This window comes from Maribacter taeanensis (genome assembly GCF_047345145.1).
GTDB lineage: Bacteria > Bacteroidota > Bacteroidia > Flavobacteriales > Flavobacteriaceae > Maribacter_C.
Genome location: NZ_JBLFER010000003.1, coordinates 288,358 through 346,028, shown reverse-complemented (window position 1 = coordinate 346,028; position 57,671 = coordinate 288,358). Strand labels below are relative to the sequence as shown.

Sequence of the window (57,671 nt, the reverse complement as noted above, 5' to 3'; positions counted from 1 at the left end):
TTATTGTTTACGTAGTCGTTACGATTTATTTGACTGTCAAACTAATACTGCAGTTGCTTGCTATTCAGAAAATCAAACGAAGCAGTCAAATAATTCCAGAAGATTACTACTACCACGTTCAAACTGCGAAAGACATTTCTCCTTTTTCTTTTTTCAAGTATATTTTTTACCATCCAAATCAGTTCTCAACCAAAGAATTGAAAACCATTATTTCTCATGAGAAGGTTCATGCCCGTGGTATGCATTCGGTGGATATTTTATTGACGGAACTAGTATGCATTCTACAGTGGTTCAATCCTGTAATATGGATTTACAAGATCATGGTAAAACAGAATTTGGAGTTTTTGGCAGATTCGAGAACTTGCAGATATGGAGAAGACAAACGAAACTATCAATATCTCATGCTCAAACATGCCACTGGAAATCACAAAATAAATCTAGTTAACCCATTTTTTAATTCAATCATCAAAAAACGAATAGTCATGTTAAATCAAAATCAATCACAACGTATCAATCTTCTCAAACTTCTTATTGTACTCCCATTCTTGGTTGTATTCTTAGTTAGTTTTAATACTAAGGAAGTTGTTAAGTTTTCTGAAGAATCCGTTCTTTCAAACTTTGAATATTCAGAAGTTCCTACTTTCAAAAGTCCACTGAAACAAGGTGACATTATAAGAATATCATCTGGCTTTGGTCCCGCAGAAAGTCCTTTTACCAATACAATTGAAAACCACACCGGGATAGACCTTGTTGGACAAGTTGGCAAAGAAGTTAGGGCGAGTTATACCGGCGTGGTAAAAGTTAGTAGCAATGACAATACCAAAGGCAATCATATATTGATTGAGCATGAAAACGGCTACAGCACAAAATACTTGCATTTAAAAGACAGATTGGTCGTTGAAGGCGATAAAGTCGACGTCGGTGAAACCATCGGTCATCTTGGAAATACAGGAAAGTCAACCGGACCTCATCTCCATTTTGAGATTTTAAAATCTGGAAAGGCCATTAACCCTGAAAGCCTGATTCCATTCAAAACAGGTAACACCCATGCAGAAACTGGTACAGATACCGAAAAAAAGATTGAAATTCGAATAGACAAAGACACTTCGAATGAAGAGCTTAAAAAAATAAAAAAAGACCTCTCAGAAAAGGGCTTTGATTTTTCCTATACGGTTGTCCATAATGACAAAAACGAAATTATAAGCCTATCAATAGATGTGCGATCTAAGAGCTCTAAAAAACAACAAATGAGCGGTTCTTCAACTTTCTACAATGATGAGGAGCCCATTGATCCTGTCACCTTGGTAATGGACGATGAGAACACAATGTTCTTTATGGGAGATAGCAATGCAGAAGTGATGCATGAAGAGGATGACCATTCTGTCTGGGTACATCAAGGTGATTCAAAAATTAGAACGGTTAAAATAACTGAAGAAAATGGCAAGAAAACCATACGTGTGAATGGCAAAAAGGTAAGTGAAGACGAGTATGACCAATTAAATGAAGGGGATTCAGACGGTCATCTTATCAAAATCAAAAGTTCTAAAAAAGGTGATCATAAAAATGTCATGATCATTAAAAAAGATGCTGATGATGATATGGAATGGATTGAGGAGGATGGAGATTCGGTTTTCTTTTTGCACGATGAAGGAGATATTGAACCTATCTTTTACATAGACGGAAAACAAGCCACAAAAGAAGAATTTAAAGCGCTCTCAAAAGACGAAATTGAGAAAATTGAAGTCTCTAAAGGCAAAAGTGCTTTGGAGAAATATGGGGAAAAAGCTGAAAACGGAGTTGTAGAAGTCATCACCAAAAAGAACTAAAAAGACCCTCTTTTGACATCAAGTTAGAGAAACATGAACCGACTTTTTTAAAGTCGGTTTTTTTATTTCCCGAAATGAAATCATTAAAAAGAAGCCTTTTTAGGCCCAAAACTCCCTTGCTAATCAAAAAAGCATTCAAAACACCTCTACAATTATTATATTCTATAATAACTTAAGTAATTTATACTTACAATTTATAACTAGCATCAAGATAAATATAAAAAGAATATAACATATATCGTTTTTTTGATTCCAATAGTGTATTCACTTGTATTGATTTAGGTCAAAATAGTTGCAAGTGAACAATTTTTAGATATATCTTATTTGGATAATCGATTATGTACAACTATTTGTTAACCTTAAAAACCTCTTGTTATGATTACACTAGCTAAAGTTTTGTTGTTCTTGTTGTTATCCTTGATCACGATAATAGCTTAAGTAGAATCATATAGGCCTATATAAATGAAGGGACCGCCATATGGCGGTCTTTTCAATTCTATGATACCTCTTAACTTGCTATATTTGTGAAAACCAACTAAATGAAAAAGTCCTTTTACAAATTTTTAGCAAAGGCGAACAAGCTACTTCTCCCCTCTTACACTAAAAAGAGATTAGATTTGGCCAAGGCTTCCAAATTTCAGCTAGCTATAATTGGCTGGCGTTATTTTGTTACTACAAAGGCTCTGGACTAATAATGCAAAAGGGATTTTACTTCGCATCCTTTTAGCTTGTCCTTTCCATTCAAGAAATCCAATTCAATTAAAAAATTGCATTGCACGATTTCTCCACCCATTTTTTCAATTAGCTTACGTACAGCCTCCGCAGTGCCTCCAGTTGCTAAGACATCATCATGAATTAAAATGCGTTCTCCTTTTTGGATAGCATCCTCGTGTATTTCTAAAATATCCTCTCCATACTCTAGAGTATAAACTTCACTAATTGTTCTGTAGGGAAGCTTACCTGCTTTACGTACCGGTATAAAACCAGCTTCCAATTTTGAGGCCAATAATGGAGCAAAAAAGAAACCTCTACTTTCCATTCCAACAACTTTATCAATTTTCCGACCTCCAACTAAATCAAACAAAGAATTAGCAGCTCGTTTCATCGCTTTCGCATCCTTTAATAAGGGTGTTATATCTTTAAAAACAATCCCTTCTTTGGGAAAATCTTTTATATCGCGTATGTAGCTATTAAAATCCATTTCTTTTGTCAGTAGTTATTTTGCGTTAAAAGTAAAAAGAAATATATTTGCAGCCCTTTTAAAAGGGAAAAACGGCCTCGTGGCGCAACTGAATAGCGCACTTGATTACGGCTCAAGAGGTTACAGGTTTGAATCCTGTCGAGGTCACTTAGAGCGAAAAGTCTGCACGAGAGTGCGGACTTTTTTTATTTATATGAGTGTCGGAAGTGATACACTTCTGTAAACGGATAGAAACAAAAAAAGTAAATCGCTTTTTCTGCGATATAAACTTTTCATTGTAAGGTGCGAACTTAAAGGATATTAAATTCTGTCGGAGTCACTTATGGCAGTATATTATTTTGCCGAATATACTCCCGCAAGTCCATCAACTCCGGAAAATCATACATCATCTGAATTTTTTTATCTATCATCGATGTCCCCTCCCGCTTCACATCTTCAACCACAAAAGTGGCGAAAACCTCAGCAATATCTTCACGCGGACTAGTTGCAGCATACTCTGAAATAAAACGATCGCCATACTTGTCGTAGAATGAAGATTTGGCAGCTGCAGTATTATCAAGTCCATTGAATTCTTCCCCAATATCGGACCAAAAACTGTTATAAAATGTGTTCATATAGGAGTCCATTTTAGCACATCCCTTGCTAACATAATAATTTGTACAATTATCAGGTATGATGCCGGGAGTAAGTTGCTCATTGTTTAAAGTCAAAATGTGTCCAAACTCATGGATGATGGTGAAAACCAAATCATCTTCAAAATCAAATCCCTTCTCATAAGCATAGTCAATGGCGATTGCAAATTGCCATTTTGACAAATTGTTTATAGTTGAATCTACGAAGCCTGATGTATTTGTTTTAGCACCATGATAAATTAAAAATTGACTCATTTTTGAGCGGTAATATGGTGGAATTATCTTTTTAACCAGCGCCCAAAGTTCTTCATGTTTGGATACATCATTTTGAAGTTCAAGTAATTCTCCTTCAACTTCATAATCTTGAATCTTTATAATATCTTCACCTTTAATCTCGTATAAGGTGATTTTATCTTCTTGAATCAGTATTTCGGTTTTATCCGAATTCTCCAAAGAATCAGTACTATTTTCTTCTCCAATTAGTAATTGAGGCGGTTCATAATAATCACATGAATTTATGGAAAGTACCATGACAAATACCATAGCCAAACCAACCAGTTTTCTGGTAGTCTTCATAAGTAGGGTTTTAAAGATTTGGGGCTTACAATATTAAATTGTAAGATTTAACCTACTTATAACGAAGATTAAACTGTATTATTTTAATTCCTCTTTCCATAGGGATTATATAGAAAGATGAAGTTTTACTTTTCCGTAACCCAAAATTAAACTCCCTTTAATTTCATTATCTTCCCTTTGATTTTTTTACTAGATATCAAAGACCTAAAAAATGAAATTGAACCAACCATACATCTTATCTACATTAATAGCAGTTGTTTTTCCCTTTTTCGGAGGCACTTCACAAGAGGTACCACAAGCTGATAAAGCCTATGTAAAGGAAATCAAGAAACTAAGCTCCCAGAAACAAATCCAAAATGCCTTCGCGGTACTTGATGAAATTGATGGTCAAACCACAGCGGACTTAATTACCCTTACGGAAATTGAAGCTCCTCCGTTTAAGGAAACAAAAAGAGCTATTGCGTTTCAGGCAATGCTGGATAAAGCAGGGATTGATAAATCGTGGATAGACGAAGTCGGAAATGTTATAGGACTTAAAAAAGGCACAGAAGGAAATCGCGTAGTAGTTCTTGATGCGCACTTGGACACTGTTTTTCCTGAAGGAACAGATGTTAGCGTAAAACAAAAAGGAGATACCTTATACGCTCCAGGAATTGGAGACGACACCAGAGGTTTGTCAATGCTTCTAGCAATCGCAAAGGCCATGAAAAGAGCAGAAATCAAACCAAAAGCAGACATCTGGTTTGTTGGTTCCGTTGGTGAGGAAGGCTTGGGAGATTTACGCGGCGTAAAACATCTGTTTCATGAAGGTGCACCCAAAATTGATTCTTGGGTAGCTATTGACGGTGGTTCCGCTGGAAGAGTGAATAATGCAGGATTGGGTTCTACGCGCTACAAAGCAGTATTCAAAGGAAAAGGAGGCCATTCTTGGGGCGCATTTGGCTTGGCAAACCCACATCATGCCTTGGGGTATGCCATTACCCACTTCACTAAAGAAGCCAAAAAGTACACTGATGAAGGTCCTAAAACTAGTTTTAACATCGGAAGAATCGGCGGTGGAACTTCTGTAAACTCGATTCCTTTTGAATCCTGGATGGAGGTCGATATGCGTTCGATTGATGCTTCGAGATTAGTAGTATTAGATAGCATTTTTAATGCTTCTATGAAGGCTGCTGTAGCCGAATACAACCAAACAGGAATTGATAACAAGATAGAATTGGAGCTTATAAAAATAGGAGACCGCCCTTCAGGGGAATTACCTGAGACCAATCCCTTAGTGCAACGCGCTATTGCCGCAACTGCATTTTTTGGGGAAAAACCCAGATTGACAAGAGGTTCTACAAATGGAAACATCCCTATTGCTTTAGGAATCCCCGCAGTGACTTTAGGTCGCGGTGGAAAAGGAGGTGGTGCTCATTCTTTAGGTGAATGGTGGATGAATACCGATGGAACAAAAGCCATTAAAATGGCACTGCTTATTACTATGGCTGAAGCGGGACTAGGAAAGTAATTATTCCGCGTAAATATCCGCAATCTCTTTTTGGAACTTTTCTCGAATTACACGGCGTTTTAACTTGAGCGTTGGTGTCAATTCCGCATCAGAACCATCTTCATGAAATGGAAGCCAGGGACTTGCAATCAATTTAAATTTCTTGATTTGCTCCACATGACTAAACTCAGGATTGTACTTATCGATAATTTTTTGGTATCGTTTTAACACCTTTTTATGCTGAATTATTTCTTGCAAGCTCGTCCATGGAATATCTTTTTTCTCACAATAACTCTTTAAAGCCTCTTCAGCTGGAACAATCAAAGCTGAAACAAATTTCTGCTTATCTCCGATTACCATCATCTGCTCCACCAGAAACTCTTCTTTCACCCTATTTTCAATAGGAGCTGGGGCGACATATTTGCCTCCGGAAGTTTTTAAAAGTTCCTTCTTTCTATCGGTAATTTTAAGGAATTCACGACCCGTTGGTCCTTTTACCAACTTACCAATATCTCCTGTACGGAACCAGCGCTTGCCATCAATCTCACAAAAAACCTGAGCATTAACCTCTGGCTTTTTGTAGTAGCCTAGCATAATATTCGGTCCATGAGCTAAAATCTCACCTTCATCTTCTTTGTAATCACCTCCTTCGCGGTCAATTAATATTTCAACTCCCTCTATCACAGGTCCGGCTGAACCTAACATCACACCATCAGCTTCCATTGTATTTACCGTCAAAGTGGGTGAAGTTTCTGTAAGTCCATAGCCCTCACGAATAGGAATTCCAGCTGCACAAAAAACGCGCATAATTTTTACTGGACAAGGAGCAGCACCTGTAACAATGGCTTTTACTTCACCACCTAGAGCTTCCCGCCATTTGCTAAAAATCAATTTGTCAGCTAGGCCCCACTTGAGTTTTTTTCCAAAGGATAACTTCTGATTTGGTTCGTAATCATCCGTAAGGCTTAATGCCCAAAAGAAGAGTTTCTTTTTAGCTCCATCCAAAGTCAATCCCTTATTGTAGATGGCTTCATATATTTTTTCAAGAAGACGAGGCACCGTACTAAATGTAGTAGGTTTCACAGCTGCCAAATCCCCATCGGGACCGCTTAGATTATCTGTTCCAGCAAAGTACGTTCTACAGCCTTTGTAATAATACACCATAGATACCGCTCGCTCAAAAATATGGCAAAGCGGTAAAAAGCTAAGAGCATTATCCCCTGTATTAGCCGCCATTAATGCAGATGTTTTCATGACTACATGCATCACATTATCATGAGTTAGCATAACACCTTTAGGATTTCCAGTAGTACCAGAAGTATAGATAATAGTAACTAAATCTTCACCTTTTACTCCTGTCTTAATTCGTTCTACCTCTTCTTCGTTATCAGCATTGAAGATATCTTCCCAAAAGGGTTTTCCCTCTTGTTTGTCAAAAGTGTAGATATTATTTAAGGTGGATACATTGGGTTGAGCACCAACCAGTTTAGCATATAAATCGCCTGCTCCGCAAAAAACCGCTTTTACTTCCGCTTCATTCAAAATATATTCATACTCCCCAATACTAATTGTCGGATATAACGGAATACTAATAAGACCCGCCATCTGCATGGCAAAATCCATAATCATCCATTCTGGTCTGTTTTTATAGACCACCATGGCTACCTTATCTCCTGGTTGTAAGCCCAAACTTAAAAGACCGGAAGCGGCCTGCTCGGCTGCGGTTATAACTTCCTGGGAACTATAGCTTTTCCAATTGCCCGAATCATCGCGGCCATTGATTGATTTTTCTGTTGGATATTGTTCGTTTTGGTAATACAGCAGGTCAAAAAGTCTGGTCATTGGTATGTTATTTTGATTAGGCATTTAATGTACAAAAAATACAAGAGGTTTCTCAAAGGAAACCTAGTATATTCAGACTCACTCGAACATTAAACTTAAAAAATCGGCTGCACAGGCCGGTTTTTCGGAACCTTCGATTTCGACGGTGCAGTTCCAGGTGATTTTCAATCCTGTATCCCCGTAGTCTTCTATTTTTGAGATTCCACCTACCAATCGAAGACGACTGTCTACCATAACCGGACTCGGAAAACGGACTTTGTTCAAGCCATAGTTCACACCCATTTGAGCAGACTTTACTTGAATTAGTTCTTCTAACATTTTAGAAAGCAAGGACACAGACATAAATCCGTGCGCTACCGGTTTTTTAAAGGGAGAGAATTTCTTTGCTTTTTCAACATCCACGTGTATCCATTGAAAATCTCCTGTGGCCTTTGCAAAATCGTTTATCATTTCTTGAGTGACGGTCATCCAATCACCATCTGGAAGATTTTTTCCCTCTAATTCTCTAAAAGCACTAAAATTTTCTACTACTAGCTTTGCCATAATCTTATCTTGAAGTTCCTCCGTCAATGGTTAAACATATTCCTGAAACAAATCGTGCTTCATCGGAAGCCAGATATAAATATCCGTAGGCGATATCAATCGGTTGCGCGACAGTTCTCAGCGGAATACTAGCTTTAATAGCAGCAAAATGTTCTTCGGGAATCTTATCAACCATATCAGTCATTGTAAACCCTGGTGCAATGGCATTTGCTGTAATACCATGTTTTCCCAATTCGACCGTCCATGTTTTGGACATGGCGATAACCCCAGCTTTAGTAGCTGCATAATTCGTTTGTCCAAAATTACCCCGTAAACCAACATTGGAAGCTGCGCTTACGATGCGACCATATTGGTTAGCTTTCATATAAGGTACAGCAGCTTGAGTGCATAAGAAAACGCCTTTTAGATTTACATCTATTACCGCATCCCATTCCTCTTCGCTCATTTTTTCTAAGGTTCTATCTCTTGTAATTCCTGCATTGTTGATTAAGATATCCAATTTGCCATGCTTCTCATTTACTTCAGCGAAAAGTTTTTCAATCGCGGATTTGTCCGTCACAGAAACTGAATGAAATTCCGCCTTTCCTCCATTGGAGTTGATACCATCAGCAACCTCCTGCCCTAGTCGTAATAGGTCCACTATGATTACTGTGGCTCCTTCTTTGGCGAATAATTCGGAAACTGCTTGTCCGATTCCTCTTGAACCGCCTGTTACTAATGCTATTTTGTTTTCTAAGCGCATATTACTTTATTTTCATTCCCATGCAGACGGGAATCTGTTTAATGTTGGTTCTTAATTCAAATATTTGGTTCGGGACTTGATTATGTTTTGGATTTTACACCCCCCGAAGCCCCCTCAAGGGGGGAATCCTTTTTTTTCCGTCTTCCGTCTTCCGTCTTCTAACAAACTAAACTCTTACTATTAATTTCCCCCTTACCTTTCTATTGGTCATTTCTTCCAAAGCCTTCGACGTATCCTCTAAATCATAAATCGCATGAATATGTGGTTTTAGTTTTCCTTCGGCATGCCATTTCATGAGTGTCATTGTATTCTCCATATTAGCTTTGGGATTCTTCATGGCAAAGGCTCCCCAAAAAACACCGACAATAGCAGCTTCTTTCAATAATGGAAGATTCAAAGGAATTTTAGGAATATCCCCCGCTGCAAACCCCACCACCAAAAATCTTCCATTTCGAGATACACCTCTCAAAGCTGTTTCGGAGTATTGCCCTCCAACCGGGTCGTAAACAACATCTACACCTTTTCCTTCTGTTAATTCTTTGATAGTACTTTTTAAATCTTGAGTGGCATAGTTGATGGTTTCATCAGCGCCATATTCAGTGCACAGCGCTAGCTTTTCATCAGTGGAAGCTGCGGCAATTACTTTGGCTCCCATAAGTTTTCCTAGTTCAACAGCAGCCAGCCCTACTCCCCCAGAAGCTCCTAAAACCAATAAGGTTTCTCCTTCAGCTAAACGACCTCTATCCTTCAAGGCATGATAGGAAGTTCCATAGGCCATTAAAAAAGATGCGGCGGTTGGGAAATCCATTTGTGGTGGTTTAGGAAAGCAAGCATTTGCAGGAACAATTACCTCTTCAGCTAGGGCTCCATGAGCCACAAAACCAAAAACTTCTTGACCTACTTTCAAATGGGATACACCCTCTCCTATTTCTTTTACGATACCTGCGACATCGCTGCCGGGAGTAAAGGGCAATTCAGGTTTAAACTGATACAAGCCCTGAATAATTAAGGTATCTGGAAAGTTTAACCCACATGCTTTTACTTCGACCAAAACTTCTTTTGCTTTCGGTTTTAAATTCTCCACTTCCTCTAATACAAGTGATGATGGTGGACCGTATGTTTTACATCGTATTGCTTTCATCCTTTTTAAAATTCAAATACAAACGTCAAACTCAAATACAAATTCAATTTCCAGACTTGCCTTTTTGTATTTGATTTTTGTATTTGCGCTTGTGTTTATTTTCTACGTTTATTCTTAAAATAAGACTTATCCGCTATATAAATCAATTTCTTTACCTCACAAAATACGACAGACCCGTCTTTGTTGGTAAGTTGTGTTGTCTTTATAATTTCAGTTTCTTGGTCCTGAGCTACTTTCTGTTTGATATCTACTATCTCATTTTCAGTATAATTGAAAGCTGCAAATAGATGTTCTTTCGCAGGTCGTTTAAAATATATTTCAGCGGATTTATCCCAAACTACATAATTTGAATCCAAAAGGTTTATTAGTTGTACCATCGGAATAGGGTCTACTGCCGAAAACATACTTCCTCCAAAAATTGAATTCACATAGTTTTTATTCTTGTAACTTATTGGTAGTTTAATCTGAACATTCAATAAGTCCTCTGAAACACTTACAATCCTGCCCGTACTCCTTCGATACATGGGTGATAGATTGAATCCGAATTTAAAAAGCTTAGCCTTTCCAATAAACTTTGAACCAACTTCACCGATTTTTTGGTAAATAGACATTTCGAATTGTATGGCTAGTCTTCAATAATTTTTAAAACTAATTTTCCCATTTTATCACCTGAGAACAATCGGCTGTAGGTCTCTGGAAAATTTTCAATGCCTTCATACACATCTTCACGGCTTTTTAATTTTCCTTGGGCCATCCAACCACCTAAAATCTGAGCACCTTCTTTATATCTATCTGCATAATCAAAGACAACCATACCTGTCATACTAGCTCTATTTACTAATAAGGATAGGTAGTTACTCGGACCTTTTACCCTTGTTTTATTGTTATACTGCGAAATGGCTCCGCAAATGACAATTCGCGCATGCATGCGCAACCTGGTTAGGGCTAAATCCAAAATCTCTCCCCCTACGTTATCAAAATAGATATCAATTCCTTTCGGACATTCTTCCTTAAATCGTGTTGCTAAATTTTCATTCTTATAATCGATGCAAGCATCGAAACCGAGTTCTTCAACTACGTACTTACATTTTTCTGCACCACCTGCAATCCCGACTACTTTACATCCTTTTATTTTTGCAACTTGACCAACAATACTACCCACGGCACCAGCCGCACCGGAAACCAAAACGGTATCTCCGTCTTTGACCTTGCCGACTTCGGTAATACCAAAATAAGCAGTCATACCTGGCATACCCAAAGTCCCAATATACATAGGCAAAGGTGCTAGTTTGGGGTCTACTTGGTAAAACCCTTTTCCATCTGTTACTGCATACTGCTGAACACCGCCCGTACCAGCAACATACTGCCCTACTTCAAACTTCGGACTCTTAGAAGCGACAACTTCTCCCACTGAACCAGCACGCATAACTGAACCGATTTCCATGGGTGCGATATACGATTTAGCATCATTCATCCAACCACGCATGGCTGGGTCAAGAGATACATAATGTTGTTTTACCAATATTTGTCCTTCACTTATTTCAGGAATTGGATTCGTCTCTAATGACCATGTAGAAGCATCAGCTTCTCCTTCTGGTCTCTTTACAAATAATAGTTGTTTGTTCATGTAAGTGTTTCTTTTATGTTCATTCTCCTGAAGAGGGAAATCTGTTTAATGTTAGTTCTTATTTTAATTCTGACTGGCTGTCACATCGAGCGGAGTCGAGATGCTTTTTTCCTGTAAGCTCGTTCTCGACTCCGCTCGAACTGACAGTATAGTTATTTCTTCTTACTCGAAAAACTCTCCACATAAGCTCCCATCTTAGCTCGTATTTCAGGTTTCCACCAAAGTTCGTTGGCCTCAGCTAAGGAATTTTCAGCTTGTAAATCCAGTTTATCTAAAAGATGTTTTCGAACTTTGGCTTTGGTATTTATCAGAATTTCTTGGTCAGCTTTCATGTAATGTTGCATTTGCTTTTCAGCGCGCTCCAAAACATTTTCTAGCGGAACTAGCTCATCTACCAACCCTGCCGCTAGCGCCTCTTTTCCTGAAAGGAGTTTTCCTTCCATGATGTACCTACTTGCTAATCCGTCACCCATCCAAAAAGCGTAGATTTCGGTTAGGTTTTGACTGATTTGAATGTTTACGGCAACCTCGTTTAATCCGATGACATACTTATCTCCTTCTGCCATATAGCGATTGTCACTGGTAACTGCTAGCACACATCCTCCTGCTGGGGAATGTCCTGTAATAGCCGAAATGAAAGGTTTTTTGAATTGCACCAATTCTAAATACAAGGCACCAAAAGACACAAAGAAATCCTTCATTTGCGGTTGGTCATACTGGAATAGTTCTATCAAATCCAATCCCGCGGAAAAGTAATGCGGTTGGCCGGTGAGAATTACTCCCTTTACCTCAGCATTTGCCCCTAATTTGCCAAATATATCTCGGAGGTCTTGTACCATTTCAAAATTGATGGCATTCACCTTGCCTCTGTTCATTTGAACGATGGCATATTCGTCTTTATACGTTACTTCTAATGTATTCATATGCTATAAGGATGTTCCTCCGTCTAAAGTAATTGTTTGTCCCGTAATAAATTTTGAATTTTCGGAGGCTAACCAACAAATCGCTTCTGCGATTTCATCAGCTTCTCCAAAGCGCCCCATAGGAATAAAGCGTTTTAACTTATCACCCATATCCGGACTCACAGAAAGCAATTGGTCTAAAAGTGCGGAATGTGTGAAGCCGGGACAAACCGCATTTATCCTAATGTTTTTGCGGCCGTATTCCAAAGCTGCAGATTTCGTCATTCCGACAACCGCAAATTTACTAGCACTGTAGGATAGATTGTTTCCTGAGGCTTTTAATCCTGCAAGGGAAGCTACATTTACCATACTACCTCCGCCTTGAGCTAACATTTGTTTTATGGCAACTTTCATGCAATAGAAAACTCCTGTTTGATTTACAGCGATTACGTTGTGCCAATCGTCATGTGTATGGTCGGCTGTCTTTAATTGATGTTTTCCTCCAATGCCTGCATTATTTACTATTACATCAAGTCTGCCATGTTCGGCGACAGTATTGGCTATAAGCGCCTCAACTTCTTCGAATTTTGTAACATCAGTTTTTATTGCTGATGCCGAACCTCCGGCTTCTTTGATTTCGTTGGCTATCTTTTGGGCATTTTCTAAATTAATATCCGAAGCAACTACCATTGCTCCATGAGTTCCAAAAAGTTTTGCGGTGGCTGCGCCGATGCCGCTTCCGGCTCCTGTGACTATTACTATTTTGTTATTTAGGTCCATTAAATATGCTGTTTTAATTTTCATTCTTTGTGTTCCTAGGTTCTCGACCCAGCTCGAAGTGTCAGTTTAGAAACTTTGCACTTCTTACTTTGTACCTCGTAACTTTTTTATTGGCAATGTACTAATCTTGAATCTTCTAATGCTTGCGCTCTTAAATGCGAAGGATACCCTTCCGCTTGTACCATTCCTAGAAAATCTGCAATGGTACGATACTTTACCATCAATACTTTATCCCATAAATTTTCATCTTCCGGACCGATAAGCATGCTTTGCGGTTTTCCCATATATAGGATTTCCGCATTTACTTTGGCAAAATAAGGCGTAGCGGCTTTCATATATTCCTTGTATGATTCCCCACCGCTCAATCCTGTTTCGGAGACCATCGTTTTAAACTTTAGCAAATTCAACATCACCACCGGGGTATCCATAGGCAATTGTGCGAATGCTTTGAATTGTTGGGGATTGATTTCTAAATAGGATTCCGTTTCCATAGTTTACATCAAATTATCAATCTTGTTTTTTTGAATAGTCATCCATGCCGTATTACAACATAGTTCGGAGGCTTTATTCAAATATGCGAATTTTGGGTCACTTGTATGACCGTGTTTGTATCGGTAATAAATCTGCTGCGCAATTACAGCGATTTTGAATAGTCCGTAAGCATAGTAGAAGACCAAATTGTCTATGTTCCGCCCACTTTTCAATGCGTATTGCTGAACCACATCTGTTCTTGATGGGTTGCCCGGCATCACTGTTGGAGAAGGTAAACCTTGCTTCATAAAATCAGGGTCGGCTGCGACTGTCCAATAGCCCAATGAGGTTCCTAAATCCATGAGCGGGTCACCTAAGGTGCACATTTCCCAATCTAGAATTGCTGCGATTTCCTTCCAGGAGTCATCTTTGAAAACCACATTGTCATACTTAAAATCATTATGGATTAGCGTATGGTCATATTGCCTAGGTTGATTCTCATGCATCCAAGTCATTACTTTTTCAGCGGCAGGCACGTCATCGGTTGCAGCAGCTAAATATTGCTTGCCCCAATTGGTTACCTGTCGTTCTACATAGCCTTCTGGGCGACCCAAATCTTCCAATCCCGCAGCTTTGTAATCAATATTGTGAAAGGCTACAAACGTATCGAGCCAGGTATTTGAAATGGTCTTGAATTCTTCGGGGGTGACTTGTCTTTTGTGCGCTTCCTTTGCCGTCAAAATCTCACCTTCAACTTTGCTCATGATATAAAAAGGAGCTCCAATAATTTCTTTGTCCTCGGTATACGCATATGCCTTGGGCGTTTTATCAAAAACGGAATTCAAGTTATGGATTACCTTATACTCCCTGCCCATATCATGCCCTCTTTTGGGAGCGGCAAATGGAGGGCGACGTAAAACATACTCTTTATCTTCAATATTCAATAGATACGTAAGGTTTGAAAATCCATTCGAAAATTGCCCGACGGAGAGTTCACTTCCCACATCTGTTATTAGATTATTCTCTAGAAGGAAATTCTTGAGGTTTACCTCATTTAATTCTTCACCTTCTCGTACTGGTTTTGTGTTCATTACTACCTTCATTTATTGTCATTCCGGCGAAGGCCGGAATCTGTTGAATGTTGGTTCTTTTAATAACTTATGACCTAGTGCTTTCCAAATGGCTTGGGCTTAACACACCCCGGCTGCGCCACCCCTCTCAAGAGGGGAAATCTATTTTCAAACTTCGTACCTCGTACTTCGTACTTATTACCTTTCACTTCCCCGAATATCTCTTAATCACATTCTTACCCAACTGACTCATATGCACCTCATCGGGACCGTCGGCCAATCTGAGCATTCTTCCTGCGGCGAAAAAGTGGGCTAATGGGGTGTCGCTACTAACGCCTCTACCTCCCATGATTTGCATTGCTCTGTCTACTACTCTCAAAGTCATATTCGGAGTGACAATCTTTATCATGGCTATCAAATCTTTGGCTTCTTTGTTGCCCATTCGGTCCATTTTATCTGCTGCGGATAATACTAGTAAACGGGTTTGTTCTATCTCACAGGCAGATTTTGCCACATCTTGACGAATGCTGCTATAGGTATCTAAACTTCTTCCAAAAGGCGTCCGTTGAGTGGTTCGTTCGGACATCAATTCCAAGGAACGTTGTGCCATTCCAATCAGTCGCATACAATGGTGTATTCTACCTGGACCTAATCTACCCTGCGCGATGGCAAAACCTTGGCCCTCTCCTACTAATAAATTTTCTTTGGGAACCCGTACATTATCTAAAATGATTTCGGCATGCCCTTCCGGGGAATCATTATAACCAAAAACAGATAGCGGCCTTACAATTTCCAATCCCGGAGTATCCATCGGAACCAAAATCATACTTTGTTGCACATGTCTAGGAGCATCGAAATCGGTTTTTCCCATGACGATAGCAATCTTACAATTGGGGTCCATTGCACCGGATGACCACCACTTCGTTCCGTTGATGACATACTCATCGCCGTCCAACTTAATGGATGTTTCAATGTTCGTCGCATCCGAAGAGGCTACATCAGGTTCGGTCATTAAAAAGGCCGAACGGATTTCACCATTCATCAAAGGTTTTAACCATTGTTCCTGTTGTTCAGATGTACCGTATTTGGCTAGCACCTCCATATTTCCAGTATCGGGAGCGCTACAATTAAAAATTTCTGAGGACCATAAAATACGTCCCATGATTTCTGCAAGGGGAGCATATTCCAAATTCGTCAATCCCGGACTCAAATCGCCATATGCTTTTGGAAGAAAGAGATTCCATAATCCCGCTTCCTTTGCTTTTGCTTTCAAATCTTCTAATCCAGGCCATCTCTTCCAAGCGTTGGCAGGGTCTCTGTGAAATGCTTCTACCTCCTCTTCACGCGGACTAACATGTTCCGCAATGAATTGCTTTAGCTTTTCTTGAAGGGCTAGTGATTTTTCTGTGTATTGGAAGTTCATGAATCAATCTCTTTTATTTTCATTCCCGTGCCTGTGCTGAACTCGTTTCAGTAAAGGCGGGAATCTGTTGAATGCTGGTTTTGTTTTTTATTTAATGTCAGAGCTTTTACTGCAGCTCGGGCTTAACACACCCCGGCTGCGCCACCCCTCTCAAGAGGGGAATCCTCTTTTTCAACCTCGTACCTTCAAATTATCCTGAAATCAAATACCCACCATCAGCTGCATACACTCCACCAGTCATGTACGAACCTGCATCGGAAGCCAAAAGCATTACTACTCCGGCCATTTCATCAGGTTCTGCCATTCGTTTTAAGGGTACCATTTGATTGTAACCCGCTACTAGTTTTTCATTGGACCAAAGGCTTTCACTAAACTTGGTTTTAATCAATCCGGGGCAAACGGCATTTGCACGGATGCCATATTTACCCCATTCTTTAGCTTGATTCTTTGTCAACATAATCATTGCTGATTTCGTCATACTATACAGTCCCAATCGAAAGCCCGGATGAATACCTTCCACAGAAGAAATATTTATAATACTTCCACTGCCATTCACTTTCATATGAGGTTGCACCAAGTTAGAAAGTAACCAAGGTGCTTTCACGTTTACGTTCATAATCTTATCAAAAACTTCTTCTCCAGAAGTTTCCAAAGGACCGTAAAAAGGGTTGATAGCCGCATTGTTTACCAGGATATCAATTCGGCCATAATGCTCCATTGTTTTTGCAACGAGTGCCTCACGCTGTTCTCCATCTCCAATGTGGCATGCGATTCCGACAGCTTCCAAACCCGCTGCCTTGAATTCGGCGGCGACCGCATCCACGGCCTCTTGTTTGCGGCTGCTGATAACCAATTTGGCTCCGTTTTCGGCTAAGCCTTTTGCAATCGACAAACCTATTCCTTTACTGGAACCGGTTACGATAGCTACTTTTCCGGTGAGGTCGAATTTTTGTTTTATGTTGCTCATTTACTTTCATTTCATTCCCTCGAAGGAGGGAATCTGTTTATTGTTGGTTTGCGACTTGTCTTATGACTTGGGTTTCTACACCTCCCTTTCCTCCGCTTCAGCTCGCCCACTGCTCTCGCAGCGTCGCCTTATTAGGAGGGAGACTCTTATGTTCTTTTCCTAGGTGTTCCTAGGTTCTCGACTCCGCTCGCAGTGACAGTACGTTTGCAGTACAGGCCGGCATTTTCCTTTTACCCTTTACCTTTTACCCTTAACCCTTAACCCTTTCTTCACGCAAAAACTTTCTTATCCGTATTAAGGGTTAGGGCTTGCTTGTCCATTATAATTTCCGCTAGGCCTGTTGTCTTTGGGAGTTCATATTTGAAATAGAACTGCATCGCATGAATTTTACTTTCGTAGAAATCCGTGCTATTTTCTGTGCTTCCTGTAACTAGGGCGTTTTGTGCTTCCCTCGCGATGTCTAACCATAACCATCCTACCAAGATATTGCTGAAAAATTCCATAAACGGAGTCGCATCTGCAAGGAAACGTTGGTAATCTCCCTTCATCGCAAAGCCCATTAAGGATTGTAATACTTCTTGGGTCAAAGCTAACTTTCCACCTAACTTTTTGGCGTAAGGTGCCAAAGATTCGTGCCCCATCGCTGCTTTGATGGAAGCTTGAATTTCCTCAGATAACAACTGTAAAGCCTTCCCATCGTTCATGGTTATTTTACGTCCCAATAAATCTTGAGATTGAATTCCAGTGGTTCCTTCGTATAAGGCTGAAATTCGGATATCCCGCAGGTACTGTTGTAAGACATAATCGGCACAGAAACCGTATCCGCCTAAAACTTGTAAGCCATTATCCACGGCTACGCGACCCATTTCAGATGGATAGGTTTTAACAACCGGCGTCATAATTTCCAATAAGAGATTATACTTTTCGCGTACATCAGCATCAGCACTAGATAAAGAAAGGTCATGATATTTTGCGGCCAAAAAGACCAAACTTTGCGAACCTTCCGTTACTACTTTTTGCAACAACAACATTCTACGCACATCAGGATGATTGATAATAAGCGTCTGTTCTTGGTTGGCATCTTTCTTACCCGTACTGGTCAACTGACGCCCTTGTGCGCGTTCATTGGCATAATTCAAAGAAGCTTGGTAAGCTGCCGAAGCAATGGCTGCAGCGCCTCGACCTACGGCGATTCTCGCGCCGTTCATCATCAAGAACATATATTTTAATCCCTGGTTTTCTTCTCCTACTAACCAACCTTGACAATCTTCTTTATCACCGAAGAACAAGTGTGTGGTGCAATAGCCGCGTTGTCCCATTTTTTGGAAATCAGTAACGGTCTGTACATCATTGGAAGAAAGACTGCCATCTGCATTCGGTCTCTTTTTAGGCACCACGAAAAGTGAAATGCCTTTCGTGCCGGCAGGAGCTCCTTTAACACGCGCTAGCACCAAATGGACAATATTCTCAGAACCGACATAATCGCCACCGGAGATAAATATTTTTTGTCCGTGAATTTTATAGGTATCGCCATTGGGCGTTGCTGAAGTGACAATATCCGATAAGGAACTACCGGCCTGTGGTTCGGTCAAACACATGGTACCACCCCAAGTACCCTCTAACATTTTGGGCACGTAGGTTTCGTTTAATTCTTTACTTGCAAAGTGCGTAATCAACTCGGCCGCTCCAACAGTCAAACCGATGTAACCTGGTAAGTGATTGTTTGCGGCATCTTGAATAAAAGCAGAAGCGTTTACCACCATTGAGGGCAATTGCATACCCCCATCTTCATAGGGGAAACCTCCTGAAATAAAACCCATTTCACCACCGGCTTTCATGTATTTATTCACCTGCGGATGCACTACAATCTCCCCGTCTTTAAAATGTGCAGGGTTTTCATCCATCTCTCTGAAGTACGGAAACAACTCTTTATCGGAAAAGTCTTTTACCGAATTCAATAACATATCTACCGACTCTTTGTCATAGTCAGCATACCGCTCTTGGTCCAATACTTCTTGTACGCCATGTACCTTGTATAATAGGAATTTAAGCGTTTCTAAATCCACATACTGATTTGCCATAGTTTTGATTTTTAAAGGAGCTTCAAGTTACTAGAAATTTTACCGAAACTCATTAAACTGGTTTAATAAAAGTCCACTTTGGTTTATCATTGATTGGAAAGCTCATAATTCCAATTTTCAGCAGTATTCATTATCAAACTTTCAATACTCAAAACGTTGATAACAAATAATATATACACCATGCCAATATGTTAAAAATTGCAGGATATAACCTACTTTTATAAGTACTAAACAGATCCTAATAACATTAGAAAAATGAAATTACTATTACAGTTTTTATTATCCGGAATTTTATACCCCTGCTCATTACTTGCTCAAAACCTAGAACCAAAAATGATATATCCTGATACCTTGAGGAGTGCTAATGATTCGGTATACATCAATAGTCCCAAATGGGATAAGATAAAAAGGCTAAAAATAACTAAAGAAGATACAATCGATTGGGGAACATACGGTCACAAAGGTGTTCATTTTGAAATTTGGACCGATTTGGACACTTTACATATACCCCATGTAAATCACCCATATGAGCAGCACATCAAAATACCGCTAATATCATCAAAAGACACTACCCATTGCATATTAAGATTTCAAGCCATTAACTCAAATTTTGACAATAGCTACGTTGAAAAAAACAAAGGGAACGTTAGTTTTGAAATACCTGAGGTATATGAACTCGCGAACATCATTCTCTATTTAAGCGAATGCTCTGAAAAAACGAACAATCATCCTGAAGATACGCCCTATGTTAAACGTTTGGAAAATCACTTCGCGGGATTTAAATACCATAAACTGGTTCAAATCTTAAACAAGAAATGTTCCAATTCAGATTTTTGGAATACCTATTATGGTTTTAGAGAAAATAGTCTAGCTTTTAAATTTGTTGGGGAATATCTAAGTTACGATACGCCCTATAAACATGTCTTTTGGGACAGTGCACGCTTGAAGGGTGGTCAATTCAGGAACATGCTCTATCTGATTCAGGATTTTGCTGAAAAATCAAATTTTAGGAGTTTTTACAACAACAATATTCAGTACTATGAAAAATTAAAACAAAGACAATCAAAACTACTCCCTATTAATCAAATGTGGGATTGGATAGAGCAAGAGTTTCCACAAAGAATGGATTCATACAAAATTGTTTTTTCACCCTTGATAGGTGGCTCACATAGCACTCAAAAGTTCATAAGTGGTTTTCTCTTTGACCCCGAATTTCAGGAATCCGTCATGTTTATCAATTCTCCTGAAAGTATTGATGCTAACCCTGAATATTCAGAGGAATTGAAAGAAGGAATAATGTCAGGTATCGTATTCACCGAAATTGACCATAATTATGTGAACCCTACGAGCGACCAACATATTGAACAAATAAAATCGATACTTCACAATAGAGATTTTTGGGCAACCAAAGATGCCCAAAGAAATTACAGTAGCGAATATGCCATCTTTAATGAGTATATGACTCACTCAGTTTTTTGTGTTTATGTCCTTGAGAAATACCCAAAAGAACTGGCAAATATTATTATCGATGATAGGATGAAACTAATGGAAAGAAGAGGCTATCCGAAATTTAAAGAGTTTAATGAAAAGGTAATGACCTTAATGAAAGATAATCCTAAATCTATCTTTGAATCTTATGATGAAGTCTTAAAAACTATGACCTCGATTAAATAAAATCGTCCCCTCTAGCGATCATCTCCCCCTTCAACACTGAGGCGGTTCCGGCGGACAAGGATGAGTGTGCCCACAAACCTTAACTTGACCGCTTAACGAGGTGTGCGAGTATTTTACTATATTCCCAGAGCTATCACCACCAAACACCATTCAAACCATGAAAAATCTAATTACACACTCTTTTCTATCATTAGGTATCATTTGCATCTTCAGTTGTGTGTTTACCTCCTGTAAATTTTCAAAAGAAACCAAAAACAGTGATGCAATTTCAAAAGAAATAACTGCATTGGAAGTAGTTGAAAATGCCATAAATGCGGCCGGAACAAATAGAAACTGGAAAAAGATGGCATCTTTAACCTATACAAAAAAATCAAGATTACTTTTAGAGAATGGTGAAATCGAATCTGAAGTAACACAGCGTCACCACTACGAGTTGCGACCTCAAAAAAGCATAAAAATAACATGGATTGTTCAAAAGGATAGCTTTCTAATTGTTCATAATGATTCCGTTTCTCAAAAATTTAAAAATGGAAGTATCATTGATGAAGGCGGTAAAGTAAAAGCATCGGTGAACAGCGCAATGTATGTTATCGGAATGCCATTCAAGCTTTTAGATAAAGGCACTGTCCTCAGCTATGAAGGGCTAAAATCTTTAAACACTATCGACACTGTACATACTATTAATGCCACCTATGCACCAAAGAAGCACCAAAATCATTCTACTCAAGACGAGTGGTGGTATCATTTCGATAAAAATACTGGTGCTTTTTTAAGTTCGATGGTATATCACGAACCCACTTATGCTTTAATAGAAAATATAGCTACTACAAAGCAAGATGGTCTGACCTTTCCGGAAAGAAGAAAAAGTTACCGATGTGATGCATCTGGAAAAAAACTTTTCTTAAGAGCCGAATTCTGGTATGAGGATTATGCAATTATATTTCTAGATGATTGAATTGGTATCATCCAGCTGGCGCTAGTCTGTGACTAATGAAGTGCTGAGTGAGAGATACTGGTATATAAAAAATGTAAAAGACGAATTCGAACAATATTTCATTTATGCATCAAAGGAGCCTACCATTAATCGTAATTTTCATTTTAGTTTGTTCAAATTCTAGTTTTGGGCAAAGTGTGTCCGAAATATTTTATCCGGATGTCTGCAATTGTTTTGAAGAGAATTTTTCACCCGAAAAGTTCGATATTAACTTACTAAGAAAATGTTTTGATATTTCTTCGGAGGCAAATCAAAATAAGCTTATGACCTATTTAGCTCAAGAAACAGATACTACCGCCTTAAATATCTCGACTGGAGAAGGATATCAAATGGGATTCAAACTTGGGCAACAATTATTTGATGATTTGCAAGAACCGCTTGTGAATAATTGTAATGCTTACTATGAATTTCTTTTAGAATGCAAAAAAACAGCATTCGAAAATATGAATAAAGGAATAAGTAAAAAGGAAGCCGATTCTCTTTCGTATATAATTAAAAAAGGTAATTGGACGGCAGAAACCATGTGGCAAATGGGTTCTTATGAGTTGGGTATGGGAAATTTAATTACGGCCAAAGCTAATTTCAATAAAGCTCTAAAGAAGAACCCATTACACATTCCTTCTATCTTCTTTATGGGAATAGTCCACGACAATGAGGGAGACTACAAAAAAGCAATAAACCGATACAATCAGGCGCTGGAACAAGAAGAAAATTCATTGACTTTCATTGTCAAAATGTTTTTAGAAGTCGCGAAACGAAAAGAGAAAGAACAATAAAGCCATCCACAACAATTCCCCGGCTAGCGCTTGTCTTCTCTTTCAACACTAAGTTGGTTTCGGCGGACAAGTGTGACGAGTGCCATTCTGAGTAAACAATTTTGGAGCAATTTTTGAGGCTTCAATACTATGAAAAGATTGGTATCGATTTCATTGCTTTTTCTTCTGCTCGGTCAATTCATATATGGGCAGGACAATTCAATAACTGAATTTGATTTATACGGTTGCTGGGTTTTAGAGGAACATAACAGTAACACAGAACAGGAAAAATTGGTTTATACCCGCTGTCAACATTCGAATTCAAAACTTGCAATAAAAGATATGAAAATTTCACTTTTAGCCTTTAATAAATGTGAATTTCAATCCTATAATACCATGGTCGGTTTTGGAACTACTACCGAAATTGGAACCTGGACTTATGATGACGAAAGCCAAATGATAACTATCTATCATGCACAAGAATGGCTAAAAGAACTAAAAGAAAAAGATTCTGAAGCTTATGAAGGATTTAGTTCCCCTGAAAAATTGGAATGGCTGACATTCAAAGTTGCGGGTTTATCCAAAAATCAGATGCATGTAGAATAGCTTCCCACCTACCGCCAGTCTATGATAAATGGCGTGCTGCGTAAGACCTTTAACTATATGAAACCAAAATGAAGAGCTAAGACCGTTGCGTTGATAGACTTAAGATGTGAGTTTACGTAAATTGTCTCTTGTTTCTAGTCTCTAAAAGAACTAATTCTTGCCCAAACGTTTTCGAATTTTAGATAAGCCGACAGGTGTGAGTCCCAAATAGGAGGCTATTAAATACTGTGGTACTCGCTGAAATAAATCAGGCCTTTTTTCTAGGAGTCTTAAATAGCGTTCTTCATTGCTTCTGCTGCTCAGGCGTTCTACTCGTGTAAAAATCTTCATGAAGGCTTCTTGCATAGACAATCTCCCAAAGCGTTCTAACTGGTGTGATTTGCTAAAGGAATCCTCAGCATCTGACTTTTTTATGGCATATACAATAGTAGCTTCAGAGGCCTTTAAATAGTAGTTGGAGGCGGTTCCCCTTACATAGGCGGGTAAATCAGTAAAAAAGACATCGTCAGTATAGAATTCGAGCACTTTTTGTTCGCCATCTTCCAATTTGTAGTAGTAAATACAACCTTGAGCTACATAATAGAAATGGTCTACTAATTGCCCCGGAGATACCAATGCTTCTCCTTTTTTCAGTTCGATTCTGCGATACACTTTTAACCAATAATCCAAGTGCTCTTCGTCAACTTTGTTGTACGAGAGGATTTTGTTCTTGAGGTTTTGTAGAAAATCCACTTTTGCAGTTGTGTTCATAATGGAGCCAAACAATCCTTAAATATAAGGATTTACAAAATCGTAAAGGATTTGATGGCAAGAGTCTTTGAAAACGGAGGGATCATTTTTTTCTGAGCAGGTTATTATGATCCGGTCTTTTTCGAAAATTTCAATAACTCCTGCTCCGTGTATTCAGCGCCACTTTTTGCTTTCAACAGACGTAATTCTTTTACGTTTTCTTCTTTGAGTCCCCTCGGGCTATCACTAAAAGCATTGGTAACATAGGCAATAATATCAGAAATGTTTTTGTCAGAAATGGTCTCATTACGAATTAAACCCGGCATTGCTAAATTGATATCGTAGCGTTCTCCTTTTACATGAATGGGACCTTGCAATCCGTGAAGAACTATTAAACCTAGTCTTTCGGGGTCGGCCACATGTTCAGAACCTTGCAGGGGCGGTGCTAGCCCTTGAATTCCTTCGCCATTAGCCCCATGACAAGAAGCACAAATTTGGAAGTACATTTTTGCACCAGCTGTTCTGTTATCTTCTGCAAGGGACTTTCTTCTAAAGATTACATTAGTCAGCTCATCTTTTTGATTTTTCAATGATTTTTCAAGTTGGTCTATGAGCTGCTTATGATCTGGAATGGACAAATCTTTCAAAAAATTTAAAGGCAATAATTCAGAATTCGAAAGACCACTAACTAAAGCTTCTTGAAATACTACATCTGCCTTATGTCTATTTATCAACTCCATTAGTTGTGGAAAAAAGGTTTCTATTGAGATTTTCGTCCAAACTCCTATAGAACTTGACAGATACAAGTCGGTTGTTGTATCATTTCTGCCCAAAATATACTCAAATAATGCCGCTGCTGTTTCAGCGTTTTCTTCGGATGCAAACTGTTCTAATAGCACAATACCCTGGGCCGCCACCCGGGCAGGACTACTATGAATGACCTCAACGAGAAAATTAAAGTCTAGTAAACCCAAGCCATCTAAAGTATGCAGCGCATGTATCTTAGACCAACTATTTTCAGCGGTTAAAGCCAATTCTTTCAATTCAGGAAGCACTTCTTTTTTTTCTTTGAAAATCAGGTAATGCTGTGCGCGATTTCGAACCCATCCATTTTGATATTTTAAGAGTTGTACCAAATCATCACCATTTAAGGCATCAAAATCCGCGATAGTTTCTGCAACAAAATCGCTTTGTTTTACTTTTAGAATACGACCATAATTGAGAATTGTATCTAATCGTATCTTTTCATTCTTTTTCTTCAAATACGGACTTAAATAAGCGTGATGACCAATCATTCCCCGATGCATATCAACAATATATAGGCTTCCGTCAGGGCCGTTGTTTAAGTTTACAGGACGGAATCCGATATCGGTTGAAGCCAAAAATTCCTTACCTTCCCAAGCTTGCTTGGCACTAGTCGAACTTCCTGTAAAATTTAGAATATTTCGTTTTATTAAATTTCCTTCAGGAATAGACACAAAGACGTTTTGATCATATCCTTCAGGGAAAATTCCCCCTCGATACACCAAAAGTCCTGCAGCAGCAGTCGTATTCACTAAAATACTATCGGCATTCAAGACTCCTTTAGAATACCCTCTATTAACCAGAGTTGCTTGTAAAGGATACACACGTTGGTCTTTGGTAAGCATCTGATTTACTCCTGCTTTTGGGGTAAAATGTTTATTTCTAATCAAACGATTTGGCAAAACATGGTCACCCAGTAACTGCCGTGAATTATCATTGTAATATAATCTACCAAAGTCATCATTGGTAATACCCCATTGCCCTCGAAACGTTGTAGGTTCTTTTATCCAAACACCATCTTTCCTTTGATATCTGAAATTAGATTTGGCATTGTAAATCCAGTTATCAATGTTCAATAGGAGTCCGTTTGGTTGATGTTCCGGATTGCCATCCGCCGCATAAATGGAATCAACCACAATGCGATTAGCGGGTTTATCATCTTCAATATCCACAAAGTACAGAAAAGGTGGTTCCGCATATAGCAATCCACCGTACACATGTGCCAAAGCTCTTGGCATCACCAGACCATCTAGGAAAATCTTTGCGTGGTCGACTACTCCATCATTATCCAAATCTTGCAAAATTTTAATACTCCCAACAGGTTTGTCTTCATCTGAGCCTTGCATATCATTCATGTAGCCCGTCATCTCAGCAACCCACATTCTTCCTTTGGCATCAAAATCCATCGCAACTGGTGCTCTTAGCAATGGCTCTGATGCAATTACAGACAATTCAAAACCATCTTCAATTTGATATCCCTCTAAAGAAATGACAGGTTCGTCAAATGAAGTTTGACATGAAAACAAAAAACTTAAAAGAAATGCAGAAAATATAAATCGCATAAGAATATGAGGTGCAGCTTTTTTTGTAAAGATAACAATGGACACCCAATCATTAGTCTATTAAATCAAAAACTCTAGGCAACCAAAGGGAAAGATCAGGAAAGTAGGTAATTAACATTAGTACTAGCACCATGACCCCCAGCAGGGGCAACAATGGCTTGATTACTTTGGTTACCGACACCTTTGCCACACCGCTACCCACAAAAAGTAAGGTGCCCACTGGCGGCGTACATATTCCAATACAAAGGTTCAAAACAATGATCATTCCGAATTGTACGGGATGCATGCCTAAAGCGATGGCTACTGGTAGAAAAATGGGTGTAAAGATGAGTACTGCTGGTGTAATATCCATGAAGGTACCAACAATTAATAGGACGATATTGATGATAAGAAAAATAAGTATAGGATTGCTAAAATTGTCTAAAATGGTAGCCGTCAAAAGTTGCGGAATTCCTTCAAAAGAAAACAACCATGACATCGCCATTGAAGTGGCAATCAAAAACATAACGATAGCTGTCGTTTTTGCGCTTTTTAGCAAAATAGGTTTGAAATCACTTACTTTCAGTCCCCTATTAAGGAAGCCTAGTAGTGCGGCATAAACTACAGCTATAGCAGCAGCTTCGGTTGCTGTAAAGATTCCTGCTACAATTCCTCCTACCACAATAATCAAAAGCGTAAGACTCAGAATTGCATTTTTAAAATCAATAAAAAGCTTTTTAAAATTCACTCTATCTGCTCTAGGAAGTCCATTTCGTTTAGCGTAGATATAAACCATGATCATAATGGCGAGCCCCACCAAAATACCCGGAATATAACCCGCCACAAACAAAGCAGCAACAGAGGCAGTACCACCACTTGCCAATGCAAAAATGATTAATACATTGCTTGGAGGAATTAATAAACCTGTTGTTGAAGCACTGATGTTTACGGCTGCACTAAATTCTCTTGGGTAGCCCTCACTTTCCATCTTATCAGTCAAGGTACTGCCTATTGCTGAAGCAGCTGCAATCGCCGATCCTGAAATTGCACCAAATAACATCGCTGAAATAATATTTACAAAAGCCAAACCTCCGGGAAGACTTCCAATCAATGATTTTGCAAAATCTATTAAGCGAGTTGCAATACCTCCCCTATTCATAAGTTCTCCAGCGAGTATAAAAAAAGGAATCGCCAAAAGAGCAAAATTATCAATACCAGTAGTCATTCGTTGTGCCACTGTGGTTATTGAAGGCATGAAAATAATATTCAAAATTAGGGTTAAAGTTGTCGAAATTCCTATAGAATAGGCAACAGGAACCCCATATACCAGCAAACCGAAGAAGCTGACGAAAAGAACAATTACACTTATTATTTCGATACTCATTTATTCAAAATTTAGCTTCTTGATATTATAGCAAGAAAAAAAGATGATGCATAGGCCACAAATTGGAACGACAGCATATATAATCCCCAACGGAACCTGCAAAGCAGAAGACATTTGTCCTAAACTCAAGGTAGTATACACTAAATTACCCCCGCCTATTACCATTACCACAAGTGCAAAAATGCCCATCAGTATTTGAATTATTTTTTGCCGTCTTTGCCTTTTTTTAAATGGAAGCTTTGCTAGTAAAAAATCCATTGAAAGATGTCCTTCTTTTTGTCCATTGATATAAGCAGCTCCTAAAACGGTTAGCCAAATAAGTGCGAATCGCGCAAACTCTTCTGTAAATGAACTGGACTGACCAATCAGATACCGTGATGCTACCTGCCAAACCACATCAATAACCAATAAACCAAAGATCAAAACCAAAAAGGTTTCTATAATCTTATTCAATGTGAGATATGCCCTTTCCATTACTGCATTTCTATTTGTTCGATGAGTTCTTTCATTCGCGGGTTTTGTTTCATCTCTTCCAAAACCGAATTGGATTCTTTTACGAAAAGGGTTTTGTCAGGGTAAATGAAATTCACGTTCGCCTTTTTCAATACTTCCATGTTTTCTCTGACGGTTTCTTGCCAATATTGCTTTTGTTTGGTAACACTTTCATCAGCAGCAGATTGCAACCATTTTTTTTCCTGTTCGTTCAACAGACTCCAAAACTTAGTTCCGATTACCACAACATCAGGCACCATGCTATGTTCATCAAAAGTGTAATTTTTACATACCTCATAATGGTTTGATGTCACAAAAGAAGGAATGTTATTTTCCGCTCCATCTACCACATTTTGTTGCAAAGCAGTGTACAGTTCTCCATAAGCCATGGGTGTTGCAGAGCCTCCAAGTGCATTGACCATATTTACAGACATCTGATCATTCATTACTCTAATCTTCATACCCTTCAAATCAGTTGGGGAATTCACAGGTTTTTTTTTGGAATAGAAGCTTCGACTTCCGGCATCATAAAAACAAAGTCCCCTGAGTAAATATTCGCTGCCACCTTCTAAGAGTTGTTTTCCGATTTTTCCTTCCAAAACACTAAATAAGTGTTCTCTATTTCTGAAGAGGTATGGTATTCCCGTTACTTGATATTCAGGTGCAAAATTGGACATCGAAGCTGCGCTGACTTTTGTCATGGCAATACTACCTATTTGGAGCAATTCTAAAACTTCGCGTTCCGAACCCAACTGTCCGTCTGGAAAAATTTTTATTTGAAGCGTTCCTCCTGACTTTCGGTCAAGGAACTTTTGCATGTCTAAAATTCCTTTGTGAACGGGGTGCGTAGTAGGCAAAGAATGTGCAAAATAAAGTGTTTTTTTATCCTGAAAATTAGAACATCCAATCAGAACAGATACGCATATCGAGAGGCATGTTCTTTTCATTAAAGTTGACATAAAACTTGCTCTTCTATGCATCTTATACAATGTTTTGCCGAATTCCTTTTTCTAATCCTGATAGCTGGGCAAGGCCCATAGCACGCCCAATCAAAGAATATCCAGAATAAAAATCATCTTGTCGTTTCTTATCATCTAATAAGACATGGCCATGGTCGGGCCTCATCGGAATGGCAACTATTTCCTCCCCATTTTCATGCCTTCTTTTTTGCTCTTCAACAATTGCTTTCATCACCTTATCGATGGGTACCGAACCACCCAAATGTTCAGCTTCATAAAAACTACCATCTGGATTCCTTTGGACATTTCTCAAATGGATAAAATGAATTTTATCCCCAAAATCTTCTACAATTTTGACCAAGTCATTTTCAGCGGATGCCCCTAAAGAACCTGAACAGAAAGTCAGTCCGTTGCTTGGTGAAGGACAGCAATCTAATAAAAATTTCAACTCTTCATAGTTGGATACAATACGTGGAACTCCGAAAACCGAAAATGGCGGATCATCAGGATGGATGGTCATTTTCACACCTATTTTTTCGGCTTCTGGAATAATTGCATTCAAAAAGTAAGATAAGTTTTCTTGAAGTTGCTCTTTGCTAATCTTCAATACCGCTGCATGATTCTTTTGGAACTCGTCTAAGGCAATTAGTTTTCGTGAACCTGGCATTCCCGCTAAAATAGATTCTTCTAGTTTTTTTCTTTGCGCTTCGGTCAGTTCATCGAAATAGCCTCTCGCTTTCTTACAGATTTCCTCCGTATAGGTTTCTCTTGCATTTTCTCTTTTCAAAATAAAGAGATCAAAAGCTGCGGCTGCTATTGGACTGTAATACAATGCGGAACCCCCTGATGGTAAAACATAGTCTAGGTTGGTGCGTGTCCAATCTATCAGTTGCATGAAATTGTAGCATACGTTGTAGATGCCATTCGCTGCAAGGTTTTTTAGTGTTTGAATGTAATTCGCAATATAAGTATCCCTTTCAGGGAGTCCATACTTAATGGAGGTATGAATATTGACACTCTCCACCACGGACCATTCCAAACCATGGGATTCGATTTCATTCTTTAAGGAGGCAATGGTCTCCAACGACCAAACTTCTCCCAAAGGAACTTCCTGACAGGCAGCAACGATACCTTCAACACCGATCTGTTTAATCTCATCAAGGCTAACTCCAAAAGAGGGCCCAAACCATCGAAATGTCTTCTTTAAATACTCCATTACTTAAACTCCTGAAAATGAACTAAATCCGCCATCAACTTCAAAAACACTGCCTGTTACGAAGCTAGAAGCATCAGTAAGAAGATAGTGTACCATACCATTGAGTTCCGATGCACTACCAAAACGCGCCATTGGTGTATTTTTTATGATATCATTTCCCCTATCAGTATAACTACCATCTTTATTTGTTAGCAAGCTCCTGTTTTGATTGCTAATGAAAAAACCCGGCGCAATGGCATTCACACGGATTTTATCATTAAATTTTGAAGCCATTTCATTGGCCATCCACTTTGTGAAAATATCCACTCCTGCTTTCGCCATAGAATACCCTAAAATTCTTGAAATACTTTGCTTCGAGGCCATAGATGATATATTGACAATTGAACCAAACTCTTGTCTCACCATCAATTCACTCAAAACAATTGCCGGCATTACTGTACCAAATAAATTAATATCTAAAACTTCGCGAGTATCACTCATTTCAATATCATAAATAGATTGGTCTGGTCTCAAAGTGGCTCCAGGGATATTGCCGCCCGCCAAATTCACGAGTCCATCAAGACTATCAAACTCATCTTTTATCTTGTTCTTCAGATTTACAAGGGCCTCCTCATTCAAAACATCAACAACAAAAATATGTGTGCTATTTTCTGATATCGCATTCAGTTCTGCTTGTTTCGCTTTGAGTTTATCAGAAGACCTTCCTAGTAAAAGTACATTGGCTTCATTTTTTACTAGGTATTCAGCTATGGAACCTCCAAGAATGCCAGTACCTCCTGAAAGGGCGTAATTTTTATCTTTTAATGATAATAACTCATTCATATAATTAGTCTTCAGATATTATATTATTCGATGCGGTTAATTGGTATTTTGTAATTTACAATTACTTTTAATATTTGATCAAATTAACCTTCGAATTTCTTTATTTATGCGTGGTATGCCACTTCTTTTCATGTTACTCCTTTCTACCAATCTTTGGAGTCAAAATTTAGAACTAGTTGAAATAGATCAAGTTTGGCTATCAAAAATTGAGAAACTGGCACCAGAAAAAACAAGTGTTAAGACGACTAAAATCAGAAAACTATTGATTTTTTCAAAGGCCACAGGGTTTTATCATTGGACCATACCTCACAATATAGAAATGCTGAAAATCCTAGCAAAAAAAACGGGTGCTTTCGAAGTTCATGTTGGATTTGATATAGCGCAGTTCAACAAGAAAAATTTAAAAAAGTATGACGCAGTAATTTTGAATAATCCAAATCCAGCAGGCCCAGAACGTGACTTATTCTCAGATCTTTTGATGGCAAATACTTCATTCAGCGAGCAACAAGTCAAAACCGAAGCGGCAATATATGAGAAGAACCTCATCAATTACGTGTCAAAAGGAGGTGGCCTGATGATCATTCACGGTGGTATAGTTGTACAGAATAATTCGATGGAATTCAGTAAAATGACTGGGGGTAGTTTTGATTATCATACAAAACAACAAGAAATAAATGTTAAAGAAGTGGATGTAAATCACCCCATGGTCAAAGCATTTAATGGCAAAGGTTTTACACATGTTGACGAACCCTATTTCTTCAAAAACGCCTATTTAAATTACAATTTTAGGCCTTTATTATATGTGGAAGTGGACAAGGTTGAAGGCATGAAAGAAGCAGTGGATGAAAAAATTATCTATGTTTCTTGGATAAAAAGGCATGATAAAGGCAGGGTATTTTTCAGCTCGCCCTCGCACAATGCCCAAAGCATGGAGAATACTGAATTACTTCAGTTCTTTTTAGATGGCATGCAATATGTCGTTGGTGATTTAAAGTGTGATGACTCCCCTATCGGGAAAAATTAATTATCTTTCCAAAAAAAAATCTATGCGTTTTCTAAAACCTACATTGGTTCTTTTTATATCAGTTATACTTTTCGTTTCTTGTTCAAGTGATGATGCTCCATCTCAACCTAATGAGAGTGCACAGGTCATTGGTTCTTATACGTTATCCGCTGTAAATATTAATCAAGCGCAAGATGTCAATGAAGATGGTACAGCATCTACCAATCTCCTTGATGAAATGAATTGTATCACAGGAACACTTGCCATCAATACAGACAATTCTTGGAGTCTTAATGTGATTCGGGTCAATGTAACTGATATTACAGGAGGCTTATTTTTTATCGCCTGTGGAGATTCGGATTCGAGCAAGGGTACTTGGACTTTTTCCAACAACCAACTGAGTTTGAATGGTAGTTTTGAGCCTACCATTTACGTACTTAACGGAGATACACTTACTAGACAAATAGGTGAAGATTTGCCGAGTTTTCAGAGCTTTGCTTATACAAAAAACTAAGTCTGTAACTTTTATCACATTGCCCTTTTAAATTTCAAATTACTTTTGTTCCAAATTCTATTAAATGGACGCAATTCTTCAACCTTGGCCATGGTTTGTTTCTGGTCCACTTATCGCCCTAGTAATGGCAATTTTGGTTTTCTTCGGAAAGACTTTTGGTATGTCCTCCAACCTACGAACGCTTTGCTCAATAGGTGGAGCTGGGAAGTATGCAGACTTTTTTAAATTTGATTGGAAAGCCCAAAAATGGAATCTTACGGTAGTACTGGGTGCAATCATAGGTGGATTTATTGCAGTACAATTTTTATCGGATGGTTCCGCGATTGATTTAAGCGCTGAAACAATTTCAGACTTAAAGACCCTAGGCTTCGAAAATGCTGGAGCAACTTTGTTACCCTCAGAAATTTATGATTGGGATAGTATTTTATCCTTGAAGGGGGGGTCAATTTTAGTCATTGCCGGATTTTTAGTGGGGTTCGGAACCCGTTATGCCGGCGGTTGTACTTCTGGCCACGCTATTACTGGTTTAAGTAATTTACAACTCCCCTCATTAATCGCCGTAGTAGGTTTTTTTATTGGAGGATTATTAATGACTCACTTTTTACTTCCCCTAATTTTTTAAGTATGAAATTTCTAAAATTCTTATTCGTCGGTATTTTCTTCGGAATTGTTCTTGTAAAATCTGAAGCCGTCTCGTGGTACCGCATTTTTGAAATGTTCAAATTCCAGTCTTTTCATATGTATGGAATTATTGGCTCCGCTGTTTTTCTTGGTATTTTGTTTTTATGGATTTTCAGAAAATTCAAAATAAAAAGCACTGAAGGCAAAGTGATAAACCTTCCTCCAAAAGATAAAAGCTTTACGCGCTATATCTTAGGAGGCACCATTTTTGGTTTAGGATGGGCCCTAGCAGGAGCGTGCCCCGGACCTATGTATATTTTATTAGGAACAGGAGTTTCTAGTATGCTTCTAGTTATTGCTGCGGCTATGCTTGGAACATTTGTTTATGGAGTTCTTAAAAATAAACTTCCACACTAGTTCGAACATTAAGACTCCTCTTTACGCTGTTCTAATTTCGCTCTAATCTCATTGGCGCGTGCTTCGGTAATATCGTATTTACGCATTACATACATAGCCGCTAAAGTACCCAATATAGGGAAGAATGTATAGAATAATCGCATTCCCGTAACTGCCCCTTCGGGTTGTGATGGCGCATCTGGCGTATATCCTACCCAAGCCATAAACAAACCGCTTAGAAGTCCGGCGATGGCAAATCCAAATTTCACCATCCACCAGTAAATTGCACCAAATATTCCCTCTCTTCTTAAGCCTGTATTCAACTCATCTAAATCAATAACATCTGCCGTCATTGACATCATCAAGGTAAATAATCCTCCTATTCCAAATGAAAAGAAAGGCAAGGCAATTAAGAACATATAGGGCTGACCAGGGATAAACAAGAACCAGAATAGAATATATCCGATAATTGAAATGCCCTGAGATAACATAAATGTCTTTTTCTTTCCCAGTTTTTTAGATATCGCATCAATTATTGGAATTACCAAAAAAGTGGTTACCAATGCACCAACACTACCATGCAAAGTTGGCCATATTCCAGCAGCACCAGCATCACCATTGAACATATAAGAAACAATGATAAAAAATGAAAATGCCGAAATGGTCATGAATGAATTATAGACCAAGAAAGTAGCCGTACACAGAATCTTAAACTGCGGAATCCGAAACGCTTCTTTAAAGCTGACTAAAATCTTTTTAAAGCTTTTTGAAATATTGCTCTTATTTATCGGTTCAAAATCCGTTCTGTCTTTAGTTGATTCACTTTTAATAAATATAGCCGGAACTAATGCTAATACGGTACAAAATGCTGCAACATAATATGATAAAGTCCTCGTTGCCGCCGGAACATTATCAAACATTTCTGGGTCGTACAAAATAATCCAAAACCAAGGTACTATTACCCAAGCCCATTGGCCAATCATTTGTGCTATGGCCATGATACTTGTTCTTTCATGAAAGTCATCACTCATTTCATAGCCCATAGCCACATAAGGCACACTGAATATTGTAAGGCCTAAATAGAAAATAAAAGATAAAACTAAGAAGTAAATAAAATTATACGTCAAACCATTTTCAGGGTACAACTGCCACATGGCAATGAAAGCGATACCCATGAGTATGCCTCCAGCAAATACAAAATGTCTTCGCCTTCCCCATTTTGATCTGGTGTTATCCGAAATAAAACCCATAATAGGGTCAGTAAACGCATCAAAAATTCTTGGAGCAAAGAATATGATTCCCCATAATAAAGGTGGAAAACCCAAACCTTTTACTAAGACCATCATAAAAATTTGTAGTGCAGCCGGAAACATTTGGTTTGCCAACATTCCGATACCAAAAGCAATTTTTTGACCCATTGGCACCTTAGTACTTTTTACTCTAGTAGCATTTTCCATAGTATTTGGTTTTGTTTTTCCTTATTAAAACTCTTTATTCAGGGTTTACAATATCTGTACTCTTCTGAATTTCACCAACAGATGTAGGTGCTGAAACAGTTTTTAATAGCTCCTCTTTATTGCCATCGAAGGTTTTCGAAATTGCATGACCATTTCTTGTTAGACCTTTAAACACGCCTTCATCTACCAAGCTCCATAAAGGGAATTTTGCTTTTCCGTTGATTTCAAACAATCCAAAGTGATTTTCAGATCCTATGGGGTTCTCCGCGTCTTTCCAGTTCTCATCAAATGCCTCAAAGTAAAAACAGGAAATACCTTCTGCTTTTGTCCATTCTCGCGTATGGGCATAATAACGTCCCTGTTTATACTCATCTGCAGCTTTTGAACCTTCAGGGCCATAAAAACCATCTGAAATACTGGCCCAACCTGTCTCTCCAATATGAATTGGCTTTTCAATGCCGAGACTCTCAAGGTGTTTTAAAACAGCCTTATATTCTGTAATGGCGTAATTTTTGGCCCTTAAGGCCGCAGCATCTACTTTTTCCAATTCAGATAATCCCGCTTCGTTTTCTGGAACTTTCCAATAGTCAGCTTTATAATGGGTTTCATGAAAAGGGTAGGTATGCATCGATATATAATCCACTGCATTGATTAACTGCTTCAGGTCATCAGTATGGTAAATTTCATCACCAGCACCCCAAGCGGCAAAATTATCTGAACTGGTAACCCAAAGGTCTTTAGATAATTTACCGGTCTTTTTAAGTTCTTGAATGTGATTCACCCATTTCAAGATAACATTAGGTCTCACAAAATAACTTTGTGCCCAATGTACCATAGCTTCATTTCCAACAGCAATAATTTTCACAATATCAGGATACTTTTGCGCCAGTGCTACTGCCCTATCTATTTCACCTGCATTGTTCTCGCTTTCAGCTTCATGATTTGGTGAATCGGTCCAAGCATCTTTGCAATCAATCCAAGCCCCTAGCATCACATACATCTCAAAATTTGAATCTTCTTCTTTGAGTTGTTTGATGGCTTCCAATAAATTGGCAGCTTGTTGCAACTGCACATTATAGGTGCGAAGAATTCCAACTCCCATTGCGGAGAGCAGCTTCATATCTTCCTTAAGTTCTGTAATCGTAGGTTGAATATCACGTGAGCTCATACGATATCCACCATAGGATATGGCCAAGTAGTCAGAGTTTCCTAAAATATCCGCTGCTGACTTACTTTCAATCACTTTTGTATTATCAGAACACGTGAAAACTACTATTGAAACTAAATAGCATATTAAAAATAGTACGGGTCTTTTGATCTTATTTATCATAAATTACTTGTTGATATACACTACAATTCTATCGATTTCTCCTGTTCTCTGAAATATTTTACGGCTGGTATCCGAGTCAAGAACTAGCATATCGGTTTCAATCACATTCTTAGCATTTGATTCAACTCGCATACCAATTTTGTCTCCTAATTCATAAATTATGGGAACTTGGCAATAAGTAAAGGCAAGTGTATTTTCCTTTAGTACAATTTGTCTTTCCTCTCCATGCATGGTTATATATTCGAAAGTCATGGGTTCTTTTAAAAACTCTTCTTTCCTCAATAAGCTTGGATCGAAAACAAGGTTTCCGTCAGAAACAAATACTCCCAACTCTCCAAAACGACATAAAATATCTTCTTTTACTTGTCCCGTCATACCAGGTTGCTGTGCGCCTTTTCCACCTGGTGTATGAGAATAAGGGTCCGTGGGAAATGCGCCGTATAAATCAGGTGACTTATGCACTCCTATACCTTCATTAATTTCATAGTAATGATCTAAAAGTCCGCCAATTACAGTTTCATTTTCATTTGACGCTATCGCCTTTAGGCATATTTCTTGCACACTTAATAACAACTTAGAAACCATATGCCAGTAAATAGAACCTAGGCCCTCGTAGCCATAAAATGTGCCTGATCTTCCTGTAAAGGACTTATGGTCAAAAATGGCTTCAAAAACATCCAAAAGCAATTGCGTATCATTCTCGACCAGTTCTCCGTATTGTCCTTCGGGTAATTGTGCTAATGCGCTTTTTAAACTATCAGCGTTATTGAACTTACCGTTAAAATGATACTTTCCGTTTACATCTTTTTCAATAACACTACCGTCGCCATCTTTCACCAATTGCTGTATCAATTGAGATGTCTCAGCTTGGTCTGTTGGTATTACATTCTTCTGAACAAATCTTGGTAATTGTCTGTTCGGATATAGGACATAACTGTATTGATCTTCCCTAAACAAGGCACTATTTTTTAAAGCATTCAATACCTCTAGAGATGCTTCACCAGAAATATAACCTGAGCTCAAAACAGCCACTTGCCCTTCCAGCATTTCCGGCAAATAGGATATCGAAACTTCCGAATCGCTCTCCACCGTCATTAAATTATAGGCATGAAACAATTTATCAGGTCTTTGATTTGCTTTGATAGCGTGATCTAAATACTGTTTTGATACGGAAAGGAAAGCTAATAAAGTAGTTTTCGAAATTTCACCTTTATCGCTGCTAAATCCGTTTTCGTAAATAGTGTTTCTATATTTGCTTCCAGCATCACCTAGTCCGTCAAGGATAGATTTTCGATCAACATCGGAAATTTTATCGGAAAGGATGGTAATATTTGCACTTAGGGTATCCATAATTCCATAGAAGAATACCAAAAGCTCTTCGGAGATTTGATGTCTTTCTTGAGCTGAATTTTGCATGACATTTTCGAAAAAATTCAAGAATCTTCTTAAATAATAAAGCGTGACCATTGAAACACCATTACCCACCAAGGCATTATTAGCATCGTTCCATTCTGGTCTTTGGGTATTCATCCAAATACCACCTTCTGGAATAAAGTTTGACATTTTAGCCAAAACTGTTGCTAATAATTTTTCAATCAGGTTAACCTTATAAATAAAAGAATTAGCATCTCTTAGCAATGCGCCATCGGCGCCAAGTTCCTTTCTTTTTTGAATGATATTTTGCTCTGATTCCGTATCTAGAACTATAGTATCTTTCGGGTTTTTTAAAATTTCTGAATAGCTTTTTATTTTATACGGAACATTTGCATAAACAAAAATATCTTGATCAAAGTATTTGGCCAATGTACTTGGGGCATGCTTTTCTATAAACTCTAAGAACTTGAGCAAATAAATAATTTGGTGATCTCCCCAATACCCAATATATGACCAAGGGTCGTCTGGCTCAATAGTTTCCCAATCAAAACCATCTTTGGTAACTCGATATGGATTATAACCATCAAAGGTGGTCGCATTCAAGAATTTATGAATCATATTTTCCATAAAATCTGGATATGAATGCGCCAAAGCTTCCCAGTTTTGGAAGATATCTCTCCAGTTACCTTGATAATCTAGAATTTTAGAACCATCCTCGTTTTTAGTATTGATTGCAAACTTGTTCCATGGCCTACTAGGGTCGCCATGTCTTCTACTAAATTTTAAGGGTAGGTACTCGAAACAGAGTCTTTTAAAATTCTTATCCTCGTTTTGGTCTTGAAGATTACTGACAACCTTTCTTATATGTGACAATGAAAAAGTTTCTGGTAAATCATTAAGCAGATCCTCCTTATGTTTGAAAACCTTTAGATTCGCCTTTTCTATATATTTTACAAAGTCTGACCTCTCAATTTGATAATTCTCATCAAAAATACCACCACGCATTATATTGAATAGCGTATTTGCAAAGTGCCTCGTATTTCTGAGTTTGTCGGCTGTCAATTGCATACCGTCAGCCGCAGCGTTTAATTCTAACAGATGTTGCGTACCTTTTTCGATATCTTCTAGAATTGCTGATTTCAAATTGTTGCCCTTTCTGATTTGTTCCGAAATACGGGTTATGGCACTTATAGATTGATTTACATCAGCAATAAACATCCATTCCTTTTCCGAATTGGCTTGCAAACTCATATTAGCAATAATAAAGTATGCGCCCTTCTCTGCCCTAACATCTTCTTCTTTGGTAATACCTCTACCTTTTCGAAAAGCGTTTAGTTGCAAGGAGGAAACCAAATATTTTGGATTTTCTATTCCCAAAGACCACACTGTAGAGGCCTTAAGAGCCTCGCTAGGTTCCGCTTTATCAACAATAATAGCGCTTAAGGTGTAAATTCCTAAGCCCACCTCTGCTTGCAATTCATTCTTCTTATACGCATCAACCAGATTACTGCTCATTGCTTGTAAGCTTGTATCTACGCCATATGGCATTATATTTTGGATACCATCTAAAACTGTGACTTCAATTTGTTCAGAGGAATCATTAACTAGGGTGGATTTTTTAACGAAACCATATTGGTCACTAGAACTCCATTGGTATCGAAAAGTTAAACCGAGATCGTTATTGACTTCCTCGAAAATCACCCTATTTCCATAGCTGTTCTTATATAGATTTCTGGTGATATTGTAAATGCCTAAATACCGCTCTGAGAATGGCTCCCATAGTTTGATTTTTCCTTCCGATTGAATTCTCAAAATAGTCTTACTACCGGTAATATCAGCTGACTCTGTAATTTTATCATCTGTGTAATACGGAAATAGCGCGTATCCGGAATCCTTTCTTCCAGCGGATAATCCACCATTGCTCGAGATAAACATCCAATGATTCGAATCACTGACGATGCTCATAAAAAATGGACGCATACCGTCGCTATTTGAAATTTTATAGTATTTCTCGTTTTCGAAATCAACTAATTTTCCCTCTACTATTGGCTCATTAAATTGAGCTTCTATTTCTCCTATATGCATTATATCCTTAATCATTCTCTCATAAATACCCTTTAATTATCTTTTTTTTTGCAAGGGTTCTATTTAATTATTCACTTATTTTAAAATCAGTTTTTCACCAATTCTTTTTCTATTTGTTCCAGGGATTTCCCTTTCGTTTCAGGTAAAATTTTCAACATGACAAAGAACCCGACGAGGGCAATTGCTCCAAAGATGAAAAAGGTTAAAGCGTTACCTAGATTTGATAATTCCCACGGAAATACTAACTGCACCAAGGAACTTATTAATGAATTTATAAAGGCGATTACACCTATGGCTAATCCTCTATATTTATTCGGAAATAACTCAGATAATAAAACCCACATTACGGGTCCTAATGAAAATGCAAAGCAGGCAATAAAGCCAAGTATCCCAATTAAAATCAAAGTTGCATTTACTGTAGTTGCCACCTCTAAAATTGCTCCATCATTTTTGCTATAAACCTGATTACCTAAAGCCAATTTCATGTCATTTTTAAAATCAACATCGTTTTCGTATAACTTATTGGTATATGCTTCCAAATTATTGACCCCTTCAAATTCAAGCTGAGCAATTGCATTAGGTGTTAACTGATATGTAGCTTTATTAAACCCGTATGCACATAGCAATAAACTTATCGCAATTCCTGCAGTACCGATCAATAACAAGGGTCTTCTGCCCATTCTATCAATTAAATACATCGCTACAAATGTGAAGATTACAGAAATCGTACTTAATAACACACCTGATGAAAATGCAGCATCCGTTCCAATACCCGTTTGTTTAAAAATGGATGTGGCATAAAAATAAACGGCATTTATTCCTGTTATTTGCTGAAGTACTCCTACAACCAATCCTACGATTAAAATAAACCGAAGTGCTGGCTTAAGAAGATCTTTAATGGCAACTTTTGAAGCAGTTTTATCTGCCTTTATGCTTTCTTCAATTGAATCTATTTCAATTGAGCCTGTTTCATTACCATGAACGCTATTAAGTACCGATTTCGCTTCATCGAATTTGCTTTTAAGATATAACCAACGCGGGCTTCTAGGAACAAAAAACAAAGCAGTGAAATATAACAAAGCTGGAATTAGTTCAACGCCCAACATCCATCGCCAGACATTTTTTTCGGTCAAAAAAGAGCTATCCGTTGCGTACTTATTAAAAAGGTAGTTGCTAAAAAAAGCGGCAAAAAACCCTAAAACAATATTAAGTTGTTGAATTGAAACTAATTTCCCTCTGTTCTCCGCTGTCGATATTTCTGCAATGTACATCGGGGCTAAAACTAGTGCTGCGCCAAAAGCTAAACCACCAATCATTCTGGCGATATAAAGCATTTCATAAGACCCTGCATACGCAGACATCAAAGCCGAGAGAGCATATAAGAACGCAACAATTAAAAGGAGCTTCTTTCGACCATAGAAATCGCTCAATCTTCCTGAAAATATCATGGCAATCATAGCAGCAAAAGAAGGAGAACTTACCACCCAACCTGATTGTAGTTCGGTCAAGTTAAATTCAGGCCCTGCAAAATTCATTACTCCAGAAATAATTCCAGCATCGAATCCAAACAAAAAACCTCCCAAGGAGACTACAAACGAAATGAATATTAGTTTTTTAGACATTCTAAATGCTTTTTAAACAAATCTGCTTTATAAGGAACTCGCTTTTATGGTAAAGTTGTAAAAATGAAAATCTTGCAACCCTGACATAGTGTAAGACAAAAAAAGCCAATGGTGGGGGAAGTCCATTGGCCTATATTCAACAATTCAAATATACTATTGATATACTCTAATGTAATCTACTTCCATGGTATCTTCTGTAAATGCATCATCAATAGCACCGCCAAGTGTGCCACCCATCGCAATATTCATGATAAAGAAGAAATCACTATTAAAAGGTGTGTCACTTGCGTTAACAAAGCTAGTGTGTATTAATTCATCATCAACAACGAATTTAATGCTATCTGCAGTCCATTCTACAGTATAATTATGAAATTCTGATGTTGCTGTTGGAACAGAAGTAGAGCTGGTTACAGCATTACCACCTGAATTTCCAGGGTAATGTAATGCACTAGAAATTGTATTTGGGTTGTTACCAACATGCTCCATGATATCAATTTCACCACTTTCTGGCCATCCTACTTGATCAAAATTAGCTCCTAAAGCCCATAATGCTGGCCAAGTACCACCTGCTGAAGGTAATTTAGCTCTTACCTCTACTCTACCGTAAGTAAACTCATATAGGTTCTCCGATTTAATACGTGCAGAAGTATATGCACCATCGCCACTAGGACTAACTCCAAAATCAAAGAATAACACGAATCTATTATAATTCACAGCTGGATCAACAGCTGGGGCTGCAGCACTAAGGTCAAAAGTCAATGTCTCCCATGCCTCTGCTACGGTTGTATTTGCATCAATCTCAATAAACTTGGTATTATCTCCTTGGTCTTCAATCTTTAGTCTAACTACTGCACCTACTGCAGGAGACCACGTTTTCAAACTTATACTTGTAGAGTTAACCAAATCTAGTGGAGTGGCCAGATCAAAAAATGAGCCTGCCCAAACTTCAGCACCACTGCCTTTAACAGATTCTGCAACCATTGTTGATGTATTCAAGCCTGAAGCATCTGGGTTTGCGATAACCGTAGTAGCATTACCGCCAAAAGCTTCAAAAACGGGAGCTGTTCCTTCAAAATTTTCGATTGTTGAAGAAGTTCCACCAGCGCCAATTAATGTAGCATCATCATAGTAGTGTTTGACATTACCACCTCCACCACTAGTTGCCTTGGCAGTAATTTTAAGCACTCCACCCTCAACTATAACATTCTCTGCATCATCAGTATATGTCTGCGCTTCACCATTACCCCAGCCACCTGCGCCAAGATCGTATCCCCAATTTGCCGGATTTGGAGCTCCATCAACATCAAACTCATCAGACCATACTAAATTTGTAAAAACAGTCTCAAGACTCTCCTCTCCAACATCAGTCGAAGGTGCAGCGGTAAACCTATGATACCAAGCTAATTCGTCGTTTTCAGTATCGTAGGTTCGCACATATAGTAAGTCGTCACTGATAGATAGAATCTCATAGGATGATGAACCTACATAATACCCCATAAACCCTCCATCGGAAAAATTCATTTGAATGCCAGTGGTCTCCTCATCTGGAACATTACCTGAAACTTGCGAAAGTACAACGGCCTTTGATCCTGATGTATCAAAATCGTAACAAAAATCCTGATCTTCTGCACCACCAACAACTGCTTTATGACCTACGTTAAAATAAGTTTGTCCTTTGTTATCTAATTCATAAGATAAGGCCCCGTTAGCATCAACTGAGAAAGTTAGCTCGTCATCACAAAGACAATCTGAATCTTCACTGCCACACTTTTCAAAAGCGCTTGCTACATACCATTTAGGATACCACCAATCACCATCAATACCCTCCCGAGCTGGACCTAAACCAAGGTGACCTGGCTGAGAAGCTGCTAAAAACCATGTTTTAGAAGCTCCGCTAGTAAGGAGAGCTACTGTTTCTGGGTCAGAAAAATCAATTGAAACATTGACTTGTAATGTTTCTGAAACAGTTTTTCCTTCACCTGCGCCCGCTGTTATAGTAACTGTGTACGTGTTATCACCAATCATATCGTAAGTTTTGGTTACAACCCCTGTATTCGATAAAGCTGATGAACCATCACCAAAGTCAAAATGATAATAATTAGCTCCAGTAGCTGTGGCAGTAAAAGTTACCTCACCTGAGTTATCAGCACTAACTGCTGAACTTGCTGTGAGATTAGTTGGTGTTACGGCAACTGGAATGTCTAAATCATCTCCATCACAGCTAGCCATAACTATCAAGAGCGAAACAAATAAATACTTAAAATTTTTCATAGTTCTTTTTATTTTAATAGAGAAGTAAGGTTCCCTTGATTAATTCCTATTTATGAAAGTAAACATTATCAACATAGACTGTTATTGCCCCAGATGGGTCTCCAGAATAAATTAATTGTGCTATGTTCGCTGTATTGGTCAAACCAGTAAAATCGGTCAATGGAATATCTAAGCTTACCCATTCTCCTGGATTTGGGTTTGTAATAGCGATTTCATGTTCTACATCATCACCACCATCAAAAGCCCCGTCTGGTCCAAAGTCCACTAATTTAATTCTGAACTCCGTGGCGTCACCTGTCCAAATATCAGTATGAAAATGGGTCATTGTAGAAGCATCTATCTGGCTTGAAACAGTTTCAATACCAACAAAGTTCAGGGCGCTATATTTTTTTACATCATCTCCAGCAATCATAATATCTTCAAATGTAGCATCAGACCAATCAGTTCTCCAAGTATCTACGGTAACATCAGTATAAGCATTGCTAAACATAGAGATGACATCCGCTTCAGCTAGCATTGGTGCAGGGGCTGCAGTTGTAGGTTCAGTAGCAGGTGCATCAGCTGAATCATAAAAGTATACATTATCAATATACACTGTATTTGCCTGAGCAGGAGCACCAACATAAATAAGCTGAGCAATGTTCATTTTCGTTGTCAAGCCGGCAAAATCAGATAATGGGATATCTAAACTCACCCATTCTCCTTGTGCAGGACTTGCAATGGTTATTTCATGTTCCACATCATCTCCTCCGTCAAATGCTCCGTCAGCTCCGAAATCAACTAATTTTATTTTAAATTCTGTGGCATCAGCAGTCCAAATATCTGTGTGAAAGTGAGTCATGCTTGAAGCATCAATTTGATTGGCAACTGTTTCGATACCCACAAAGCCCAATGCACTATATTTTTTCACATCATCTCCGGCAACCATAATATCTTCAAATGTTGCATCAGACCAATCAGTTCTCCAAGTGTCTACCATAACATCCGTATAGGCATTGCTAAACATTGAAATAACGTTGGCTTCTGGAACCGTTGGCGCAGCGGCCGCGACTGTTGGTTCAACTTCATCACTACCGTTTCCACCATCATCGATATCGGGAGTAGAGCTAAACCTGTGATACCATGCTAAATCACCATTTTCGGTATCATACGTTCTTACATACAGTAATTCATCACTGATAGAAAGAATTTCGTATGTTGAAGAACCTACATAGTAGCCCATAAATCCTCCATCTGAGAAATTCATCTGAACACCCGTGGTCTGGTCATCAGGAACGTTTCCTGATACTTGCGAAAGTGAAACTGTTTTTGACCCTGATGTATCAAAATCATAACATAAATCAGTATCACCTGATCCTCCAGCAACTCCTTGATGTAGCACATTAAAATAGGTTTGTCCTTTATTATCCAGCGTATATGTCAAACCTCCATTACCATCAGTAGAAAAGGTTAATTCATCATCGCAAAGACAATCCGAATCTTCACTGCCACACTTTTCAAAAGGTGTAGCTACAAACCATTTTGGATACCACCAATCACCATCAATACCCTCCCGTGCAGGTCCTAATCCTAAATGACCTGGTTGGGAAGCTGCCAAATACCAAGTTTTTGAGCTATCATTAGTCAGTAATGTAACCTTCTCAGGGTCAGAAAAATCGATTGAAACATTAACCTGAATAGTTTCTGAAACCGTTTTTCCTTCACCAGCTCCCGCAGTTATGACAACATCGTAAGTATTATCACCGAGCATGCTGTATGTTTTACTAACAACCCCTGTATTCGACAAAGCGGAGGTACCATCACCAAAATCAAAATGATAATAGTTAGCTCCAGTCGCCGTGGCGGTAAAAGTAACTGTACCAGAATTGTCGGTACTTACAGATGAACTCGTTGAAAGATTGGTTGGCGTTACAGCAGCAGGGATGTCTAAATCATCTCCATCACAACTCGCTAAAATCACCGTCAGTATTACAAAAATGTACTTGAATTTTTTCATAGTTTCTTTTATTATTGTTTTAACACTATCTGAGTTAAAGTAATTCGAATAGCTGTATTAAAGTGTCTATGATAAAGACTCTTGCAATTTATTGTATTGCTAAATAATATCAATAGAAAGAACCTATACAAAAAATATACAATTCAAAAAAAAGACAGTAAAACATCCATATTCCTAATTATTCGGTAGTATTTTAATGGATTTAACAATATACTAACACTGTATATTTAAGACCTCCTAAACAGGATTTGTATAGGTCATGTAGTGGTAAATACAATTAATGTTGTGGAATTTATAATTCCATAATGTAGTCGGTTAGACCTTCTTCGTGTGAAAGATTCATTTTTTTTCGCAAACGATATCGTTTAACTTCTACACTTCTAACCGATATGTTCAATAGAGGAGCTATTTCTTTGGAAGACAAATTTAGGCGCAAATATGCACATAGTCTTAAATCATTGGAGGTTAAGCCCGGATGCACTTTTTTAACTTTTTTCAAAAAGTCTTTATCAGCATTATTAAAAGCATCCTCAAAAAATTTCCAATCATCAGAATTATTAATATTTCGATCTATAGTTCGAATTACAGATTTGACTTGAGGGATATCGGAGTTTCCTTTTAACTGGTCTTTTATGGCATTTAGAAATTCATTCTTTTTAATAATGCTCATAGTTGAAATTGCCAGCTCACGGTTTTTACTTTCTACTTCTTCTCTGAGTTTTTCATTACTGATTTGAACTATTTTCTTTTGCGACTTTAATTTCTTACGTTTCAGCTTCTTTTTATTATCCTTTAAAAGATGTTCACGCTGCTTTTTATAATAGCTCTTATACAATTTATGTATTAAAAAGGCTAGCAGAACAAATCCTAATACATACAGAAATATTGCAACGTTAGAAAGGTACCAAGGTCTTTCGATTCTAAATCGGTATGACGCGACATTTTTAGAAAGCTCATTTCCTATCTTTGCTCGTACATTAAAAATGTAATTTCCAAAAGGTAAATTCTCAAAAGAAGCTTCGGCTGTCTTTGTCCAGTCGCTCCAATTATCATACCTGCCTTCTAATTGATATTGATAACTGACCTCGGTATACTTATGATACTCGGGTACATTGTACGAAAAGAAAAGGTTATTCTGGGAAAACTCAAAAGTAGTTTTGCTATCCTTTGTAATATTCTCCATTCCAGAATTGTTGGACTTTCTTGAAATTGAACTGAGGTGAATAGAATATTCTTTTGAGATTAGCTTCTTTAAATCCATCGTTAGATAACCATTGGAAATTCCAATCAAATATTGTTCATCACCTAAAGGAGTTAAGCTTTCAAAACCTAAAACACCCAAATTTTTTCTAACATAAGAAGGAATGGGTATTTTTTGTATTCTAGAGCTACCATTGAACTTTCCCGGTGAGACGTAGGCAATACTATTGTTTGTAAAACACCAGAGTCTTTTTGACTTCTCGTCAGGAATAAAGATACCAATGGGCTTATCTCTACCATGATAAAAAACACTAGTTAATAAGGTGTCAGCAATAAATTGTCCTTCATCATCATTATAGCTATAGATACCATTCTCACAGGTATACAAAACGTCATTCCTATACATTGCCAAACTAGCACCCATACCTTTAGAAGGTTCATTTTCTATGGCGGTTACCGTCTCAAAACTATTATCAAAATTAAGCTTAAAAACACCCTTAAATTCTCGATTGACAGCAACTTGATTCTTACCGATGAACTCAAAAAAACGACTCGATATATCAAATCCTTCTACTACATTTCTCAAAGCCCATTTATTTCCAGTTTTCGAAAGGACGCTTAGACCATTAAAATTTCCTTGGAGCATGAGGTTTTCTTGGTCCGGAATCATTTTAATATCCCAAGTACCAGGAAAGTTCGAAATTAGTTGTGCCTTATCTCCCTTTATTACATAGGTTCCATTGTTATGTCCGCAAAAAAGAACGTCATCAATTATTTTCAACAACCAGACCTGCCCTTTAGAGCCATCAATTAATGCAAAGTCACTGTCGTCATCAATTCGTTTGTAAAATAGACCCTGATTTGTGCCTAAATACAAAAAACCATCGTAAACAGCAGAGGCATACACAACACCCAATCTACCATTTTTATCAATATACTCTTTGAAGGGGGAATCTAGATTAATAACACTTAAGCCATTGTCAAGAGCTAACCAGAGGTTATGTTCAGCGTCCTCAAAAAGAGAAAGTACTGTGTTATTATTTAGTCCTTTTTCTTGATTGATCTTTAAGAGAACATTTCCGGTTTGATCAATGTGAAATATTCCATTTGAAATTGTACCTAATACAATACTACCATCGTTCAATTGAAGGCTACTGTAAACGTTTATCGAAACTTTTTCACCATCAAAAGGAATATTCCATGGTATTAGGTTCTCATCATCTAAAAAATAAAAATCTCCATTTTCGGTAACCAAAAGAGGTTTGTTCTTTATGGAAAAAATTCCAACAACGGTTACATCCTTTATTCTAGAATCATCAGAAACTAAAACGGGCATTCCGTTTTCTATCTTATAAAGACCATTAATTGTGCTATGATAGTAAACAGTATCATTAAAACTAAATAAATGTGCTTTTTTAGAGTTTGCTTCAACAATATTAGTAGATTTATCAGCTGTATTGTAAATGTATATGCGTTCTAGACTTTGGAAAAGAACCCAATTGTCCAGTGCCATAATATTCCAAAATTCTTCATCTTCTAAAATAGGCGTTGCTAATTCACTACTGATTGAATAGTACTCAAGTAAACCCAGACCATTCGCTTTCCAAAAGCCAAACTCCATATAGCAGCCAGAATAAATAATATCATCAACTGCCTTTACTGAACGAATTGTGGAACCGTTAGGAGAACCGTATAATTTCCATACTGCGCCGTTAAACTCCATAACTCCCCCATTATTGGCGGCGTATACATTATTATTTTTAGACTGTGTTATGGCCCAATTTTGATTTTCAGCACCATAATCAATAGGAGTGAAATTTTGAATAGGAGGCAGCTCTTGAGAAGCCAAAGAAAAGCAGGCCAACAAAGTAACAATTGAAGCACAAAGAGTGCCCTTCAGGTTAACGCAAAAAATATTTTTGAAAAAAATAGCTTTGAAATTAAACAATCTCCGCACTTAATCCTGCTTGAAGAAGTTTGCTACAACGAGGTTCCAAGTCTTTATAATCACCCGTTTTTACAGTACATTTCCCGTTGTGATGTACTATTAAGGCACATTGCTCTGCCTGTTCAGGAATATGGTCACAAACATCAATCAAGGTGTCAATAACGTGATCAAATGTATTAACCTCATCATTGAAAAGAACGATTTCATTTTGGTTTACAATCTCTTCTTCTAGAAGTAGTTCTTCGGATATTTTCTCCTTAGTACTCATACTATTTCGGGTTTAATAACTTCGTATCGCTTTCTAAATTACATATTTTACGGCTACCCAATTATTTTTTTCTAGATTTTTTTCAAACTTTAACGACACTTCAGTGCATTTTGCGCTAATCATAGGAATATCTTCTTTATAAAATCCGCTAAGAAAAAGTATACCGTTCGCATTCAAGTGTTTAGCATACTTTGGAATATCGCTTAACAAAATATTTCGATTAATATTAGCTATAATAACGTCATATTTTTGGTCTATTAACAAGCTTGAATCTCCCTCATAAATCTTAATATGTTCACAATTATTTCGCGCTGCATTCTCTTTGGCATTCAAGAAGCACCAATGATCTATATCAATAGCTTCAATACTGTTGGCACCTTTCATGGCTGTTAAAATCGCCAAAACTCCTGTTCCGCTTCCCATATCCAACACAGATTTTCCATTAAAATTGTGGTCCAAAATATGTTGTAACATCATATGAGTGGTTTCGTGATGCCCCGTACCAAAACTCATTTTTGGTTCAATAACAATATCAAACTCAACATTTGATTTTTCATGAAAAGGTGCACGAACGACACAGAGATTATCCACCTGAATAGGGTTGAAATTTTCTTCCCAAGTGGCATTCCAGTTTTCTTGCTCGATTTCGCTTACTTGAAAATTGAATTCAAAATTTTCATTTCTTAGAATCTCAACTGAATGGAGAATACCTTCTGACCAATCTTTTTGCTTAATGTACGCTAAGACGCCTTTTTCATTTTCCACAAAGCTTTCAAAGCCAGCTTCGCCAAGCTCGGCGATTAATATCTCTGATGCTGGTTGAAGGGGATTTATTTTGAAGTTGTATTCTATGTAGGTAGTATTGGGCATAAAGCTTTACAGTATAGGGTTTACCTTATGCCCTTAGGGCACACCTCCTCTTTTCAAAGGAGGACTTATTAGTTAAATTAATGCTTCGCGAAAAGGAAGTTTAGATTGCTTTTATGATGGCAACAAAATCATCTGCATTCAAAGCAGCTCCACCAATTAAACCACCATCAACATCTGATTTTGAAAAAATCTCTTCGGCATTTGCTGGCTTCACACTACCTCCGTAGAGAATTGAAACGTTATTTGCTATTGAAGGATCGTAAGCCTCTGTAATTGTTTTACGAATAAAAGCATGCATCTCTTGTGCCTGATCTGCCGAAGCTGTTTCTCCCGTGCCAATAGCCCATACTGGTTCGTAAGCCAAAATAATTTTACTCCATGCCTTTGTATCCAAAGAAAATAGAGCATTTTTTAGTTGGCTTTCAACAACATTAAAATGATTGCCCGACTTGCGATCTTCCAATTCTTCACCAAAACAAAACATAACACGCATGTCTTTCGCTATAGCTGCGGCGACTTTTTTTGCTAAGATTTCATCTGTTTCACCGAAATAGGCTCTTCGTTCTGAATGCCCGATGATTACAGTGTCAATTCCTATATTCAAAAGCATATCTGCAGAGATTTCTCCGGTATAAGCGCCATTCGCTGCAAAATGCATATTCTGAGCAATTACTTGAATAGTCGAAGACTCTAAATGACGAACTGAGCTGTTCAAATTCACATAAGTTGGTGCCACCATAACCTCAGCCTGGGTATCTGGTAATTTAGCCGAAAGAGCACTCAATAGAGCGTCGGTTTCTTCTAGATTCTTATTCATTTTCCAGTTTCCTGCAACTATCTTACTTCTCATTTTATTGATTGTTTATATTTTGGGGTTTCCCTTATTCAAATTTTAATTCGTCAAAATCGTTGTAATGTACTTTTTGTTTTATCGTTCCTTTCTCTAAAACCAAAATTCCTGGATTAGAACGCACTATTGTTTTCAAGGTAGTCTCATCAGTAAAATAGAACTCAAAACCAAGACTATAATCTTTAACTAGTTTCTGTGTTTGCTCCTTGTTAGATGCTGACATTCCAATTACCCTATAACCTTTCTTTGATGCAGCATCAGTAACTCGTTTCACTTCTGCATACGCTGAAGTATTAGTCTTTCTTAAATCGTAAGCGATAACCATAACTAATTTAGGCTCCAGTAAAAGAGATGCTGCAAAATCTTCTCCATTTTGTTCAATGGTAAAATCATGTACTGGGGGTTCATAACCTTCCTGTATTTCTTTGGTTTCGACATCAACAAACTCACCATCTACTTGCGGGTAATCACCATTCGTAACGATTACTTTTTCTGATCCATTAATGTTGAACTTCCAAGCATATTCAAAAATCGCTTCCGGAGCACCTTCAGGAACACTCATACCATCTTTTATATTCTTATCGATTTCGTAAGGCCTAAAATCAATAACTGGTAGGTGATTCAAAACGTGGTATACATAAAATCCTGAGAGAACCACTGCAAAAAATACAATAAGGCGATTTGTTCGAGTGCTAAAAGCAGGGGTGATATACCGTCTCTCTAGAAACAGAATTACTATTAAAATTAAAAGGACTATGTCTTTTGTAAAGGATTCCCAAGGTGTTAGCTTAATGGCATCTCCAAAACAACCACAATCAGTTACTTTGTTAAAATAAGCCGAATAAAAAGTTAAAAACGTGAAGCCCACTATCATTAAAAGTAAACTCCAAACTGTAAATTTTGTTCGAAAACCGATAAGCAACATCACACCTACCAAAACCTCAAAAATCACCACAAATATTGAAATAGTAAGTGCATGAGGTTCGAAGAATGGAAGGTCGAGAACACCCTGACTAAAGTATTCCTCTAATTTAAAGGAGAAACCTACTGGGTCATTGAGTTTAATAAAACCACTGATAATAAATAAAACACCAACAAAAACTCGACTAAAACCTACTAAATATTTCATGATTCGGGCTTACTTTCATTCAAATGTATCAGAGCAAATACCGCATAGTTTACCATATCTTGATAGTTGGCATCTATACCCTCACTAACAAGGGTTTTACCTTTATTGTTTTCAATCGTTTTCACTCGAAGTAATTTTTGCAAAATCAAATCCGTCAAAGAACTCACACGCATGTCGCGCCAGGCTTCACCATAATCATGGTTTTTGTCCTCCATAAGACCTTTGGTCTCCGCAATTTGTTTATCATAAAGGGCAATTGCTCGTTCATTTAAAAGGTCCGGTTGTTCAGCAACCCCGAGTTCTAGTTGAATCAAAGCCATTATTGAATAGTTGATGATACCAATAAATTCAGAACGCTCTCCTTCATCTACTTTTCTCACATCATTCTCTTGAAGACCTCGAATACGCTGTGCTTTTATAAAAATCTGGTCGGTAAGTGACGGTAGTCTAAGAATTCGCCAAGCACAACCATAATCGGTCATCTTTTTAAGAAACAGATCACGACAAACTTTTATTACATTGTCGTATTGCTCAGAAGTATGCTGCATGTATATCAATCTAATTTGCGTAAATTTCGTTTAAAATTATGTGAATGTCAAAGTTCGCACGAATTAGTTGCTTGAAGTAAATAAACTCGGGGTAGACCCGCGAGGCATTAGAAGGAAAATTATCATTGATTTTGACGCAAGCCCGCCTGACGAACGGGCAGACGTCGGAGCATTCTAAATCTCGATTATCGAGTAAAAAAAATTAGAAGAAATCATATCGAGAAAGTGTATGACTATTAACTGCAAAGGCGAGCTTATTGATTTAAAACAACCCAAGGTCATGGGTATTCTAAATGTAACTCCCGACTCCTTTTTCGATGGAGGAAAATTCAAAGATGAAAAATCGGTTTTAGCACAAGTTGAAGAAATGTTGTTAGAGGGCGCTACATTTATTGATATAGGTGCATATAGCTCAAGACCAGGTGCTGAAGCTGTTTCAGAAAAAAAGGAGTTGACAAGAATTCTGCCTGTGGTTGAATTGTTGATAGATAAATTTCCTAAAATTCTTTTATCTATTGATACTTTCAGAAGTAGAGTTGCCATAAAATGTATTGAAGCAGGTGCTGCTCTTATTAATGATATTTCTGCCGGAAAACAGGACGAACAAATGTTAGCCTCAATTGCAAAATTGAAAGTACCATATATTATGATGCATATGCGAGGGACACCGCAAAACATGCAACAACAAACTGATTACGAAAACCTTTTGAGTGATATTTTATTTTACTTTTCGGAAAGGATAACGGCAGCAAGAACATTGGGTATTCATGATCTTGTTTTGGATCCTGGATTTGGATTTGCGAAGACTTTAGAACAAAATTATGAACTTTTGCAGAAGATGAATTTATTTCAAACACTAGACCTCCCCTTACTAGCGGGTCTAAGTCGAAAGTCTATGATTTACAAAACTCTTGGAACAAATGCCCAAAATGCTTTGAACGGAACCACCGCTTTAAACATGATAGCTTTAAACAGGGGAGCCAATATTTTAAGGGTTCACGACGTTAAAGAAGCAATTGAGTGTGTAACCCTTAATGAGCGTTTAATGAATTGAAACCTGCGATTATTCCAAGCTTTTATTTTAATTTGACGTATTCGAGTCTTATTTCCTAATTTTACCAAAACCACAACCAAATTGGATTTCTTAAATTTTATTGATCTCAAGATTACCGATCTCATCGATATCTTTCTGGTTGCGGTGCTACTTTACTATATCTATAAACTGGTTCGAGGATCAGTTGCTATCAATATTTTTATCGGAATTGTAATTGTATGGGGGTTTTGGAAACTCACCGAACTACTCGGCATGAAAATGATAAGTAGTATGGTGGGAGCTTTTATGCAAGTCGGATTAATTGCATTGATTATTGTATTCCAACAAGAAATAAGAAAGTTTTTGCTCATGATTGGGTCTACCAACTTTGCAAACAAAAAGAACTTTCTAAAACACTTTAAATTCTTAAAACAACAAGGGCTTTCAACAAGTGTGAACATTGATGCACTTTTAAAGGCATGTCAAAACATGGCATCTACCAAAACCGGAGCACTTTTGGTAATCGAACGTAACAATTCTTTAGATTTTGTAAAATCATCTGGTGATAAAATGTATATTGAAATCACCCAGCCGATTGTTGAAAGTATTTTCTACAAAAACAGTCCCTTGCATGATGGGGCTGCGGTTATTGCAAACAATTATATTGTTGCAACTCGAGTTATTTTACCCGTTTCTAATGAACGAAGTATACCTTTACATTATGGGTTACGGCACAGAGCTGCTGTAGCCATTACCGAAAGAACAGACGCAGTTGCACTTGTTGTAAGTGAGGAAACCGGAAAAATCTCTTATATCAGAAATGGAGAGTTTGCCAATTTTAAAGATTTATTGGAACTTTCTGCTATTCTAAAAGAAGATTTGATCTAAAATTTTTTTATGGAATGTAAGAACTGTGAAAGACCATTACGAACTGACTACAGTTTTTGTTCGAACTGTGGAGCCAGAATAGTTCAAAATAGATTAACCTTTAAAAATCTTTGGTATGATGTTACTGAAAGATATTTCAATGTTGACAATACCTTTATAAAAACCTTCTTGCACCTTTTTACAAAACCTGAAATTGTCATTGGCGGATATATTCAAGGAATCAGAAAAAAGTATTTAAACCCTATTAGCTATTTAGGAATTGCTCTTACACTTTCTGGAATACTTTTATTTGTTCTTCGAAAATTTGCTCTTGATAAAATAGACCTAGAAGCATTTGGAAGCTCGATGAAAACTGAAACCACTAGGAAGATATTAAATGCTTCTTTAGATATTAGTTCCTTTACCTTCTTGCTCTATATACCCTTAATTGCAATTGCTGGGTGGTTGATATTCAATAAAAAAAACTATAATCTTTCAGAGTATTCCGTTGCCGCTATATATGCTATAGCCCATTACAGCATTATGTCTTTTCCATTCAGTTTGGCTCTTTCGCTGCTAGCTCCGGAAAATTATCTTTCATACTCTTTTGTTTTTATTGCAATTATGGCTGGGTATATAACTTATGTTGTCAATAGAATTCATGGTAAGGACCTAGGGTTATCATTGGTTTTTATAATGATATTTGGAATAGGTTTTTTGATGGTTAGTGTTTTCTTGAACATAATATTTCTTATTACAGGAATTTTAACCTTTCAAGATTTAATGCCACAATTGTAACAATTAAGCTACTTCTTCAGCCAAAAACTGAGCTTCGTATAAATTACTGTAGTATCCGCCTTTCTTAAGGAGTTCTTTGTGAGTGCCCATCTCTACGATTTTACCTGCATCCATTACAATGATTTTATCTGCTTTTTTAATGGTTGCTAACCGATGTGCAATAATAATAGAAGTTCGGCCTTCAGTTATTTTCTCAGTAGCTTTTTGAATTAGTTGTTCAGAATAGGTGTCAACTGAAGATGTCGCCTCATCCAGAACCAGTATGCTGGGGTTACTAACATAAGCCCTTAAGAAGGCTATTAGTTGACGTTGACCGCTTGATAACATTGTTCCGCGTTCTTTTACATTATATTCATATCCTCCAGGAAGACTTGAAATAAACTCATCAACACCGATTTGTTTGGCCGCCGCCTCAATCATTTCAAGTGTTATCGATTTGTCTTTCAAACTGATATTATTTGCAATGGTATCAGCAAATAGAAAAACATCTTGAAGCACTACCGCTATATGCTTTCTTAGAGCAGCTAATTTATAGTTCTTAATATCAATATCATCTACTAAAATAGCCCCAGAATTAATTTCGTAAAAACGATTCAATAAATTGATAATGGTAGATTTTCCAGCTCCCGTAGCTCCAACAATAGCAATGGTTTCTCCTGCTTTTACATCAAAGGAGATTCCATGTAAAACTTCTTCATTTTCTAGATATCCGAAGTGTACATTCGAAAATTTTATATCCCCATTTATGGTATCACTTACCACTGTTCCGATATCTTGAATATTACTTTCAGTATCTAATATTTTAAAAACACGATTCGCCGCTACCATTCCCATTTGAAGTGTGTTGAACTTGTCCGCAATCTGTCTCAATGGTCTAAAAAGCATATCAATGAGAAGAATAAAAGCGAAAATGGTTCCGAATTCTTCATTACCCAAATTGGCGACATTCTGTAATCCGCCGTACCAAACTACAAGTCCCACTCCAATAGAAGAAACTATTTCAGCAATGGGGAAAAAGATGGAGTTATACCAAACCGTTTTCAACCATGCATTCTGATGCTTTTCATTGATCTCACGAAATTTTAGGCTTTCTATTTTTTCTCGAGTAAAAAGCTGAACTATTTTCATTCCCGTAATACGCTCTTGTACAAATGAATTCAAATTTGATACTTGAGCTCGAACTTCGGTAAATGCAACTTTCATTGCTTTTTGAAACAATCTTGTAGCGTATAGGATAATTGGCAGTATTGCAAATACGATTAACGCAAGTCGCCAATTTATAACTAACATGACTCCTGCTGCCACCAACATTTTTAGCAAATCAGCGACTATTACAAAAAAACCTTGACTAAATATTTCACCAATCCTCTGCATATCTGCCACAGCCCGGGTTACTAAAACTCCTAGAGAAGAACTATCGAAGTATTTCATTCTGAAGCCTAACATGCGCTTGAAAAGATTGATACGAATGTCCTTAATCACATTCTCTCCCAACCAATTTGCATAATAATTAAAAAGAAGCTGACTGGTTACTTGGGCAAAGAGAACGCCTAACATAGCCAGTGTTAACATCAACAACTTTTCTTCGCTACTTTTTCTTATGGCGTCATCGATGATTTCTTTAAGAATTAGTGGCGTGAGTACTGCAAAAGCAGATATCAAGATAGCGGCAAGTGCTACTCCGTAAAAGGTAATTCTATACGGTCGTGTATGTGCTAATAAACGCTTAAATAAGAGCTTATCAAATGCTTTTCCTGAATCGTTATCCATGTTTTACGGTGATCGTCTTGGGGTAGATAATTTGAGTCAAATATAATCCTTTTGCAGGTACTGAGTAACCCGCTTTCCTCCGATCTTTGCTATTTATGATAGCTTTAACATCGGCTAAAGTTGATTTACCAACCCCCACTTCTATTAGCGTACCGACAATCGCTCGTACCATATTCCGAAGAAAGCGATCGGCCGTAATTGTGAAAACTAGTATACCCTCTTTTTGAACCCAAAATGCGGATTTAATATCGCACAAATAGGTGTAGACATCTGTATTCGATTTTGAGAAGCATTCGAAATCCTTAAAATCCAATAACATTGATGCTGCTTCATTCATTTTTTGAACATCCAACGGGTGCCTTACATAATAGGCAGAATCTTCATAAAAGGGATTTTTATCCTGAGTGATCCAGTACTCATAAGTTCGCTCAA

At 37.8% G+C, this 57,671-nt stretch carries 50 protein-coding genes and 1 tRNA gene (2 of these 51 only partly in view); 15 read left to right on the top strand and 36 right to left on the bottom strand.

The annotated features are described in order from the left end of the window. On the top strand, positions 1 to 1,826 hold the 3' portion of the coding sequence (locus ACKWCD_RS13155; RefSeq protein WP_413984421.1) for a peptidoglycan DD-metalloendopeptidase family protein. The gene continues 277 nt to the left of window position 1, outside the view; 1,826 of the gene's 2,103 nt are visible here — the last part of the coding sequence; the start codon falls outside the window, past its left edge; it ends in the stop codon at positions 1,824 to 1,826. A gap of 539 nt (positions 1,827 to 2,365) precedes the next feature. Continuing rightward, positions 2,366 to 2,518, top strand: a complete 153-nt coding sequence (locus ACKWCD_RS13150) for an SsrA-binding protein (protein ID WP_413984420.1) — start codon at positions 2,366 to 2,368, stop codon at positions 2,516 to 2,518. Here ACKWCD_RS13150 and ACKWCD_RS13145 read toward each other — a convergent pair. Then, complete coding sequence (locus ACKWCD_RS13145; protein ID WP_413984419.1) at positions 2,515 to 3,027, bottom strand: adenine phosphoribosyltransferase; 513 nt, start codon at positions 3,025 to 3,027, stop codon at positions 2,515 to 2,517. The two genes, ACKWCD_RS13150 and ACKWCD_RS13145, sit on opposite strands and share 4 nt — an antisense overlap. Positions 3,028 to 3,100: 73 nt before the next feature. On the opposite strand from ACKWCD_RS13145, the gene ACKWCD_RS13140 reads away from it, so the two are divergent. After that, positions 3,101 to 3,174, top strand: a tRNA-Arg gene (locus ACKWCD_RS13140). Between the two features lie 173 nt (positions 3,175 to 3,347). Here the strand turns inward: ACKWCD_RS13140 and ACKWCD_RS13135 are convergent. Then, complete coding sequence (locus ACKWCD_RS13135; RefSeq protein WP_413984418.1) at positions 3,348 to 4,235, bottom strand: zinc-binding metallopeptidase; 888 nt, start codon at positions 4,233 to 4,235, stop codon at positions 3,348 to 3,350. Between the two features lie 211 nt (positions 4,236 to 4,446). Between ACKWCD_RS13135 and ACKWCD_RS13130 the strand changes: the two genes are divergently transcribed. Further along, positions 4,447 to 5,745, top strand: a complete 1,299-nt coding sequence (locus ACKWCD_RS13130; RefSeq protein ID WP_413984417.1) for a M20/M25/M40 family metallo-hydrolase — start codon at positions 4,447 to 4,449, stop codon at positions 5,743 to 5,745. Here ACKWCD_RS13130 and ACKWCD_RS13125 read toward each other — a convergent pair whose 3' ends face one another. The 13 genes from ACKWCD_RS13125 to ACKWCD_RS13065 form a co-directional block, all read right to left on the bottom strand. Continuing rightward, positions 5,746 to 7,566, bottom strand: a complete 1,821-nt coding sequence (locus tag ACKWCD_RS13125) for an AMP-dependent synthetase/ligase (RefSeq protein WP_413984416.1) — start codon at positions 7,564 to 7,566, stop codon at positions 5,746 to 5,748. It abuts the gene before it with no gap. A 78-nt stretch (positions 7,567 to 7,644) separates the two neighbouring features. Beyond that, entirely contained in the window at positions 7,645 to 8,109 is a 465-nt protein-coding gene (locus ACKWCD_RS13120; RefSeq protein ID WP_413984415.1) for a MaoC family dehydratase, read from the bottom strand. 4 nt (positions 8,110 to 8,113) lie between these two features. Next, positions 8,114 to 8,851 (bottom strand): SDR family NAD(P)-dependent oxidoreductase, encoded by a 738-nt coding sequence (locus ACKWCD_RS13115; protein ID WP_413984414.1) that lies wholly within the window; start codon positions 8,849 to 8,851, stop codon positions 8,114 to 8,116. A 166-nt stretch (positions 8,852 to 9,017) separates the two neighbouring features. After that, positions 9,018 to 9,992 carry an NADPH:quinone oxidoreductase family protein gene (locus tag ACKWCD_RS13110; RefSeq protein ID WP_413984413.1) on the bottom strand — a complete coding sequence of 325 codons (975 nt, stop codon included), beginning with the start codon at positions 9,990 to 9,992 and terminating at the stop codon, positions 9,018 to 9,020. A gap of 95 nt (positions 9,993 to 10,087) precedes the next feature. After that, positions 10,088 to 10,603: a PaaI family thioesterase gene (locus ACKWCD_RS13105; RefSeq protein WP_413984412.1), complete on the bottom strand. Its 516-nt coding sequence runs from the start codon at positions 10,601 to 10,603 to the stop codon at positions 10,088 to 10,090. A gap of 14 nt (positions 10,604 to 10,617) precedes the next feature. Beyond that, positions 10,618 to 11,619 carry an NADP-dependent oxidoreductase gene (locus ACKWCD_RS13100; protein WP_413984411.1) on the bottom strand — a complete coding sequence of 334 codons (1,002 nt, stop codon included), beginning with the start codon at positions 11,617 to 11,619 and terminating at the stop codon, positions 10,618 to 10,620. Positions 11,620 to 11,771: 152 nt separating this feature from the next. Next, on the bottom strand, positions 11,772 to 12,542 hold the full coding sequence (locus ACKWCD_RS13095) for an enoyl-CoA hydratase/isomerase family protein (protein WP_413984410.1): 771 nt from the start codon (positions 12,540 to 12,542) through the stop codon (positions 11,772 to 11,774). Between the two features lie 3 nt (positions 12,543 to 12,545). Further along, on the bottom strand, positions 12,546 to 13,301 hold the full coding sequence (locus tag ACKWCD_RS13090; protein ID WP_413984409.1) for an SDR family NAD(P)-dependent oxidoreductase: 756 nt from the start codon (positions 13,299 to 13,301) through the stop codon (positions 12,546 to 12,548). A gap of 107 nt (positions 13,302 to 13,408) precedes the next feature. Beyond that, the gene (locus ACKWCD_RS13085) at positions 13,409 to 13,792 is read right to left on the bottom strand and encodes a hypothetical protein (RefSeq protein WP_413984408.1); all 384 of its coding nucleotides are present in this window, start codon (positions 13,790 to 13,792) and stop codon (positions 13,409 to 13,411) included. Positions 13,793 to 13,795: 3 nt separating this feature from the next. After that, the gene (locus ACKWCD_RS13080; protein ID WP_413984407.1) at positions 13,796 to 14,863 is read right to left on the bottom strand and encodes a phosphotransferase family protein; all 1,068 of its coding nucleotides are present in this window, start codon (positions 14,861 to 14,863) and stop codon (positions 13,796 to 13,798) included. Between the two features lie 184 nt (positions 14,864 to 15,047). Then, positions 15,048 to 16,265 (bottom strand): acyl-CoA dehydrogenase family protein, encoded by a 1,218-nt coding sequence (locus ACKWCD_RS13075; protein WP_413984406.1) that lies wholly within the window; start codon positions 16,263 to 16,265, stop codon positions 15,048 to 15,050. A 190-nt stretch (positions 16,266 to 16,455) separates the two neighbouring features. Beyond that, positions 16,456 to 17,232: an SDR family NAD(P)-dependent oxidoreductase gene (locus ACKWCD_RS13070; RefSeq protein ID WP_413984405.1), complete on the bottom strand. Its 777-nt coding sequence runs from the start codon at positions 17,230 to 17,232 to the stop codon at positions 16,456 to 16,458. A 269-nt stretch (positions 17,233 to 17,501) separates the two neighbouring features. Next, positions 17,502 to 19,313: an acyl-CoA dehydrogenase gene (locus tag ACKWCD_RS13065; RefSeq protein WP_413984404.1), complete on the bottom strand. Its 1,812-nt coding sequence runs from the start codon at positions 19,311 to 19,313 to the stop codon at positions 17,502 to 17,504. A 255-nt stretch (positions 19,314 to 19,568) separates the two neighbouring features. Between ACKWCD_RS13065 and ACKWCD_RS13060 the strand changes: the two genes are divergently transcribed. The 4 genes from ACKWCD_RS13060 to ACKWCD_RS13045 all read left to right on the top strand — a co-directional run bounded on the left by ACKWCD_RS13060 (position 19,569) and on the right by ACKWCD_RS13045 (position 23,342). Beyond that, positions 19,569 to 20,987 carry a DUF4932 domain-containing protein gene (locus ACKWCD_RS13060; protein ID WP_413984403.1) on the top strand — a complete coding sequence of 473 codons (1,419 nt, stop codon included), beginning with the start codon at positions 19,569 to 19,571 and terminating at the stop codon, positions 20,985 to 20,987. Between the two features lie 157 nt (positions 20,988 to 21,144). Further along, the gene (locus ACKWCD_RS13055; RefSeq protein WP_413984402.1) at positions 21,145 to 21,942 is read left to right on the top strand and encodes a DUF6503 family protein; all 798 of its coding nucleotides are present in this window, start codon (positions 21,145 to 21,147) and stop codon (positions 21,940 to 21,942) included. A gap of 302 nt (positions 21,943 to 22,244) precedes the next feature. Continuing rightward, the gene (locus tag ACKWCD_RS13050) at positions 22,245 to 22,757 is read left to right on the top strand and encodes a tetratricopeptide repeat protein (RefSeq protein WP_413984401.1); all 513 of its coding nucleotides are present in this window, start codon (positions 22,245 to 22,247) and stop codon (positions 22,755 to 22,757) included. A gap of 321 nt (positions 22,758 to 23,078) precedes the next feature. Beyond that, positions 23,079 to 23,342 carry a hypothetical protein gene (locus ACKWCD_RS13045; protein WP_413984400.1) on the top strand — a complete coding sequence of 88 codons (264 nt, stop codon included), beginning with the start codon at positions 23,079 to 23,081 and terminating at the stop codon, positions 23,340 to 23,342. A gap of 150 nt (positions 23,343 to 23,492) precedes the next feature. Here ACKWCD_RS13045 and ACKWCD_RS13040 read toward each other — a convergent pair whose 3' ends face one another. The 7 genes from ACKWCD_RS13040 to ACKWCD_RS13010 all read right to left on the bottom strand — a co-directional run bounded on the left by ACKWCD_RS13040 (position 23,493) and on the right by ACKWCD_RS13010 (position 31,289). Then, a complete protein-coding gene (locus ACKWCD_RS13040; RefSeq protein ID WP_413984399.1) occupies positions 23,493 to 24,092 on the bottom strand; it encodes a Crp/Fnr family transcriptional regulator in 600 nt (199 codons plus the stop codon). 104 nt (positions 24,093 to 24,196) lie between these two features. Beyond that, entirely contained in the window at positions 24,197 to 26,437 is a 2,241-nt protein-coding gene (locus ACKWCD_RS13035; RefSeq protein ID WP_413984398.1) for a DUF7133 domain-containing protein, read from the bottom strand. A gap of 52 nt (positions 26,438 to 26,489) precedes the next feature. Beyond that, positions 26,490 to 27,800, bottom strand: coding sequence for a TRAP transporter large permease (locus tag ACKWCD_RS13030; protein ID WP_413984397.1), 1,311 nt, complete (start codon positions 27,798 to 27,800; stop codon positions 26,490 to 26,492). After that, positions 27,801 to 28,274: a TRAP transporter small permease gene (locus ACKWCD_RS13025; protein ID WP_413984396.1), complete on the bottom strand. Its 474-nt coding sequence runs from the start codon at positions 28,272 to 28,274 to the stop codon at positions 27,801 to 27,803. Continuing rightward, positions 28,274 to 29,272, bottom strand: a complete 999-nt coding sequence (locus tag ACKWCD_RS13020) for a TRAP transporter substrate-binding protein (protein WP_413984395.1) — start codon at positions 29,270 to 29,272, stop codon at positions 28,274 to 28,276. Before ACKWCD_RS13020 ends, ACKWCD_RS13025 begins: the two co-directional genes overlap by 1 nt. A 1-nt stretch (position 29,273) precedes the next feature. Next, the gene (uxuA, locus tag ACKWCD_RS13015; RefSeq protein WP_413984394.1) at positions 29,274 to 30,467 is read right to left on the bottom strand and encodes a mannonate dehydratase; all 1,194 of its coding nucleotides are present in this window, start codon (positions 30,465 to 30,467) and stop codon (positions 29,274 to 29,276) included. Positions 30,468 to 30,470: 3 nt separating this feature from the next. Beyond that, positions 30,471 to 31,289 carry an SDR family oxidoreductase gene (locus ACKWCD_RS13010; protein ID WP_413984393.1) on the bottom strand — a complete coding sequence of 273 codons (819 nt, stop codon included), beginning with the start codon at positions 31,287 to 31,289 and terminating at the stop codon, positions 30,471 to 30,473. Positions 31,290 to 31,404: 115 nt separating this feature from the next. On the opposite strand from ACKWCD_RS13010, the gene ACKWCD_RS13005 reads away from it, so the two are divergent. The 4 genes from ACKWCD_RS13005 to ACKWCD_RS12990 all read left to right on the top strand — a co-directional run bounded on the left by ACKWCD_RS13005 (position 31,405) and on the right by ACKWCD_RS12990 (position 33,844). Next, positions 31,405 to 32,313 (top strand): ThuA domain-containing protein, encoded by a 909-nt coding sequence (locus tag ACKWCD_RS13005; RefSeq protein WP_413984392.1) that lies wholly within the window; start codon positions 31,405 to 31,407, stop codon positions 32,311 to 32,313. Positions 32,314 to 32,335: 22 nt separating this feature from the next. Continuing rightward, positions 32,336 to 32,806 (top strand): hypothetical protein, encoded by a 471-nt coding sequence (locus ACKWCD_RS13000; RefSeq protein ID WP_413984391.1) that lies wholly within the window; start codon positions 32,336 to 32,338, stop codon positions 32,804 to 32,806. A 64-nt stretch (positions 32,807 to 32,870) separates the two neighbouring features. Then, a complete protein-coding gene (locus ACKWCD_RS12995; RefSeq protein ID WP_413984390.1) occupies positions 32,871 to 33,428 on the top strand; it encodes a YeeE/YedE family protein in 558 nt (185 codons plus the stop codon). A 2-nt stretch (positions 33,429 to 33,430) separates the two neighbouring features. Then, positions 33,431 to 33,844 carry a DUF6691 family protein gene (locus ACKWCD_RS12990; RefSeq protein WP_413984389.1) on the top strand — a complete coding sequence of 138 codons (414 nt, stop codon included), beginning with the start codon at positions 33,431 to 33,433 and terminating at the stop codon, positions 33,842 to 33,844. A gap of 8 nt (positions 33,845 to 33,852) precedes the next feature. Here the strand turns inward: ACKWCD_RS12990 and ACKWCD_RS12985 are convergent, their stop codons facing one another. The 12 genes from ACKWCD_RS12985 to ACKWCD_RS12930 form a co-directional block, all read right to left on the bottom strand. Further along, positions 33,853 to 35,280, bottom strand: a complete 1,428-nt coding sequence (locus ACKWCD_RS12985; protein ID WP_413984388.1) for an MFS transporter — start codon at positions 35,278 to 35,280, stop codon at positions 33,853 to 33,855. Positions 35,281 to 35,314: 34 nt separating this feature from the next. Next, complete coding sequence (locus tag ACKWCD_RS12980; protein ID WP_413984387.1) at positions 35,315 to 36,610, bottom strand: glycosyl hydrolase family 17 protein; 1,296 nt, start codon at positions 36,608 to 36,610, stop codon at positions 35,315 to 35,317. A gap of 3 nt (positions 36,611 to 36,613) precedes the next feature. Continuing rightward, positions 36,614 to 40,084 carry a hypothetical protein gene (locus tag ACKWCD_RS12975; protein WP_413984386.1) on the bottom strand — a complete coding sequence of 1,157 codons (3,471 nt, stop codon included), beginning with the start codon at positions 40,082 to 40,084 and terminating at the stop codon, positions 36,614 to 36,616. A 71-nt stretch (positions 40,085 to 40,155) separates the two neighbouring features. Further along, positions 40,156 to 41,691: a sugar porter family MFS transporter gene (locus ACKWCD_RS12970; RefSeq protein WP_413984385.1), complete on the bottom strand. Its 1,536-nt coding sequence runs from the start codon at positions 41,689 to 41,691 to the stop codon at positions 40,156 to 40,158. Between the two features lie 153 nt (positions 41,692 to 41,844). Further along, positions 41,845 to 43,962, bottom strand: a complete 2,118-nt coding sequence (locus ACKWCD_RS12965) for a family 16 glycosylhydrolase (RefSeq protein ID WP_413984384.1) — start codon at positions 43,960 to 43,962, stop codon at positions 41,845 to 41,847. Positions 43,963 to 44,008: 46 nt separating this feature from the next. After that, positions 44,009 to 45,958, bottom strand: a complete 1,950-nt coding sequence (locus ACKWCD_RS12960; RefSeq protein WP_413984383.1) for a PKD domain-containing protein — start codon at positions 45,956 to 45,958, stop codon at positions 44,009 to 44,011. A gap of 292 nt (positions 45,959 to 46,250) precedes the next feature. After that, positions 46,251 to 49,022 (bottom strand): helix-turn-helix and ligand-binding sensor domain-containing protein, encoded by a 2,772-nt coding sequence (locus tag ACKWCD_RS12955; protein ID WP_413984382.1) that lies wholly within the window; start codon positions 49,020 to 49,022, stop codon positions 46,251 to 46,253. 76 nt (positions 49,023 to 49,098) lie between these two features. Next, the gene (locus ACKWCD_RS12950; protein ID WP_413984381.1) at positions 49,099 to 49,374 is read right to left on the bottom strand and encodes an ATP-dependent Clp protease adaptor ClpS; all 276 of its coding nucleotides are present in this window, start codon (positions 49,372 to 49,374) and stop codon (positions 49,099 to 49,101) included. Positions 49,375 to 49,407: 33 nt separating this feature from the next. After that, entirely contained in the window at positions 49,408 to 50,244 is an 837-nt protein-coding gene (gene prmA, locus ACKWCD_RS12945; RefSeq protein ID WP_413984380.1) for a 50S ribosomal protein L11 methyltransferase, read from the bottom strand. 100 nt (positions 50,245 to 50,344) lie between these two features. Then, the gene (gene tpiA, locus ACKWCD_RS12940; protein WP_413984379.1) at positions 50,345 to 51,094 is read right to left on the bottom strand and encodes a triose-phosphate isomerase; all 750 of its coding nucleotides are present in this window, start codon (positions 51,092 to 51,094) and stop codon (positions 50,345 to 50,347) included. Between the two features lie 31 nt (positions 51,095 to 51,125). After that, entirely contained in the window at positions 51,126 to 52,223 is a 1,098-nt protein-coding gene (locus tag ACKWCD_RS12935) for a BT_3928 family protein (protein WP_413984378.1), read from the bottom strand. After that, positions 52,220 to 52,771 carry a DUF1599 domain-containing protein gene (locus ACKWCD_RS12930; protein WP_413984377.1) on the bottom strand — a complete coding sequence of 184 codons (552 nt, stop codon included), beginning with the start codon at positions 52,769 to 52,771 and terminating at the stop codon, positions 52,220 to 52,222. Before ACKWCD_RS12930 ends, ACKWCD_RS12935 begins: the two co-directional genes overlap by 4 nt. A gap of 229 nt (positions 52,772 to 53,000) precedes the next feature. Between ACKWCD_RS12930 and folP the strand changes: the two genes are divergently transcribed. The 3 genes from folP to ACKWCD_RS12915 all read left to right on the top strand — a co-directional run bounded on the left by folP (position 53,001) and on the right by ACKWCD_RS12915 (position 55,469). Then, positions 53,001 to 53,825: a dihydropteroate synthase gene (gene folP / locus ACKWCD_RS12925; protein WP_413984376.1), complete on the top strand. Its 825-nt coding sequence runs from the start codon at positions 53,001 to 53,003 to the stop codon at positions 53,823 to 53,825. 81 nt (positions 53,826 to 53,906) lie between these two features. Then, positions 53,907 to 54,692 (top strand): diadenylate cyclase, encoded by a 786-nt coding sequence (locus ACKWCD_RS12920; RefSeq protein WP_413984375.1) that lies wholly within the window; start codon positions 53,907 to 53,909, stop codon positions 54,690 to 54,692. 9 nt (positions 54,693 to 54,701) lie between these two features. Further along, entirely contained in the window at positions 54,702 to 55,469 is a 768-nt protein-coding gene (locus ACKWCD_RS12915; RefSeq protein WP_413984374.1) for a DUF3667 domain-containing protein, read from the top strand. Positions 55,470 to 55,472: 3 nt separating this feature from the next. Here ACKWCD_RS12915 and ACKWCD_RS12910 read toward each other — a convergent pair whose 3' ends face one another. Further along, complete coding sequence (locus tag ACKWCD_RS12910; protein WP_413984373.1) at positions 55,473 to 57,239, bottom strand: ABC transporter ATP-binding protein; 1,767 nt, start codon at positions 57,237 to 57,239, stop codon at positions 55,473 to 55,475. Then, positions 57,232 to 57,671, bottom strand: the 3' portion of a protein-coding gene (gene truA, locus ACKWCD_RS12905; protein ID WP_413984372.1) for a tRNA pseudouridine(38-40) synthase TruA. It continues 313 nt past the right edge of the window; 440 of the gene's 753 nt are visible here — the last part of the coding sequence; the start codon falls outside the window, past its right edge; its stop codon occupies positions 57,232 to 57,234. The genes ACKWCD_RS12910 and truA overlap by 8 nt, the downstream gene beginning before the upstream one ends.

What these genes read in the sequence shown, in the direction of transcription:
- ACKWCD_RS13150 (WP_413984420.1), top strand. Translation starts at nt 2,366, where the DNA reads ATGAAAAAGTCCTTTTACAAATTTTTAGCAAAGGCGAACAAGCTACTT.
- ACKWCD_RS13145 (WP_413984419.1), bottom strand. Translation starts at nt 3,027, where the DNA reads ATGGATTTTAATAGCTACATACGCGATATAAAAGATTTTCCCAAAGAA.
- ACKWCD_RS13135 (WP_413984418.1), bottom strand. Translation starts at nt 4,235, where the DNA reads ATGAAGACTACCAGAAAACTGGTTGGTTTGGCTATGGTATTTGTCATG.
- ACKWCD_RS13130 (WP_413984417.1), top strand. Translation starts at nt 4,447, where the DNA reads ATGAAATTGAACCAACCATACATCTTATCTACATTAATAGCAGTTGTT.
- ACKWCD_RS13125 (WP_413984416.1), bottom strand. Translation starts at nt 7,566, where the DNA reads ATGACCAGACTTTTTGACCTGCTGTATTACCAAAACGAACAATATCCA.
- ACKWCD_RS13120 (WP_413984415.1), bottom strand. Translation starts at nt 8,109, where the DNA reads ATGGCAAAGCTAGTAGTAGAAAATTTTAGTGCTTTTAGAGAATTAGAG.
- ACKWCD_RS13115 (WP_413984414.1), bottom strand. Translation starts at nt 8,851, where the DNA reads ATGCGCTTAGAAAACAAAATAGCATTAGTAACAGGCGGTTCAAGAGGA.
- ACKWCD_RS13110 (WP_413984413.1), bottom strand. Translation starts at nt 9,992, where the DNA reads ATGAAAGCAATACGATGTAAAACATACGGTCCACCATCATCACTTGTA.
- ACKWCD_RS13105 (WP_413984412.1), bottom strand. Translation starts at nt 10,603, where the DNA reads ATGTCTATTTACCAAAAAATCGGTGAAGTTGGTTCAAAGTTTATTGGA.
- ACKWCD_RS13100 (WP_413984411.1), bottom strand. Translation starts at nt 11,619, where the DNA reads ATGAACAAACAACTATTATTTGTAAAGAGACCAGAAGGAGAAGCTGAT.
- ACKWCD_RS13095 (WP_413984410.1), bottom strand. Translation starts at nt 12,542, where the DNA reads ATGAATACATTAGAAGTAACGTATAAAGACGAATATGCCATCGTTCAA.
- ACKWCD_RS13090 (WP_413984409.1), bottom strand. Translation starts at nt 13,301, where the DNA reads ATGGACCTAAATAACAAAATAGTAATAGTCACAGGAGCCGGAAGCGGC.
- ACKWCD_RS13085 (WP_413984408.1), bottom strand. Translation starts at nt 13,792, where the DNA reads ATGGAAACGGAATCCTATTTAGAAATCAATCCCCAACAATTCAAAGCA.
- ACKWCD_RS13080 (WP_413984407.1), bottom strand. Translation starts at nt 14,863, where the DNA reads ATGAACACAAAACCAGTACGAGAAGGTGAAGAATTAAATGAGGTAAAC.
- ACKWCD_RS13075 (WP_413984406.1), bottom strand. Translation starts at nt 16,265, where the DNA reads ATGAACTTCCAATACACAGAAAAATCACTAGCCCTTCAAGAAAAGCTA.
- ACKWCD_RS13070 (WP_413984405.1), bottom strand. Translation starts at nt 17,232, where the DNA reads ATGAGCAACATAAAACAAAAATTCGACCTCACCGGAAAAGTAGCTATC.
- ACKWCD_RS13065 (WP_413984404.1), bottom strand. Translation starts at nt 19,313, where the DNA reads ATGGCAAATCAGTATGTGGATTTAGAAACGCTTAAATTCCTATTATAC.
- ACKWCD_RS13060 (WP_413984403.1), top strand. Translation starts at nt 19,569, where the DNA reads ATGAAATTACTATTACAGTTTTTATTATCCGGAATTTTATACCCCTGC.
- ACKWCD_RS13055 (WP_413984402.1), top strand. Translation starts at nt 21,145, where the DNA reads ATGAAAAATCTAATTACACACTCTTTTCTATCATTAGGTATCATTTGC.
- ACKWCD_RS13050 (WP_413984401.1), top strand. Translation starts at nt 22,245, where the DNA reads ATGACCTATTTAGCTCAAGAAACAGATACTACCGCCTTAAATATCTCG.
- ACKWCD_RS13045 (WP_413984400.1), top strand. Translation starts at nt 23,079, where the DNA reads ATGAAAATTTCACTTTTAGCCTTTAATAAATGTGAATTTCAATCCTAT.
- ACKWCD_RS13040 (WP_413984399.1), bottom strand. Translation starts at nt 24,092, where the DNA reads ATGAACACAACTGCAAAAGTGGATTTTCTACAAAACCTCAAGAACAAA.
- ACKWCD_RS13035 (WP_413984398.1), bottom strand. Translation starts at nt 26,437, where the DNA reads ATGCGATTTATATTTTCTGCATTTCTTTTAAGTTTTTTGTTTTCATGT.
- ACKWCD_RS13030 (WP_413984397.1), bottom strand. Translation starts at nt 27,800, where the DNA reads ATGAGTATCGAAATAATAAGTGTAATTGTTCTTTTCGTCAGCTTCTTC.
- ACKWCD_RS13025 (WP_413984396.1), bottom strand. Translation starts at nt 28,274, where the DNA reads ATGGAAAGGGCATATCTCACATTGAATAAGATTATAGAAACCTTTTTG.
- ACKWCD_RS13020 (WP_413984395.1), bottom strand. Translation starts at nt 29,272, where the DNA reads ATGCATAGAAGAGCAAGTTTTATGTCAACTTTAATGAAAAGAACATGC.
- uxuA (WP_413984394.1), bottom strand. Translation starts at nt 30,467, where the DNA reads ATGGAGTATTTAAAGAAGACATTTCGATGGTTTGGGCCCTCTTTTGGA.
- ACKWCD_RS13010 (WP_413984393.1), bottom strand. Translation starts at nt 31,289, where the DNA reads ATGAATGAGTTATTATCATTAAAAGATAAAAATTACGCCCTTTCAGGA.
- ACKWCD_RS13005 (WP_413984392.1), top strand. Translation starts at nt 31,405, where the DNA reads ATGCCACTTCTTTTCATGTTACTCCTTTCTACCAATCTTTGGAGTCAA.
- ACKWCD_RS13000 (WP_413984391.1), top strand. Translation starts at nt 32,336, where the DNA reads ATGCGTTTTCTAAAACCTACATTGGTTCTTTTTATATCAGTTATACTT.
- ACKWCD_RS12995 (WP_413984390.1), top strand. Translation starts at nt 32,871, where the DNA reads ATGGACGCAATTCTTCAACCTTGGCCATGGTTTGTTTCTGGTCCACTT.
- ACKWCD_RS12990 (WP_413984389.1), top strand. Translation starts at nt 33,431, where the DNA reads ATGAAATTTCTAAAATTCTTATTCGTCGGTATTTTCTTCGGAATTGTT.
- ACKWCD_RS12985 (WP_413984388.1), bottom strand. Translation starts at nt 35,280, where the DNA reads ATGGAAAATGCTACTAGAGTAAAAAGTACTAAGGTGCCAATGGGTCAA.
- ACKWCD_RS12980 (WP_413984387.1), bottom strand. Translation starts at nt 36,610, where the DNA reads ATGATAAATAAGATCAAAAGACCCGTACTATTTTTAATATGCTATTTA.
- ACKWCD_RS12975 (WP_413984386.1), bottom strand. Translation starts at nt 40,084, where the DNA reads ATGATTAAGGATATAATGCATATAGGAGAAATAGAAGCTCAATTTAAT.
- ACKWCD_RS12970 (WP_413984385.1), bottom strand. Translation starts at nt 41,691, where the DNA reads ATGTCTAAAAAACTAATATTCATTTCGTTTGTAGTCTCCTTGGGAGGT.
- ACKWCD_RS12965 (WP_413984384.1), bottom strand. Translation starts at nt 43,962, where the DNA reads ATGAAAAATTTTAAGTATTTATTTGTTTCGCTCTTGATAGTTATGGCT.
- ACKWCD_RS12960 (WP_413984383.1), bottom strand. Translation starts at nt 45,958, where the DNA reads ATGAAAAAATTCAAGTACATTTTTGTAATACTGACGGTGATTTTAGCG.
- ACKWCD_RS12950 (WP_413984381.1), bottom strand. Translation starts at nt 49,374, where the DNA reads ATGAGTACTAAGGAGAAAATATCCGAAGAACTACTTCTAGAAGAAGAG.
- prmA (WP_413984380.1), bottom strand. Translation starts at nt 50,244, where the DNA reads ATGCCCAATACTACCTACATAGAATACAACTTCAAAATAAATCCCCTT.
- tpiA (WP_413984379.1), bottom strand. Translation starts at nt 51,094, where the DNA reads ATGAGAAGTAAGATAGTTGCAGGAAACTGGAAAATGAATAAGAATCTA.
- ACKWCD_RS12935 (WP_413984378.1), bottom strand. Translation starts at nt 52,223, where the DNA reads ATGAAATATTTAGTAGGTTTTAGTCGAGTTTTTGTTGGTGTTTTATTT.
- ACKWCD_RS12930 (WP_413984377.1), bottom strand. Translation starts at nt 52,771, where the DNA reads ATGCAGCATACTTCTGAGCAATACGACAATGTAATAAAAGTTTGTCGT.
- folP (WP_413984376.1), top strand. Translation starts at nt 53,001, where the DNA reads ATGACTATTAACTGCAAAGGCGAGCTTATTGATTTAAAACAACCCAAG.
- ACKWCD_RS12915 (WP_413984374.1), top strand. Translation starts at nt 54,702, where the DNA reads ATGGAATGTAAGAACTGTGAAAGACCATTACGAACTGACTACAGTTTT.
- ACKWCD_RS12910 (WP_413984373.1), bottom strand. Translation starts at nt 57,239, where the DNA reads ATGGATAACGATTCAGGAAAAGCATTTGATAAGCTCTTATTTAAGCGT.